Source organism: Marinobacter sp. MBR-105, assembly GCF_053628895.1.
On sequence record NZ_JBRJHG010000003.1, the window covers coordinates 1 to 57671 of the forward strand.

General features: G+C 57.8%; 47 protein-coding genes, 2 tRNA genes and 1 pseudogene (1 of these 50 running past the window's edge). 29 read left to right on the top strand and 21 right to left on the bottom strand.

The genetic code is table 11. The features are described 5' to 3' along the window. Nucleotides 1–94: 94 nt before the first annotated feature. Both ACSSVV_RS04675 and ACSSVV_RS04680 read left to right on the top strand, forming a co-directional pair. Nucleotides 95–394, top strand: a pseudogene (locus ACSSVV_RS04675) (transposase); the annotation flags it as partial. 53 nt (nt 395–447) lie between these two features. Continuing rightward, entirely contained in the window at nt 448–1062 is a 615-nt protein-coding gene (locus tag ACSSVV_RS04680) for a DUF4336 domain-containing protein (RefSeq protein WP_031211971.1), read from the top strand. A 41-nt stretch (nt 1063–1103) separates the two neighbouring features. Here ACSSVV_RS04680 and tnpC read toward each other — a convergent pair whose 3' ends face one another. From tnpC to ACSSVV_RS04700, 4 genes are all read right to left on the bottom strand, one after another. Next, nucleotides 1104–2648 carry an IS66 family transposase gene (gene tnpC, locus ACSSVV_RS04685; RefSeq protein WP_023011857.1) on the bottom strand — a complete coding sequence of 515 codons (1545 nt, stop codon included), beginning with the start codon at nt 2646–2648 and terminating at the stop codon, nt 1104–1106. A gap of 75 nt (nt 2649–2723) precedes the next feature. Further along, nucleotides 2724–3059, bottom strand: a complete 336-nt coding sequence (tnpB, locus tag ACSSVV_RS04690; protein WP_023011856.1) for an IS66 family insertion sequence element accessory protein TnpB — start codon at nt 3057–3059, stop codon at nt 2724–2726. Beyond that, nucleotides 3056–3433, bottom strand: coding sequence for an IS66-like element accessory protein TnpA (gene tnpA, locus ACSSVV_RS04695; protein ID WP_023011855.1), 378 nt, complete (start codon nt 3431–3433; stop codon nt 3056–3058). The genes tnpB and tnpA overlap by 4 nt, the downstream gene beginning before the upstream one ends. A gap of 477 nt (nt 3434–3910) precedes the next feature. Beyond that, nucleotides 3911–4870, bottom strand: a complete 960-nt coding sequence (locus ACSSVV_RS04700; protein ID WP_227499531.1) for an AraC family transcriptional regulator — start codon at nt 4868–4870, stop codon at nt 3911–3913. 139 nt (nt 4871–5009) lie between these two features. On the opposite strand from ACSSVV_RS04700, the gene ACSSVV_RS04705 reads away from it, so the two are divergent. The 4 genes from ACSSVV_RS04705 (at nt 5010) to msrB (ending at nt 9455) form a co-directional block, all read left to right on the top strand. After that, nucleotides 5010–5828, top strand: coding sequence for an NmrA family NAD(P)-binding protein (locus tag ACSSVV_RS04705; RefSeq protein ID WP_454105653.1), 819 nt, complete (start codon nt 5010–5012; stop codon nt 5826–5828). Between the two features lie 151 nt (nt 5829–5979). Beyond that, on the top strand, nt 5980–6681 hold the full coding sequence (locus ACSSVV_RS04710; protein WP_023011111.1) for a response regulator transcription factor: 702 nt from the start codon (nt 5980–5982) through the stop codon (nt 6679–6681). A gap of 2 nt (nt 6682–6683) precedes the next feature. Next, on the top strand, nt 6684–8150 hold the full coding sequence (locus ACSSVV_RS04715; RefSeq protein ID WP_023011110.1) for a sensor histidine kinase: 1467 nt from the start codon (nt 6684–6686) through the stop codon (nt 8148–8150). A gap of 96 nt (nt 8151–8246) precedes the next feature. Beyond that, entirely contained in the window at nt 8247–9455 is a 1209-nt protein-coding gene (gene msrB, locus ACSSVV_RS04720; protein WP_023011109.1) for a peptide-methionine (R)-S-oxide reductase MsrB, read from the top strand. A 131-nt stretch (nt 9456–9586) separates the two neighbouring features. Here the strand turns inward: msrB and ACSSVV_RS04725 are convergent, their stop codons facing one another. The 3 genes from ACSSVV_RS04725 to ACSSVV_RS04735 are packed head-to-tail and all read right to left on the bottom strand — an operon-like array spanning nt 9587 to nt 13841. After that, complete coding sequence (locus ACSSVV_RS04725) at nt 9587–10708, bottom strand: efflux RND transporter periplasmic adaptor subunit (protein WP_454105654.1); 1122 nt, start codon at nt 10706–10708, stop codon at nt 9587–9589. A gap of 27 nt (nt 10709–10735) precedes the next feature. Continuing rightward, the gene (locus ACSSVV_RS04730) at nt 10736–13111 is read right to left on the bottom strand and encodes an ABC transporter permease (RefSeq protein ID WP_454105655.1); all 2376 of its coding nucleotides are present in this window, start codon (nt 13109–13111) and stop codon (nt 10736–10738) included. A gap of 4 nt (nt 13112–13115) precedes the next feature. Next, nucleotides 13116–13841: an ABC transporter ATP-binding protein gene (locus tag ACSSVV_RS04735; RefSeq protein WP_454105656.1), complete on the bottom strand. Its 726-nt coding sequence runs from the start codon at nt 13839–13841 to the stop codon at nt 13116–13118. A 158-nt stretch (nt 13842–13999) separates the two neighbouring features. Between ACSSVV_RS04735 and yghU the strand changes: the two genes are divergently transcribed. Genes yghU through ACSSVV_RS04750 form a run of 3 tightly spaced genes read left to right on the top strand, consistent with a single transcriptional unit; the run spans nt 14000 to nt 18144 of the window. Next, nucleotides 14000–14872: a glutathione-dependent disulfide-bond oxidoreductase gene (gene yghU / locus ACSSVV_RS04740; protein WP_454105657.1), complete on the top strand. Its 873-nt coding sequence runs from the start codon at nt 14000–14002 to the stop codon at nt 14870–14872. A 16-nt stretch (nt 14873–14888) separates the two neighbouring features. Then, nucleotides 14889–17294: a Lon protease family protein gene (locus ACSSVV_RS04745; RefSeq protein ID WP_454105658.1), complete on the top strand. Its 2406-nt coding sequence runs from the start codon at nt 14889–14891 to the stop codon at nt 17292–17294. Further along, a complete protein-coding gene (locus ACSSVV_RS04750) occupies nt 17269–18144 on the top strand; it encodes a universal stress protein (protein ID WP_454105659.1) in 876 nt (291 codons plus the stop codon). The genes ACSSVV_RS04745 and ACSSVV_RS04750 overlap by 26 nt, the downstream gene beginning before the upstream one ends. Nucleotides 18145–18171: 27 nt before the next feature. On the opposite strand, the gene ftsH is transcribed toward ACSSVV_RS04750, so the two are convergent. From ftsH to ggt, 3 genes are read right to left on the bottom strand one after another with little or no spacing between them, the layout of a single operon-like run. Next, a complete protein-coding gene (gene ftsH / locus ACSSVV_RS04755) occupies nt 18172–20073 on the bottom strand; it encodes an ATP-dependent zinc metalloprotease FtsH (RefSeq protein WP_454105660.1) in 1902 nt (633 codons plus the stop codon). Further along, the gene (locus ACSSVV_RS04760) at nt 20070–20318 is read right to left on the bottom strand and encodes a YkoF family thiamine/hydroxymethylpyrimidine-binding protein (protein WP_011784528.1); all 249 of its coding nucleotides are present in this window, start codon (nt 20316–20318) and stop codon (nt 20070–20072) included. The genes ftsH and ACSSVV_RS04760 overlap by 4 nt, the downstream gene beginning before the upstream one ends. Before the next feature lie 44 nt (nt 20319–20362). Further along, entirely contained in the window at nt 20363–22123 is a 1761-nt protein-coding gene (ggt, locus tag ACSSVV_RS04765; RefSeq protein ID WP_454105661.1) for a gamma-glutamyltransferase, read from the bottom strand. Nucleotides 22124–22267: 144 nt separating this feature from the next. Here ggt and purU point away from each other — a divergent pair, with 144 nt between their 5' ends. The 12 genes from purU to pyrF all read left to right on the top strand — a co-directional run bounded on the left by purU (nt 22268) and on the right by pyrF (nt 36616). Beyond that, nucleotides 22268–23122 carry a formyltetrahydrofolate deformylase gene (purU, locus tag ACSSVV_RS04770; protein WP_153741059.1) on the top strand — a complete coding sequence of 285 codons (855 nt, stop codon included), beginning with the start codon at nt 22268–22270 and terminating at the stop codon, nt 23120–23122. Nucleotides 23123–23248: 126 nt separating this feature from the next. Then, nucleotides 23249–25819, top strand: coding sequence for a DNA gyrase subunit A (gene gyrA, locus ACSSVV_RS04775; RefSeq protein WP_022992563.1), 2571 nt, complete (start codon nt 23249–23251; stop codon nt 25817–25819). Continuing rightward, complete coding sequence (serC, locus tag ACSSVV_RS04780) at nt 25816–26898, top strand: 3-phosphoserine/phosphohydroxythreonine transaminase (RefSeq protein ID WP_454105662.1); 1083 nt, start codon at nt 25816–25818, stop codon at nt 26896–26898. Before gyrA ends, serC begins: the two co-directional genes overlap by 4 nt. Before the next feature lie 2 nt (nt 26899–26900). Then, nucleotides 26901–27998 (top strand): prephenate dehydratase, encoded by a 1098-nt coding sequence (gene pheA, locus ACSSVV_RS04785; protein ID WP_023008143.1) that lies wholly within the window; start codon nt 26901–26903, stop codon nt 27996–27998. 29 nt (nt 27999–28027) lie between these two features. Continuing rightward, the gene (gene hisC / locus ACSSVV_RS04790) at nt 28028–29152 is read left to right on the top strand and encodes a histidinol-phosphate transaminase (RefSeq protein ID WP_454105663.1); all 1125 of its coding nucleotides are present in this window, start codon (nt 28028–28030) and stop codon (nt 29150–29152) included. A 1-nt stretch (nt 29153) separates the two neighbouring features. Beyond that, on the top strand, nt 29154–31382 hold the full coding sequence (locus ACSSVV_RS04795) for a bifunctional prephenate dehydrogenase/3-phosphoshikimate 1-carboxyvinyltransferase (RefSeq protein ID WP_454105664.1): 2229 nt from the start codon (nt 29154–29156) through the stop codon (nt 31380–31382). Then, nucleotides 31382–32062 carry a (d)CMP kinase gene (gene cmk / locus ACSSVV_RS04800; RefSeq protein ID WP_023011099.1) on the top strand — a complete coding sequence of 227 codons (681 nt, stop codon included), beginning with the start codon at nt 31382–31384 and terminating at the stop codon, nt 32060–32062. Before ACSSVV_RS04795 ends, cmk begins: the two co-directional genes overlap by 1 nt. Before the next feature lie 129 nt (nt 32063–32191). Then, a complete protein-coding gene (gene rpsA, locus ACSSVV_RS04805; RefSeq protein ID WP_011784537.1) occupies nt 32192–33883 on the top strand; it encodes a 30S ribosomal protein S1 in 1692 nt (563 codons plus the stop codon). Nucleotides 33884–34015: 132 nt separating this feature from the next. Next, nucleotides 34016–34312, top strand: a complete 297-nt coding sequence (locus ACSSVV_RS04810; protein WP_011784538.1) for an integration host factor subunit beta — start codon at nt 34016–34018, stop codon at nt 34310–34312. 71 nt (nt 34313–34383) lie between these two features. Further along, nucleotides 34384–34686, top strand: a complete 303-nt coding sequence (locus ACSSVV_RS04815; RefSeq protein ID WP_454105665.1) for a LapA family protein — start codon at nt 34384–34386, stop codon at nt 34684–34686. Further along, entirely contained in the window at nt 34686–35858 is a 1173-nt protein-coding gene (lapB, locus tag ACSSVV_RS04820; RefSeq protein WP_014421819.1) for a lipopolysaccharide assembly protein LapB, read from the top strand. Before ACSSVV_RS04815 ends, lapB begins: the two co-directional genes overlap by 1 nt. Nucleotides 35859–35905: 47 nt before the next feature. After that, nucleotides 35906–36616 carry an orotidine-5'-phosphate decarboxylase gene (gene pyrF, locus ACSSVV_RS04825; protein ID WP_023011097.1) on the top strand — a complete coding sequence of 237 codons (711 nt, stop codon included), beginning with the start codon at nt 35906–35908 and terminating at the stop codon, nt 36614–36616. Between the two features lie 235 nt (nt 36617–36851). On the opposite strand, the gene ACSSVV_RS04830 is transcribed toward pyrF, so the two are convergent. Beyond that, nucleotides 36852–36927 (bottom strand) — tRNA-Asn (locus tag ACSSVV_RS04830). 70 nt (nt 36928–36997) lie between these two features. Continuing rightward, a complete protein-coding gene (locus tag ACSSVV_RS04835) occupies nt 36998–38182 on the bottom strand; it encodes a pyridoxal phosphate-dependent aminotransferase (protein WP_023008149.1) in 1185 nt (394 codons plus the stop codon). Nucleotides 38183–38375: 193 nt separating this feature from the next. On the opposite strand from ACSSVV_RS04835, the gene uvrB reads away from it, so the two are divergent. Continuing rightward, on the top strand, nt 38376–40433 hold the full coding sequence (uvrB, locus tag ACSSVV_RS04840) for an excinuclease ABC subunit UvrB (protein WP_023011096.1): 2058 nt from the start codon (nt 38376–38378) through the stop codon (nt 40431–40433). On the opposite strand, the gene rimI is transcribed toward uvrB, so the two are convergent. Beyond that, nucleotides 40434–41549 (bottom strand): ribosomal protein S18-alanine N-acetyltransferase, encoded by a 1116-nt coding sequence (gene rimI / locus ACSSVV_RS04845; protein WP_031211292.1) that lies wholly within the window; start codon nt 41547–41549, stop codon nt 40434–40436. 202 nt (nt 41550–41751) lie between these two features. Here rimI and ACSSVV_RS04850 point away from each other — a divergent pair, with 202 nt between their 5' ends. Then, nucleotides 41752–43251 carry a RimK family protein gene (locus ACSSVV_RS04850; protein ID WP_022992552.1) on the top strand — a complete coding sequence of 500 codons (1500 nt, stop codon included), beginning with the start codon at nt 41752–41754 and terminating at the stop codon, nt 43249–43251. A gap of 9 nt (nt 43252–43260) precedes the next feature. Here ACSSVV_RS04850 and ACSSVV_RS04855 read toward each other — a convergent pair whose 3' ends face one another. Further along, nucleotides 43261–44424 carry a cation diffusion facilitator family transporter gene (locus ACSSVV_RS04855; RefSeq protein WP_014421812.1) on the bottom strand — a complete coding sequence of 388 codons (1164 nt, stop codon included), beginning with the start codon at nt 44422–44424 and terminating at the stop codon, nt 43261–43263. Nucleotides 44425–44828: 404 nt separating this feature from the next. Between ACSSVV_RS04855 and ACSSVV_RS04860 the strand changes: the two genes are divergently transcribed. Further along, on the top strand, nt 44829–45851 hold the full coding sequence (locus tag ACSSVV_RS04860) for a quinone-dependent dihydroorotate dehydrogenase (protein ID WP_454105666.1): 1023 nt from the start codon (nt 44829–44831) through the stop codon (nt 45849–45851). Nucleotides 45852–46024: 173 nt separating this feature from the next. Here ACSSVV_RS04860 and rmf read toward each other — a convergent pair whose 3' ends face one another. Continuing rightward, nucleotides 46025–46237 carry a ribosome modulation factor gene (gene rmf, locus ACSSVV_RS04865; RefSeq protein ID WP_011784548.1) on the bottom strand — a complete coding sequence of 71 codons (213 nt, stop codon included), beginning with the start codon at nt 46235–46237 and terminating at the stop codon, nt 46025–46027. Between the two features lie 321 nt (nt 46238–46558). Between rmf and rlmKL the strand changes: the two genes are divergently transcribed. Next, nucleotides 46559–48736 carry a bifunctional 23S rRNA (guanine(2069)-N(7))-methyltransferase RlmK/23S rRNA (guanine(2445)-N(2))-methyltransferase RlmL gene (gene rlmKL, locus ACSSVV_RS04870; RefSeq protein WP_022992550.1) on the top strand — a complete coding sequence of 726 codons (2178 nt, stop codon included), beginning with the start codon at nt 46559–46561 and terminating at the stop codon, nt 48734–48736. On the opposite strand, the gene ACSSVV_RS04875 is transcribed toward rlmKL, so the two are convergent. Next, complete coding sequence (locus ACSSVV_RS04875; protein ID WP_022992549.1) at nt 48724–49326, bottom strand: outer membrane beta-barrel protein; 603 nt, start codon at nt 49324–49326, stop codon at nt 48724–48726. The genes rlmKL and ACSSVV_RS04875 overlap by 13 nt on opposite strands. 107 nt (nt 49327–49433) lie before the next feature. Next, a complete protein-coding gene (locus ACSSVV_RS04880) occupies nt 49434–49916 on the bottom strand; it encodes a hypothetical protein (RefSeq protein WP_014421807.1) in 483 nt (160 codons plus the stop codon). 114 nt (nt 49917–50030) lie between these two features. Here ACSSVV_RS04880 and ACSSVV_RS04885 point away from each other — a divergent pair, with 114 nt between their 5' ends. Then, on the top strand, nt 50031–51320 hold the full coding sequence (locus ACSSVV_RS04885; RefSeq protein ID WP_022992548.1) for a M18 family aminopeptidase: 1290 nt from the start codon (nt 50031–50033) through the stop codon (nt 51318–51320). 51 nt (nt 51321–51371) lie between these two features. On the opposite strand, the gene ACSSVV_RS04890 is transcribed toward ACSSVV_RS04885, so the two are convergent. After that, nucleotides 51372–51447: transfer RNA gene (locus tag ACSSVV_RS04890), tRNA-Asn, on the bottom strand. A 73-nt stretch (nt 51448–51520) separates the two neighbouring features. Here ACSSVV_RS04890 and ACSSVV_RS04895 point away from each other — a divergent pair. Beyond that, nucleotides 51521–52486 (top strand): YheT family hydrolase, encoded by a 966-nt coding sequence (locus ACSSVV_RS04895; protein ID WP_227499530.1) that lies wholly within the window; start codon nt 51521–51523, stop codon nt 52484–52486. 4 nt (nt 52487–52490) lie between these two features. On the opposite strand, the gene ACSSVV_RS04900 is transcribed toward ACSSVV_RS04895, so the two are convergent. Continuing rightward, nucleotides 52491–53132, bottom strand: a complete 642-nt coding sequence (locus ACSSVV_RS04900; RefSeq protein WP_022992546.1) for an arylesterase — start codon at nt 53130–53132, stop codon at nt 52491–52493. Nucleotides 53133–53193: 61 nt separating this feature from the next. Between ACSSVV_RS04900 and ACSSVV_RS04905 the strand changes: the two genes are divergently transcribed. Further along, nucleotides 53194–53913 (top strand): ABC transporter ATP-binding protein, encoded by a 720-nt coding sequence (locus ACSSVV_RS04905; RefSeq protein WP_081698857.1) that lies wholly within the window; start codon nt 53194–53196, stop codon nt 53911–53913. Next, nucleotides 53913–56399, top strand: a complete 2487-nt coding sequence (locus ACSSVV_RS04910) for an ABC transporter permease (protein ID WP_023011095.1) — start codon at nt 53913–53915, stop codon at nt 56397–56399. Before ACSSVV_RS04905 ends, ACSSVV_RS04910 begins: the two co-directional genes overlap by 1 nt. A 7-nt stretch (nt 56400–56406) precedes the next feature. On the opposite strand, the gene ACSSVV_RS04915 is transcribed toward ACSSVV_RS04910, so the two are convergent. Both ACSSVV_RS04915 and ACSSVV_RS04920 read right to left on the bottom strand, forming a co-directional pair. Next, nucleotides 56407–57177: a substrate-binding periplasmic protein gene (locus ACSSVV_RS04915; protein WP_011784557.1), complete on the bottom strand. Its 771-nt coding sequence runs from the start codon at nt 57175–57177 to the stop codon at nt 56407–56409. A 174-nt stretch (nt 57178–57351) separates the two neighbouring features. Continuing rightward, nucleotides 57352–57671 carry the 3' end of an iron-containing alcohol dehydrogenase gene (locus tag ACSSVV_RS04920; protein ID WP_023011093.1) on the bottom strand. Its footprint extends 868 nt past the window's final position, so only the last 320 of its 1188 coding nucleotides appear in the window; the start codon falls outside the window, past its right edge; it ends in the stop codon at nt 57352–57354.

Sequence of the window (57671 nt, forward strand, 5' to 3'; positions counted from 1 at the left end):
CTATTTTATGGTCAACCCCGGCGTTGCCGGATGAATCGGCAGAGACCGGTAAATTGCTGGCTGTCTGAAAACGGCGTTTTTGCAGGGGCGACTCAATACTGATCAAGGTGCCCAGTTCACCAGTGAGGCCTTCACAGGCGCTCTCAAGGAGCATGGCATTCGGATCAGCATGGACGGCAAGGGCTGCTATCATGACAACATCTTCGTGGAACGGCTCTGGCGCAGCGTCAAGCACGAGTGCGTCTACCTCACAGCCTTCGAGGATGGACGCCACTTGAAGCAGGCGCTCCACCGGTACTTCCGGCATTACAATCAGACCCGGTACCACCAAACCCTTGATTACCAAACACCGGATGAGGTGTACTACCAACAACCCATGACCCTGGCAGCTTGAGCCGGGAATACAGCCGGATCAGAGCTTAACTGCACCTTCAGGCTGTCCAACTGATGGGGTCCACCTCAGTTAGACTTTCCAGTGGAGACCTGTGGATTCATAGCCCAATCAAATTATCTGAATCAGTTACAGAGAAAGTTGACAGTTTAGGCTGTGTAAAATATCTAATTGCACCCAATCATTTACACCACTTGTTCTTATCTTCATGGGTTGCCGCCTATCCGAACGCAGAAGTCTATGGCACCAACGAAGTGATTAAAAAGCGTAGCGATATCTCGTTTCATGCCTCGCTTGATAACTCGAAAGGCTATGCTTGGGCCCCAGACATTGAACAAGAACTGTTTTCTGGTTCTCCATTAATGGAAGAATGTGTGTTTTACCATAGCAGTTCAAGAACGTTGATTGTTACTGACCTGGTTGAGAACTTTTCTGGTCAGGACTTTAACTACTGGCAACGGGTAGTGGCTAAGGGTGTTGGTATACTTGCCCCTAATGGGAAGATGCCTTTGGACTGGCGTTTAAGCTTCATGTTTGGTAAAGCAGACGCACGGAAACACCTCGATAGGTTGTTGTCTTGGAAGCCGCAACTGTTGGTTATGGCTCATGGTGAAATAGTCGCTGAAAATGCAGACAAGTTCTTACAGCAGTCATTCAAATGGTTAGCATGAGTAATATTTGAAAAAGTCGAAAAAGGGTAAGCGTCCGGCCATCACACCTTGTCAGGTATAGCCGGCCTCCAGTTGTGGGGCAATAGCTCGTCGATGGCGTTGTTTTTCTGTGTCGGCAGGCGGGTCAGAACATCCTTCAGGTAGGCATAAGGATCATGCCCGTTCAGCTTGGCTGACTGGATCAGAGTCATCACCGCAGCTGCACGTTGACCACTGCGCAGTGATCCGGCGAACAGCCAGTTGGAACGGCCCAGTGCCCACGGCCGGATCTGGTTTTCCACCCAGTTGTTGTCGATGGGCACAGCACCATCGTTCAGGTAGCGCGTCAGCGCTTCCCATCGTTTGAGGCTGTAATCCAATGCTTTGGCCGTGCCGGAACCATCCGGCACCTTCTGTCGATGCGACAGCATCCACTGATGCAGAGCGTCAGCCAGTGGTTTAGCTCTGGTTTGTCGGATTTCCCGGCGCTTATCCGGCGGCAGGTCTTTGGTTTCCCGTTCGATCTCGTACAGTCCGCCGATGTATTCCAGGGCTTTGGCCGCCAGTTCGCTCTTGTTGGCTTCGTGAAGGTCATAGAACTTGCGCCGGGCGTGGGCCATACAACCGATCTCGGTGATGCCGTTACCGAACCCGGCCTTGTAGCCGGCATAGTCGTCACAGACCAGTTTGCCCTGCCAGTCACCCAGGAAGGTGCGAGCGTGTTCACCCGCCCGGCTGGGTGCGAAGTCGTAAACGGTGGCTTTGAGGTCCGAGAACGGTGTGGTGCAGTACGCCCAGACGTAGGCCTTGTGAGTCTTTTTCTTGCCCGGGGCCAGCATGCTCACCGGGGTTTCGTCGGCGTGCAGAACGTTGTGTTCCAGCAAGGTGTTTCTCAGTGCGTCCACCAGGGGCTGCAACTGCACACCACAGGCCCCCACCCACTCGGCCAGAGTGGAGCGCGGGATTTCCAGGCCAGCACGGCCGAAGATACGTTCCTGACGGTACAGGGGCAGATGGTCCGCGTATTTGGCCACCAGCACTTGAGCCAGCAGACCCGCCGTCGGGATGCCTTTGTCGATCACCTGTGGTGGCACCGGTGCCTGGACCAAGGTCTCGCATTTGTCGCAGGCCCACTTGCCCCGGATGTGGCGCTCCACCGTGAACTCGCCTGGGACGTAATCCAGCTTCTCGCTGACGTCTTCACCAATACGCTTGAGCTGGCAGCCACACTGGCACTGAGTATTTTCCGGTTCGTGGTGGATCAGGGTGCGGGGCAGTTCTGGTGGCAGCGGGGCGCGCTTGGGCTTTTGCTTGGGCCGAGCCGCCTTCTGTTCCTCGGTCATCGCCCGGTCCAGCTCGGCTTCGATGGCGGCCAGGTCACAGTCGATCAGCTCGTCCAGCAGTTTCCCCTGAACCGCATCGAGCTGCTCACTGCGCCGGGCGTACTTGTGACGCTTGAGGGTGGCGACTTCGTGGGTCAGCTTCTCAATGACCGCATCACGGTGCACCAAGGCGCGTTCCTTGTTCTCGACACGATCGAACAGTTCCGTGGCAAGAGCACGGAGCTGGTCGGCGGAGAGCTGGTCGAGATCGGGGCGTTCAGTCATGGTCGGTAGTATGCCAAGCCCTTGAGTCGTATACGATTCGCGGTTCTGGCTATAGCGATACTGCCGGCCTTGTGGTTACAGGATGGAGATCACGCCTTCCGCCCCAAGGCGTTGCCATGGCAGGCCCTGAACCAGGGCGGATAACTGTTCTTCGGTCAGGTGAAGTTGGTCACCTCGCCAGGCTTCGCCCCAATGGAACTTGCCCCGGTTCAGTCGGCGGGCACACAACCAGATGCCAAGGCCATCGTGGATCAACACCTTCATCCGGTTGCCCCGTTTGTTGGCGAACAGGTAGGCGCAATGAGGCCTGGCAGAACCGAAGACCTGAATAACTCGGGCCAGGGCCTTGTCCGGCCCCGCCCGCATATCCAGCGGTTCGGTGGCCAGCCAGATCTCGTCGATGCGGATCATCCCAGCAGGTCCCGGAGAAAAGCGGCACATTGATGGGCCTGCTCCGCAGGCCACTCCACCACGACCGAGCCACCGGCGCGGGAAATCTCGATGCGGATGCTGCTACGCTTGTCCGAGACCGACGGGTTGCCCGGTGCTGAGGTTGCCGCAGGCAGATTAACTGGTACAAATCCCGGCGTTGTCGTGGGCGCTTTATCCGCCCGACGTGCCTCGCTGATCCAGCGCCGGACCATGTTGGCGTTGAGACCGTTATCCAGGGAAATTCGGGAAACGGAGGCTCCGGGTTCCAGGCATTGGTCGACAATCTCGGCCTTGAATTCGCGGGAAAACCGGCGGCGGCGTTGGTAGGGTTTGGTTACGCTTAATTCGTTCATGTTAAGTGTCCACTAGAAAATAAGTGGACACTATCCTGACGGCGGCAGCGCCTGGCTCAAGACGGGATCACCAGACGCTTACGAAAAAGGCATCTAAAAGGGATTCTCAATGCTTGGCGGTTTTGGTTTCAAGAGCTGCTTAAGTGTTTAAGGCATAAAGCTTTAGTTTGGGGCTTGCGTTGGTGACCCCTTTGGTTCCTATGCCACTAACGTTACGGACTAACTGGATGAAGAACGTGACTAAAACTCTATATTTACTGCTGGTGTGTGTCTTGGTTGCTGGCTGTAGCAGCAAAGCCGTGTATGACAATGTGCAGAGAAACAACCGACAGGAATGTGTCAGTGTGCCACCCCCTCAGTATGATGAATGCATCGAACGTTCCAGTAAGTCATACGAAGAGTACGAGAGGGATCGGTCTGAGGTACTCCAGTCTGAACCATAGAGCCGTGGGCGGGAAAATCGGGCTCATTATGTGTTTACCTTTCGCAGCCTTTCCGCCGCAGTGGTGGCACCCCGAAAACCCGCTTGTAAGCCCTCGAAAACGCCGCTTCGGATTGGTACCCCAGCTCTTCAGCCAGCTTAGTCAGTGTCACGGGTGATTGACCAATTCTGAGTCGCGCCAGGTTCATCCTCCATTCGGTCAGGTACTGTTTGACTGAAGTGCCTATCACCTCGGTAAACCGGGCGGAAAACCCCGAGCGGGACATGCCCGCGTGCTTGGCCAGCCGGCTGACTGTCCAGTCAGCCTCAGGGTGTGCGTGTATGGCCGCCAGAGCCTTGCCCAGTTTCGGATCTTTCAGCGCGCCCAGCCAGCCTTTGCTGGCTTCCGCGCTTGAGTTGATCCAGTGTCGTATGGCCTGAATCACGATGATATCTGCCAGGTGGGCCATCACTGTGACTCCGCCGGGTGATAGTGCGCGGGCTTCCTGCTCCATCAGTTGTATCAGCGTTGTAAGCTGGGCGGGCAGGGCGCCATCGTCGCCTTTGATGTGAATGCACTGTGGCAATTCACGAATGAGCTTCTGAGCTGCAATCTGGTCGAAGCCAAGCACGCCGCAGGTCAGTCGGGTTTCTTCTTCGCCCGTGCGCTGTTCTTCCGTGCCGGCCCCGCCATAGCGCATGAACTCAAAGCGGTCTGTCAGCCGGGTGACGGGAATATCAAAAAAGGGCTCGCACGGCTGATTGTTACTATGGGAAATACAGTGGCCTTCCCCTTTGGGTACCAGCGCCATGTCGCCCGTTTTAAGGAGCAGGCTGTCCTGGTCTTTGAAACGCAACCAGCAGCTTCCCTGGGTGACGATGTGAAACATCATTTTGCCCCCGAGCGGCGGCATCTCCATTCCCCACGGGGTAATCAGTTCGGCAGTCGCGTAGACGGTACCGTCCATACGAAGTGAGCACAGCGTCTCGCCGAGTGGATCGGAGGTTGTTGGCATGCGCCGCTCAAGTTCAGGGATCATTGTTTCTCACGTGTTTTGGACGATCTGCAAAATATAGTAGATAAAAAAGCATTAAGCATCAGTTTTTGTCCTCGTAAACTGGAACCTTCAGTGATCGTTTAACGAGGACCAAACCATGACATCAGAAGTCATCGCTGTTGTTGGCGCCACCGGTAAGACCGGTTCCAGGGTATTGGCAAAACTGGGTGAGATGGGGCTGGAGGCGCGCGGCCTGGCACGCTCTTCTCCCATCCCCTTTGATTGGGCAGACCGCAGTACCTGGGCCGCAGCACTTCAGGGAGTGCGTGCTGCCTACGTTACGTATTTCCCGGATCTCGCGGTGCCAACGGCGGAAACGGATGTGCGTGCCTTTGTGGCGGAAGCTAAACAGCAGGGTGTGGCGCACCTGGTATTGATGTCGGGGCGTGGAGAGGCGGGTGCACGGCGGGCAGAACAGGTACTGGAAAGCAGCGGGTTGGACTGGAACGTGGTTCGCGCCAGCTGGTTTATGCAGAACTTCAGTGAAAGCTTTATGCTGCAGGGCCTGCAGGCGGGTGAACTGGTGCTGCCCAGGCCCAACGCCAGAGAACCATTCATCGATGTGGATGACCTGGCCAGTGTGGCGATAGCGGCGCTGACCAATCCCGCATTGAAAAACCAGGTATTGGAAGTTACCGGTCCGGAGCTGCTCTCGTTCGAGGAGTGTGTGCATGCGATTGCTGCGGCCAGTGGCCGTGAGATCCGGTTTACGCCGTTACCGGTGGAGGCCTATCTGGATGGCGCCACGGCGCAGGGTATGGCAGACGACATGGCGTGGCTGATCAACGAACTGTTTGTGAACATTCTTGATGGCCGCAATGAAAGCACCACTCAAACGGTTGAACAAGTGCTGGGGCGGCCTGCGCGCCGGTTCAGGGACTATGTTGCTGATGTTGTGCCTATGGGGGTGTGGTGATTGGGTGATCGCTTGCTTGAGGTTCGATATTGTCTGTGTCCGGAGTTTATGAAGAAGTTTATGGTTTTGTGAACTTTCCACGATAGACTCAGAGGACTGACGATAATACTGGATTGGCCGCCAGTGTTGACCGAAAGGAGCCCTCAGCTGCATGCCGCGCACGGTATTGATAATCGAAGACAATCCCGGTATCGGCGAACTGGTCCGCATGCAGGTATCCGACCTGGGCATGACTGCGGTTCTGCGGGACCGGGGCGACAGCGGCCTGGCGCGGTTCCGGGACGGTGGTATTGATCTGGTGATTCTGGACCTCATGCTTCCGGGCCTGGATGGCCTGGCGGTGTGCCGGGAAATACGCTCCAGTGCGGGTTATGTGCCGGTGCTCATGCTGACCGCCAAGAGCACCGAGCTGGACAGGGTGCTGGGGCTGGAAATGGGGGCGGATGACTACCTCACCAAGCCTTTCAGCGTGGCGGAACTGTCCGCTCGCATCAAAGCTCTGTTCCGGCGGGTGGACGCGCTCTCCCGGAAGAACTCACCCGAAGACGACGTGGCGGAGATCGAGGCGGACGGGCTGCGGATTGATCCGGTTCGGCGCCGGGTGTTCCTGGAGTGCCGCGAGCTCGATCTGACCGCCCGTGAGTTCGATCTTCTGTGGCACTTTGCTTCCCATCGTGGCCGGGTTTTCAGCCGGGCCCAATTGCTGGATGCCGTCTGGGGGTACAATCACGACGGCTACGAGCACACCGTAAACACCCATATCAACCGCCTGCGTAACAAGATTGAGCCCGATCCGGCCCAACCGCGTTACGTTCAGACGGTCTGGGGCGTGGGCTATCGGTTTATGGATTAACCATGGGCCTTTCCGTGCTTCGAACTCTGTATGCGAGGCTGGCCATTGGTCTGTTCCTGCTGCTGTTTGTGGTGGGCGGGCTATTTACTTTGCTGAGTCTGGCCTCGGTCAGGGAGTATTCGGCTGCCGTTAACCAGCAACTGAACCGGAATCTGGCGCAGAATCTGGTTTCTGACCGAAACCTGGTCACCGATGGCCAGTTGAATCGGGATGCCCTGAAGCAGCTGTTCGAGCTGTATATGACGATCAATCCCAGCCTTGAGATTTACCTGTTGGATACCGACGGGGCCATTCGTGCCTATTCCGCCGATCCGGACCGAATCAAGCGCAATCGGGTATCCCTCGGACCAATCCAGACACTGCTCGAAAACCCGGACGCCTATCCTCTGCCGGGGGACGACCCTCGTAGTCACGATCGGCAAAAAGTGTTCTCTGTGACCCCCGTTCCCTCGGCAGCCGCCCCTGCCGGCTACCTTTATGTGGTTCTGAGGGGCGAAGAATTCGACCTCGCGGAGAGCATGGTTCACAGCAACCGGTTGTTGCAGATGGGCGCAGGCGCCCTGGCGGTGAGCCTGCTCGTGGGGCTCCTGGCCGGGTTGGTGTTCTTCCGAATGTTAACGCGGCGGCTGTCCCGGCTGACTGAACGGGTGGAGTCGTTTGAACGGGAATTGTCCTCGGAACAAAGCCCTCCACTGGCCGAGAAGGGCGACGACATTGATTACCTGGCCTCTCGGTTTGATCTCATGGCGCGCCGCATTGTGGCGCAGCTGGACCTCCTGAAGCACAAAGACGCCCAGCGTCGACAGCTGGTTGCTCAGGTGTCTCACGATCTTCGAACACCGCTGGCGTCAATTCAGGGCTACCTGGAAGCGCTGCGGATGAAGCATGAGACCCTGGAAGCTGAGGAGCGAGGCCGGTTCCTGGCGGTGGCCCTGTCAGAAACACACCGGTTGGGCAGGCAGGTTGAGGAGTTGTTCGAACTGGCCGCCCTGGACGCCCGTGAAAAACAGCCGGATATCGAGCCGTTTGTCATGGCTGAGTTGCTCTACGACGTCGTTCAGAAGCATAGGCCAGCAGCAGACCGAGCGGGTGTTGAGCTCATCATTTCGGCGACAGAGACCGAGAGCGTGCTGGCGGATATCGCGATGACCGAGCGGGTTCTGGACAATCTCATCAATAATGCCATCGTCCATTCTCCGCGGAATACAAGAGTCATACTCACGATGTCAGTACGGGATGGTGGAGCAGCGATCACTGTTGCCGATGCTGGGCCTGGCATCCGCGAAGAAGACCTTGGCCAGGTGTTTGACCCCTTCTACCAGGCCGCGGGAGCTGAACGTACCGGGCATGCCGGCCTGGGACTTGCGATCGCCCAGCGCTTGGTCGTCCTGCAGCAAGGCAGGCTCTCAGCGCACAATGCGAACGGTGCTGTCTTTACCCTCTGGCTACCGTTAGCTTCCTCCAGCTAGCTTTCCGCTGTGTTATAGATTTGTGATAGTTGCTGAACTTTTTTGTGAATTCAGATCGCTAGGCTGTGATTATGGATTCAAGCGAGGAGAAGTGTCATGAAACGCAAAGTTATAGGCCTGTTTTCCGCCCTGGCGCTGGTCTCCGCCGCCGGTCTTTTTGCGGCACAGGTGGCAGCAGAGCGAGTGGATAGTGCAGGTAATGCCTATGCACCGGATGATCCGGATCTGGCCGTGGCGACCTTTGCTGGCGGCTGTTTCTGGTGCGTGGAAGCCGGCTACGAAAAGATTCCTGGTGTTGTCGAGGCAGTGTCTGGCTACGCTGGTGGAGAAGAAAAAAGTCCGACCTATAAACAGGTCTCTTCCGGGCGTACAGGCCACACTGAAGCCGTCCAGGTATATTACGACCCGGACAAAATAACCTATGAGGGCTTGCTGGCCGGCCTCTGGCGAATGATGAATCCGACCGACCTGGAGGGCCAGTTCGTTGACCGTGGTCGGCAGTACCGGCCCACCATTTTTTACCACAACGAGGAGCAGAAGCGCTTCGCAGAGGCGGCAAAGCAGGCACTGGAGGCTTCCGGCGTCTATGACAAGCCGGTGGTGATCCCCATTGAGCCGCTCAAGAGATTCTATCCGGCGGAGGAATACCACCAGGACTACTACAAGAAGAATCCGGTCCGCTACAAGTTCTACACCTTCAATTCGGGGCGTTATCAGTTTATTGAAGAGGTCTATGGCGAGGATTATGAGCTGGATTTCTCGCGCTATCAGCCCAATACCGGAGTCAATGACTCGATGCCTGCGGAGGACGATCCGACAGAAGCGGCGGCAAGCGGGGGTTTTAACCCCGAACGTTTTCAAAAGCCGGATGACAAGACTCTTCGGCAGCGTTTGACGGAAATGCAGTATGAGGTCACGCAGGAGGATGGTACTGAACCCGCCTTCAACAATACCTACTGGGACAACACCAGGGCGGGGCTTTATGTGGATGTCGTTTCCGGTGAGCCGCTGTTCTCCTCACGGGATAAGTACAAGTCCGGTACCGGCTGGCCGAGCTTCACTCGCCCGATTACGCCAGAGGCAGTGGTAGAACGTGAGGACAAGTCGTTTTTCATGACCCGGACGGAGATTCGCAGTGCCCATGCTGATTCTCATCTGGGCCATGTCTTTGACGATGGTCCGGCGCCGACGGGATTGCGCTATTGTATGAATTCCGCAGCCATGAAGTTCATCCCGCTGGAGCAAATGGAAGCCGCGGGGTATGGCAAATGGATCGCCGATGTAAAAGCTCAGGGCGAACGTTAACTGGGGCGTTTGGGGTCAGGGTTTGTGAGGGATTCGTTAACGCACCCGAACCTGATCGCCGTCTTCCAGGCCACGGCCGGGGTGCCGGACCACCCGAACGCCCTCCTGCAGTCCCTGCGTTACCTGGGTCATTAAACCGTTGGATGGTCCTGTCGTGACCGTCTGGCGTCTCGCCGTCTCGCCGTCTCGCTCTCAACCACGAAAACCGCAGAAGCGCCGTTGTATTCGAAGATCGCTGAGGTGGGTACCTGCAAGGTGTCTTCGCTTTGCCACAGGATAAAGTCAGCGTCCACTCGGTAGCCGTCTCCCAGCTGTCGCCACTGCTCCCGTGGGCTGACCATATCGGCAATAACCTGAACCCGTTGTTCGTCCACGCCCAGAGCGGATACATCCTCAAACCCGATAAGCTCGATACGACGAACCGTTGCTTCCAGTACCGGCCCGCCCCAGCCACTCAGTCGCACGCCAAGGCCGGGTTCCAGTTTGACGGCATCAAAACTCAAGACCTCGACCACCACTTCCAGAGCGCCAGGGTCTCCGACCTCCAGTATCGGCTCGCCGGCCTGGATGACGCCCTCGCTCTGGCGAACCAGAGCCAGAACCGCGCCGTTAACCGGAGAGCGCACGGCGACCCGCTCGGCAGGTTTCTGACCATTGGAGGACGCGGTTGAAATCTGCAGCCGGGTTTGAGCGGCGGCCAGTTCATGGGCGGCCACCTCTTCATCAAAGCGGGCGGAACGCAGGATTGCCTGTGCCCGGGCTGCCGTGGATTTCGCCTGTTGTAACTGTTCGGTGGAGACAAAGCGGGATTCTTCCAGAGCGAGCAGGCGCTGGTATTCATTCTGAGCGAACTCAGCATCAGCCTCCGCCGCCTGAACCTTTTGTTGGATGGATTGAAGTGCTGCCTGGGCGGCGGCTGCCCGAGCCTCGGCTTCGGCGCGGGTCCGGGCGTCCAGGATGCTGGCGGGCGTCGGGTCCACAAACGTCAGTAGCTCCCCGGGAATCACCGCGTCGCCTACGTCCAGCTGAACCCGGTGAATATAGCCGGCCACAGGGGAGGAAATCAGATAGCGATCTTTGACCCGGGTTTTGCCCTCTTCAAGAATGGTCACTTCCATGGGGCCGCGCTCGACGGGGGCAAGGTCAACCCAAACGGGCTCTGGCCGCAGGATAAGCGCGAAGACGATGGCGGCTACTGAGGCCATCAAAAGCCAGAAGGCCCATTTTCCTTTTGAGATGCGTTGTGTCGCCATGTTGGGTCCCATGTGAGTGTGTGTGCATTATTCCCGGGTTTTCAGAACCGCGACAAGGTCCAGTTTACGAAGTCGCCACCAGGTGATGAAGCCGGAAATCAATGCCGACAAAATGACCACGTTGGCCGCCAATGCCAGGGTTTGGCCGGTCAGGACCAGGGGAACGCGATAGAGTTCGGTCTGCATCGCGGTAACCACAAAACTTGCCAATCCAAAACCAACCGCCCAACCCAGAGGAATTCCCAGTAACAGCAGTATGGCCAGTTCTCCGAGCAGAATGTGGGCGACTTCGTTGTGGCTGTACCCCAGTACTCTCAAGCTCGCCAGGTCTCGCCCTCGTTCGGCCAGGGAAATCCGCGCGGTATTGTAGATCACACCAAAAGCAATAATGCCGCCGAGCAGGCTGATGATGAAGGTGTAGGTCAGGAAGGTGCGCGCGAGAGTTTCGAAGAAGCTGTCGAGCATTGCCTGTCGCAGATTGGTGGCCATCACTCCCGGCGTATCCCGGAGTTCCTGGTAGACGGTGTTGGTTTGCTCCGGCGCCAGATTCATCAGCATCTGGTTCACTCTCGGGCCTTCACGCAGCGCCTTGTTCATGGCGGTCAGATTCATGTAGGCGCCCACACCGAGGAACTCGCTGGTAACGCCAGCCACCGTGAGGTCCAGTTCCGGGCGTCGGCCTTCCAGCACTCGCACCCGAACTGTGTCTCCGGTCTCAACATTCAGGGCCTTGGCCAGAAAGTCGGTTACCAACAGGCCGGCAGAAGGAATGGCCACGTTCTCCAGATCCTGGTTAACCACAAATTGCAGTTTGGCGTCCCGGGGCAAGCCGGTGAGCACCGTGCGCCATCTGCGGTGTTCGTTAACCAGCTCTACCGTAACGGCCCGGCGTCCTTCGACGTAACGCACACCGGATTGGCGCGCCATTCCGTACAGTGCGGTCGGGTTGACCGGGTCGGTGAGTGTGGCGGTCAGATCCTGCTTCTGCACCCGGGCGAATTGGGTGTGCACCATCAGCGAAACAGAGCTGAACTGGAAATTGCCCACCACCACGATGGCCGTTGCCATGGCAATGCCGAATACCGAGAGGGCGGTTCGGCCAGGCTTGCGGGCAAGCTGCCTGACGATCATGCGTGAAGGCTGATGAAAGCGCACCCAGCCCAGCAGCCGTTCGGTAACGGTAACCCGGTATCGGGCGGGGCTCTCGGGCTGCATGGCTTCCGCTGGGGGCAGGGCGGCCGCCGCGCGGATGGAGCGCCAGCCGCCGAGCAGTGCAACTGCCATACTGATCAGGGCCAGTAACGCCAGCCACCAGGGATTGATTCGGAACAGTAGCGAAGGGAAGCGGTAGTAATCCATATACAGCTCTCCCAACCGATGCCCCAGCCAGAGGCCACTGGCGCAGCCGATGGCAAGCCCGGTAAACCCAATGGCCAGCACCAGTTGGCTGTAGTGCCAGCCGATCTGGCCATTGCTGTAGCCGAAGGCTTTGAGAATGGCGACGATTTCCCGCTGGGTACTGATCAGGCGTGTCACCACCACATTGAGCAGAAACATGGCGACGCCCATAAAAATGGACGGAAAGATAATCGCCATGGCCTTCAGCTGCTCGAGCTCGTCACTGAGAAAACGGTGTGAGAACTGGTCAGCCCGGGCGAACGCACCGGTACTGCCGTAGCGCGCCAGCAACCGGTCCAGCGGGTCGATCACATCTTCCACAGGATGCCGTGGGTCGATCTGCAGTACCAGGCTGTTGAAGGCGCCCCGCATGTCCATGGCGGCGGCCAGCGCTTCCTGATTCAGCCAGAGCACGCCAAAGCGCTGATAATCCGGCAGCATGCCCCCCGGAGGTATCACGTAGATGAATTCCGGCGACTCGACAATGCCCACGATTTTCAGGGTTTGTTGTCGGCCATTGATGATGGCGTTGAAACTGTCGTCCAGAGTGAGCTGGTGCGCATCCGCGAAGCTGCCAATGATTGCGACTTCATTGGCGTGGGTGGCGCTTGGCAGTCGACCTTGCCGGACATACAACTGGTTTACCCCGGGTTGGCCGGTCGGAGGAACAGACGCCAGGTGGGCCGACACAGGTTCGTCGTAATCGGGGAGATTGAACTTCGCGGCGCCTTCCACCCGGCCGCTCAGGCGGGTCACACCCGGTAGCTCGGAAACCGTTTGCAGCACATGGCGGGGGGCCCGTTTTACCGAAACGAAAACATCAGCAAACTGGTGCTCCTGATAGTACTGATCCCGGGTGGCTGTGAGGGAGGAGTAATTGACCAGGGACATCAGGCAAACCGCGATCCCGCCCGCAATCACCAGCGCGATCGCCAGCAACTGGCCGCGCATCTGCCAGATTTCCCGTCGCAGTTTGGTGTGCAGTACGCTCGGCCCGAAAATCATGGCATCACCAGCTCAGGGTGTTCGGGTCCTGGCGTTCTGAGTTGCGGTGCTCACCGCTGATCACGCCATCCGAAAGGGTGATCACTCTGTCCGCCATGTTCGCGATTGAAGCATTGTGGGTGATGATCACCGTGGTGGTGCCGGTTTCCCGGTTGGCCCGTTCCAATGCCGCGAGGACCAGAATACCGGTGGCCGAGTCCAGGGCTCCGGTAGGCTCATCGCACAGCAGCACCCGGGGTCGCTTGGATATGGCTCTGGCAATGGCCACTCTTTGTTGCTCGCCGCCGGAAAGCTGAGCCGGGAAATGGTCCAGGCGACTGGCCAGGCCCACCATGTCCAGGGCTTCTTCCGGCGCCATGGGGTCACGGGCAATCTCGGTCACGGCGATGACGTTTTCGCGGGCGGTCAGGCTGGGGATGAGGTTGTAAAACTGAAACACGAACCCGACATAATCCCGGCGATAGCGGGTAAGCTCCCGGTCTGAGGCGCCGGCCAGACCGATGTCCTGATAACGAACTTCGCCGGTAGTGGGCACATCCAGTCCGCCCAGAATGTTCAGAAGCGTGGATTTGCCTGAGCCTGAGGCGCCAAGCATCACTACCAGCTCCCCCGGATAAAGGCTGATATCGACCCCCCGCAGGGCATGCACTTCCACATCGCCCTGACGGTAGGTTTTGGTCAGGCCTTTCGTTTGAAAGACAGGAGCGGTCCGGTCGGCGTGACACGCCATGGCAGGTTCCATTGCAGTCCAGTTGATCCAGAGCCGAGTATAGCCCAATACCGATGACCGGTTATTGATCCCGCGCAGACGTATTCCACGTGCGTACCCGTGCCGGATTCGGTTACAGTCATGCCACTAACCCTGTAAAGCCAATGGGAGAAAACGGAATGAGTGACCCAACTTACACACCTCCGAAAGTCTGGAAATGGGATCCGAACAACGGCGGCAAGTTCTCTAACATCAACCGCCCCATCGCCGGCCCTACCCATGAAAAAGAGCTGCCAGTGGGGGAGCATCCGTTCCAGCTTTATTCCCTGGCAACGCCCAACGGTGTGAAAGCAACGGTCATGCTTGAGGAGCTGCTGGAAAAAGGCATCAAGGAGGCGGAATATGATGCCTGGCTGATTCGAATCACCGAAGGGGATCAGTTCAGCAGCGGGTTCGTGAAGGTGAATCCCAACTCCAAGATCCCTGCCATGCTGGATCGCAGTGTGGACCCGGCCATCCGGGTTTTTGAATCTGGTTCCATTCTGTTCTATCTGGCAGAGAAGTTTGATGCGTTTCTGCCCAAAGACCCGGCCAAGCGCACTGAAACCATGAACTGGTTGTTCTGGCAGATGGGCAGTGCGCCCTTCCTGGGGGGCGGCTTCGGGCACTTCTATGCCTACGCGCCAGAAAAGTACGAGTACCCCATCAACCGCTACACTATGGAAGTGAAGCGTCAGTTGGATGTGCTGGATCGCCAGCTGGCGGATAACCAGTATATTGCCGGTGATGAATACACCATCGCCGATATGGCCATCTGGCCCTGGTACGGAGCCCTGGTGAAGAACATGGTGTACGAGGCGGCCGAGTTCCTGGAAGCCCACACCTACACCAACGTGGTTCGCTGGACCGACGAGGTGGCCAAACGCCCGGCGGTGAAGCGTGGCCGGATGGTGAACAAGGCCTGGGGTGATCTGGCCTCTCAGCTGCACGAGCGGCATCACGCCAGCGATTTTGACCTGCGCACCCAGGACAAACTGGAAGGCAATGCTTAAGCCATAAGGAGGACGGATGGCTCTGCCCGACGCACTGACCGAAGCACAGATCTACCATCGGTGCCCGCTGGACAAACTGGATTTCGAAACCACGGAAAGCCTGGAAGATCTGGCTCTGCCCTTCGGTCAGGATCGGGCACTGCGTGCCCTGGAATTCGGGGCCAGCATGAAGGCCCAGGGTTTTAACCTGTTCGTGTTGGGGCCCTCAGGGGCGGGCAAGCATGAACTGGTGCGGCGGGTATTGGCCAGTCACGCCGCAGAAAAGCCGGTGCCTTCGGACTGGTGTCATGTGTTCAATTTTCAGCAGTCGGACAAACCCGGGGCCATCGAGCTGCCGCCGGGGGAAGGTCGCATATTCAAGGCCGATATGAGCGAACTGGCCAACGAACTGAAGACCACCATACCGGCCACCTTTGAAAGCGAGGAATACCAGGCCCGTATTCAGGAATTGCAGGAAGAGGTTACCCGGCGCCAGCAGCAAGGCCTGTCTGAGATTCAGGAAGAGGCAAACGCCAACAATATAGCCATGCTCACCACCCCGGCCGGTTTTACCTTCGCCCCCATGCGCAACGGCGAGGTGATTGAGCCTGAGGAATACAAGACCTTCTCCGATGAGGAAAAGGAGTTGGTGGAATCCAAGGTGGAAGACCTCCAGAAAAAGCTCCAGCAGGCCATCCAGCAGGTGCCCCGGCTGCGCAAGGAAGTCCGGGAGCGGGTCCATGCCCTGAATGAGGAAATGGTTCAGCTTACCCTGGGCGGCCCCATGGGGGAGCTGCGCGAGAAGTGGGGGCACGTGCCGGCCGTGGTCGCGCACCTGGACGCGGTTCGAGAGGATGTGGTGGAGCATGCCGAGGCCTTTCAGGATACCGAAAACGGCGCACCGGCAGGGTTGTTGAACCGTTACCGGGTGAATCTGCTGGTGGATAATGCCGAGACCCGTGGGGCCCCCGTCATCTATGAAGATCTTCCCAACCACCAGCACCTGGCGGGCCAGATCGAACACCGGGCCCACCAGGGTAACCTGTACACGGATTTCACCTTGATTCGGGCCGGGTCTCTGCACCGGGCCAACGGTGGCTACCTGATCCTCGACGCCCGGCGGGTACTGTCGCAGCCTATGGCCTGGGAAAGCCTCAAACGCATACTCTTTTCCGGCGAGATCCGCATCGAATCCCTGGAGCGCCTGTATGGCCTCGCCACCACGGTAAGCCAACAACCGGAGCCGATTCCGCTTTCGGTAAAGGTGGTGCTGCTTGGCGACCGGATGTTGTATTACCTGCTGTCCCACTACGATCCGGACTTTCTGGACCTGTTCAAGGTGGAAGCGGATTTTGAGGACGACATGGAGCGGGATGAGGCCAGCTACTTACTCTACGCCCGGATGATTGCCACTATGGCCCGGTCGGCTGGCGTAAGAACCCTGGACAGGGAGGCGGTTGCGAGGTTGATTGAACACGCGAGCCGTCTGGCCAGCGATCAGAACAAGCTGACGGCCCACGATCGTGTACTGAAAGATCTGCTCACCGAGTCGGACCACTGGGCTGGTGTGGCCAACAGCCCGCAGGTGTGCGCCAGCCATGTTCAGCAGGCCATTGACGAGCGGGACTACCGGGCGAGCCGGGTCCGTGAGCGCAGTCTGGAGCAGATTCGCCGGGGTGTGGTGATGATTGCCACTCAGGGCGAGCAGGTGGGGCAGGTGAATGGTCTGTCGGTACTGCAGCTAGGCGCCACCCGCTTTGGTCAGCCCACTCGCATTACCGCCACGGCGCGCCCTGGCAAGGGCCAGGTGGTGGATATCGAGCGGGAAGCCAAGCTTGGTGGGCCGATCCACAGCAAGGCGGTGATGATTCTGTCCCGGTTCCTGGCCAATCGTTATGCGCCGATGAATGAGCTTTCACTGTCGGCCAGTCTGGCCTTTGAACAATCCTACGGTGGCGTGGAAGGGGATTCTGCCTCGGTGGCGGAAACCTGTGTGTTGTTGTCCGCCATCGCCGGCGTTCCTCTCAAGCAGTCCCTGGCGGTTACCGGCTCCATGAACCAGCATGGTGAGGTGCAGGCGGTGGGTGGCGTCAACGAAAAGATTGAAGGCTTCTTCAATGTCTGTCGGCAGGACGGAGGCGTGAATAGCCAGGGAGCCTTGTTGCCGGCCAGCAATGTGGAGCATCTGATGCTGAATGAATCGGTGCGGGAAGCGGTGCAGGACGGAAGGTTCTCCATTTATCCCGTTACCCATATCGACCAGGCCATTGAGTTGTTGACGGGCCTGGAACCGGGGCAACCGGATGCTGATGGCGTGTTCCCTGAGGGCAGCTTTAACCGTCGCGTGGCAGACAGGCTGGCCGCGTTTGCCGAGGTTGGCAAAAGCAAGGACAAAGACACGGGTCAGGATAATGGCAATGGCGGACACAACGGTCAGTCATAAAACTCCGGAGCCAGCCCCCGCCGTAGCCCGGCGGATATTGGTGTTGCTGGATGGTTCCAGGCGGAGTCTGGCAGCCCTGGAGGCTGCGGCAGACATTGCACGTGCGCAGCAAGCCGAAGTTCTGGGTATCTTTGTGGAGGAAGTAAGCCTGCTGCGTAGCGCCGGTTACGGTTTTGCCCGGGAAGTGGGCCGGAGTTCCGGCGTGGCGAGGCCCATGGATGTCGACGCTCTGGAAGTCCGTATGCAGGCAACTGCAGAGAAGCTTCGCCGTACTCTCGAGCGAACCCTGGCGCCCTGGGGTGTGGCCCAGGCACTGAGATTATGCCGGGGTGAAGTGGTAGAGCAGGTATTGGGGCTGGTACAGCCTGATGATTTGTTGGTGCTCGGCGGGGCTGGCTGGTCCGGTATCTCATCTTTCAAGCTGGGCTCAACCGCGCGGGGCCTGTTGCGGCAGGCGCCGGGAGATGTGCTGTTGTTGCCGGAATCGCGCTCATTACCACCGGGCAGGGTGGTGGTGTTGCTGAACCACGATCAGGGCGCGAATCATCGGGCTGTGCGGGTAGGCGTGGAGCTGGCCAGGCGTGGGCAGCGGGCGCTGACGGTTCTGGTGCGCTCAGACGCCGCTGATGATCCCGAATTGCTTGAGGAGCTTGCAGCCATGCTTGAAGCCGGGGGCATTGCTGCCCGGGTCAGGCGTTTGCCCAAAGCCGGTGCTGCTGCCATGGCGAGGGCCGTGCGGGAGGAGGGAGCAGCACAGCTGGTGATCAGCCGTCAGTGCAGCCTGTTTGAACAGCAAGGCGCGGAGTCCCTGCTTTGCCAACTGAATCTACCGGTCACCATCACGCCCTGAGCAAACCGCTGTTGTGCCGGCAGTTGTTCAGGCGGTCTCCCGGCTGCGAGCTTCCTCCAGCACCTCGGTTATTTCCCCGGCTGACAGGGTTTCCCTTTTCATGACGGCTCTGGCAAGGGCATCCAGTTCCTGCCGGTGTTCGGTCAGGAAGCTCACGGTAAAGGCTTCAAAGGCCAGTAATTGCGACTGGATTTCCGAGTCGATCATTTCCGCGAGTTTTTCGCTGTACTCCCGGGGCGCGCCCATTTCCCGGCCAAGGAACACATGTTCTTCGCCGATGCCCAGGCCCAGCGGGCCGATCTTTTCGCTCATGCCCCACTGGCCGACCATTCGTCTCAATAGTTTGGTGGCTTCTTTCAGGTCATTCTGGGCGCCGGTGCTGACCTCTCCGTAGATGATCTTTTCGGCAGAACGCCCGCCCAGCATCACCTTGATGCGGTCCTCCAGGTAACTTTCGGTGTAATTGTATTTGTCTTCTTTCGGGGTCTGTTCGGTCACTCCCATGGCCATGCCGTGGGGAATAATGGTGATCTTGGTGAGAGGATCTGCCTTGGGCATGTAATAGGCCATAATGGCATGCCCGCATTCGTGGTAGGCCACGGCTTCACGCTCTTCCGGTGTTAACTGGGCGTCCCTTTCCTCACCCAGAATCAGGCGATCGTGGGCCACTTCAAAACAGTGGTTGTTTACCTCAACGAGGTTGTCTCGGGCGGCTGTAAGGGCCGCTTCGTTCACCAGGTTTTTCAGGTCGGCGCCGGAGAAGCCGGTCGTGCGCGCGGCCACCTGCGTCAGGTCCACATCCGCAGCCAGCGGCACCTTGCGCACATGTACCTTCAGAATAGCTTCCCGGGCCTCCCGGTGAGGGCGGTCCAGGGTGATTTTCCGGTCAAACCGGCCCGGGCGCAGCAGAGCGGTGTCCAATACATCCGGGCGGTTGGTGGCGGCCAGCACAAGAACGTTCTCATGGGCCTCGAAACCGTCCATTTCCGTGAGGATCTGGTTCAGGGTCTGTTCGCGCTCGTCGTGGCCGCCCCCCAGGCCAGCTCCCCGTGAGCGTCCGACGGCGTCCAGCTCATCGATAAAGATCAGTGCCGGGGCTTCCTTGCGAGCCGTCTGGAACATGTCCCGAACCCGTGCCGCGCCAACGCCCACGAACATTTCGATAAACTCCGAGGCGCTGATGCTGAAGAAGGGGACTTCCGCCTCGCCGGCAATGGCCCGCGCCAACAGAGTCTTGCCGGTGCCCGGCGGGCCAACCAGGAGAACCCCTTTAGGCATCACGGCGCCCAGGCGACGATACTTATCCGGCGACTTCAGGAAGTCGATAATTTCCGAAATGTCCCGTTTTGCGGACTCAATGCCCGCTACATCGTCCAGTGTCGTTGTGGAGGTTTCCCTGCGGGCGCGGCGGGCCCTGGACTTGCCATAGTCAAAGGGGCCGCCGCCCTGAGTCATGCGTTTCTGGGCGGCACCCCAGAACCAGAACATCAGCGCCAATAACAGGATCCAGGGCAGGAAGCCCAGGATCAGCTCCTGCCACCAGGGGCGGCCGGAGCGGGAGCCCCGAACCAGGACTTCCTGTTTTTCCAGTAGTGGTAGCAGCTCCGGGTCTTCCACCTGTGGCCTGAGCGTTATGAAACTGCTCGACGGTGGACGGCTGTCGTTGGAAAACCGGCTGGCACCGGAATCCGTAAAGCGTCCGCTGATGTCTTCGGTGCGCAGGGTAACTTCGGCAACCTGGCCGCTTATGACGGCCTGTTTGAACTCGGAATAGGCCAGTTCCTGTTGTTGCTGCTGGTTGTTCCCCTGTAGCCACAGGAACATCAGGAAAATGGCTGCGCTCAACCACAGAAACGAGTACTGGTTGGGTATCGCAGGTTGCGGCTGCGGTGTCTGGTCCTGCTTTCCGGGTTCGTTGCTGGGTGTCATTTCGGCCTCCGGTCACCCTCCATGATTTTTGCTACAAACACCGATTTGCCGTAGGTCTCGAAAGACCATTTCATGGTGTCTGAGAGCACCTTCATCACTTCGTCATACTCGCCGAAGATCTCGGTACTCATGCGACCAGGGTGGACCTCAAGGCTGGTCTGTTCCAGGCGTGCAATCAGATCCCAGATCGGTTGTTTGTAGTCGTCCTTGAGCGGATAGCAGCTCAGTTGTACGGAAAGATACATCAGTTACCTCCTGTCCGGGATGCGCCCGGTCAATATTGAATGGCTCAGAATCCCATGGCAGACGAAGTGCTGCGCCGGGGATCGGCTCCGCCGTAAAGCGTGCCGTCTTCGCCAATCAGGATGCTCTGGATGGCACCCATGGCCGAGCCGGTGTTGATGGTGTGCCCTCGAGCCCGGAGCAGATCCAGAGTGTCCGGGCTGATACCCTGTTCCACCCGAATCTCGTCCGGTAACCACTGGTGGTGGATGCGCGGCGCACTGACGGCTGTCTGTATGTTCATATTATGGTCGATCACATTCATGATCACCTGCAAGGTGGTGGTGATGATCCGGGAGCCGCCGGGGCTGCCGGTTACCAGGAAATTGCGGTCGTCCTTTCGTACGATGGTCGGCGACATGGAGCTGAGCATGCGTTTACCTGGCTCCACCTTGTTGGCTTCGCCGCCGATCAGGCCATAAGCATTGGGAACCCCCGGCTTGGCGCTGAAATCGTCCATCTCGTTATTGAGCAGAAAGCCGGCACCGGCCACGGTAATGCCCGAGCCATAGCTGAAATTGATGGTGTAGGTGTTTGATACCGCGTTGCCCCAGCGGTCCACCACCGAGAAGTGTGTGGTTTCCGGGCTTTCCCGGGGCCCAGGTTTTCCAGGCGCGATCTCGCTGGCGGGCCGGGCCTTGTCTGCCTTGATGGATGTGCGAAGTTGGTCGGCGTAGCCCTTGCTGGTCAGCCCTTCCAGCGGCACAGCTACGAAGTCTGTATCACCCAGGTATTCCGAGCGATCTGCGTATGCCAGTTTCATTGCCTCGGCCATGTGGTGGATAGTGTTTGCGGAGTTGTGCCCCCATTCGCCGATGGGGTAGTCCTCCAGAATGTTGAGGATCTGCACGATGTGAGTGCCGCCAGAGGAGGGCGGCGACATGGAGTAGATATCAAATCCCCGATAGGTGCCGTGGACCGGCTGGCGAACGGCGGGTTCGTAGTTGCGCAGGTCTTCCAGAGTAATCAGACCCTCGCCCCGTCGCATTTCCGCCACAATCAACTGTGCGGTTTCACCTTCGTAGAAGCCTTTTACGCCCTGCTCGGCAATGCGCTGGAGGGTGTCGGCCAGTTCCGGCTGGCGAAACACTTCGCCAGGTTGTGGGGCCGATCCATCTTTTTTATAGAAGGTAGTGCGGGTGGCTGGCCAGCGTTCAAGGCGGTCCCGGGCCTGCTCCAGGCCTGCGGTGAATCGGTGGGGCACCACAAAGCCCTCCCGGGCCAGTCGAATCGCCGGGGCCAGGGCCTGGCTCAGGCTCAGGGTGCCGTGCCGCTCCAGCGCCAGTGCCAGCCCGGCTACGGTGCCGGGTACCCCGGCGGCCTTATGGCTGAACCGGCTGCGCTCGCTCACGACATTGCCGTCCTGATCCTGAAACATGGTTTCGGTGGCTGCAGCCGGTGCGGTTTCGCGATAATCAATGGCTTCCGGGGCATCGCCGTTACCGGGCGAGTAGACCAGAAAGCCGCCACCGCCAATATTGCCGGAACGGGGTTGGGTGACGGCCAGGGCGAAGCCGGCGGTAACAGCGGCATCAATGGCGTTGCCCCCGTCTTTCAATACCTTCAGGGCAACCTCTGTGGCCAGGGTGTGGCTGGTGGCAACCATACCCTGGGAGCCCTGTACCGGATGGAAGCGCTCCCCTTCCAGAATGGCCTGTTCGTTGGCGTTTGTGCTACTGGCAAGCAGGAAAAGCATCAGCGCGGCTGTCGCTCTCCAGAGCCGCCTGTGGCTGATTTTCGAAGCGGGGCTGTAGATCACTCTGTCCATGGTCGGATTCCTCGTTTCTGGCTGTCAGATAGGCTATCATAGCCGGTCATTTTTACCGGTGCGTACCGACCATCGCCGTGAATGTCCGGTTTGTGGTTTCCTGTCGCGCCCGCTTTCCCCGGATTCAAGTTAAGGAAAGGCTTCATGGAGCATACCTATCGTCTTGTTATTTCCTGCCCGGACAGGGTCGGGATTGTTGCCAAGGTGAGTAATTTTCTGTCCACCTATAACGGCTGGATTACCGAGGCGAGCCACCACTCCGATACCCAGGCCGGCTGGTTTTTCATGCGGCATGAAATCAAGGCCGAATCGATACCGTTCGGGCTGGACCAGTTCCGTGCCGCCTTTGAGCCGATTGCCCGCGAGTTCAACATGAATTGGCACATTGCTGATTCCGCGCGCCCCAAGCGGGTTATCCTGATGTGCAGCAAGGAATCACACTGCCTGGCCGATCTGTTGCACCGTTGGCACAGCAAAGAGCTCAACTGCGAGATCGTTGCGGTGATTTCCAACCACGATGATCTGCGCCGTATGGTGGAGTGGCACGAGATTCCTTACCACCATGTGCCGGTGAGCAAAGAGAACAAGGCTGAGGCCTTCGCCCATATCGACGAGCTGTTCCAGCAATACGAAACCGACGTGGTGGTGCTGGCCCGTTACATGCAGATTCTGCCTGCCGAGCTGTGCGGAAAGTACTCCGGCAAGGTGATCAATATTCACCACAGCTTCCTGCCATCTTTCGCCGGTGCCCGTCCCTACCATCAGGCCTATAGCCGGGGTGTGAAGCTGATTGGTGCCACCTGCCACTATGTCACCGAGGATCTGGACGAGGGTCCGATCATCGAGCAGGACGTCATCCGGATCAGTCACAGCGACTCCATCGAAGACATGGTTCGCCTGGGCAAGGATGTGGAAAAGAACGTGCTGGCCCGGGGCCTGCGGTCCCACATTGAAGACCGAGTGATTACCTACGAAAACAAGACCGTGGTGTTTGATTAAGGCTTTACCACAGTTGCCCCTGGCGGGGGTGGTCTGTGGTATGCTTGGCGGCTTGTTGAAGAATAAAGACGGGGCCCGGAAAAGGCCCCGGAACGACTTCCAGATAACGCAAAGGAACCTTTCTCGATGGGTGAGTTAGCCAAAGAGATCCTGCCGGTCAATATTGAAGACGAGTTGAAACAGTCCTACCTCGATTACGCCATGAGCGTTATCGTTGGCCGGGCATTACCCGATGTCCGGGACGGCCTGAAGCCGGTACACCGCCGGGTGCTGTTCGCCATGTCCGAGTTGGGTAACGACTGGAACAAGGCCTACAAGAAGTCTGCCCGTGTGGTGGGTGACGTTATCGGTAAATATCACCCCCACGGTGACTCTGCGGTATACGACACCATCGTTCGAATGGCTCAGCCATTCTCCCTGCGCTACCCTCTGGTAGACGGCCAGGGTAACTTCGGTTCCATCGACGGCGACAATGCCGCCGCCATGCGTTACACCGAAATCCGCATGGAGAAGATCGCCCATTCGCTGCTGGCGGATCTCGACAAGGAAACCGTCGATTACGTAGACAACTACGACGGCACCGAACGTATTCCGGAAGTTCTGCCGACCCGTGTGCCCAATTTGCTGGTAAACGGTTCCTCCGGTATTGCCGTGGGTATGGCCACCAATATTCCGCCCCACAACCTGACGGAAGTGGTGAACGGCTGCCTGGCACTGATCGATAACCCGGATCTCACGGTCGATGAGCTGATGGAATTCATCCCGGGCCCGGACTTCCCCACCCAGGGCATCATCAATGGCCGTGCCGGTATCGTGGAAGCATACCGCACAGGACGTGGCCGCATTTATATCCGTGCCCGCCACGAGATTGAGCAGGACAAGAAGACCGGCCGCGAATCCATCATCATCACCGAGCTGCCTTACCAGCTGAACAAGGCCCGTCTGATCGAGAAGATCGCGGAACTGGTGAAGGAAAAGCGCCTGGAAGGTATCTCTGAGCTGCGTGATGAATCGAACAAGGAAGGTATCCGGGTTGTGATCGAATTGCGTCGGGGCGAGAACCCGGATGTGATCATCAACAATCTGTTCGCCCAGACTCAGCTGGAAACCGTGTTCGGTATCAACATGGTGGCGCTGATCAACGGCGAGCCCAAGACCCTGAACCTGAAAGAAATGCTCGATGCGTTTGTGCGCCATCGTCGGGAAGTGGTCACCCGCCGCACTATTTATGAGCTGCGCAAGGCTCGTGAGCGGGGCCATATTCTGGAAGGTCTCACCGTTGCCCTGGCCAACATTGATGAAATCATCGAGTTGATCAAACAGTCGCCCTCTGCTGCAGAAGCGAAAGAAAAGCTGATGGACAAGGGCTGGGCACCTGGCGACGTACTCGCCATGCTGGAGCGTGCCGGCGAGGATGCTTGTCGTCCGGACGACCTGCCCGAGATCTATGGCCTGCGAGACGGCCTGTACCACTTGTCGCCGGAGCAGGCCCAGGCGATTCTGGATCTGCGACTGCACCGCCTGACCGGTCTGGAAACCGAAAAGCTCCAGAACGAGTACAAGGAAATCCTGGAGAAGATTGCCGATCTGCTGGATATCCTGGGCGACCCCGAGCGTCTGATGCAGGTGATTCGTGACGAACTGGCAGAAATTGTCAGCCAGTATGGCGATGAGCGCCGTACCGAGATCACCAGCTCCCGTCGCGACCTGACCATCGCAGACCTGATCGACGAAGAAGATCTGGTGGTGACTATTTCCCACAGTGGCTATGCCAAGACCCAGGCCGTTGAGGATTACCAGGCCCAGCGCCGTGGTGGCCGGGGTAAAGCGGCAACGTCGATGAAGGACGAAGACTTTATCGAGAAGCTGCTGGTTGCGAATTCCCACGACACCATTCTGTGCTTCTCCAACAAGGGTAAGGTGTACTGGCTGCGGGTGTTCGAGATTCCCCGCGGCAGCCGTGGCTCCCGTGGTCGCCCCATGGTCAACATCCTGCCGCTGGACGAAGGAGAGCGCATTACTACCTTCCTGCCGGTACGTGATTACCCGGAAGACCAGTTTGTGCTGATGGCCACCTCGGCCGGTGTGGTCAAGAAGACACCGCTGCCGAACTTCTCGCGCCCACGCAGCAGTGGCCTGATTGCCTTGAATCTCGATGAGGGTGACACCCTGATTGGTGCCGCCATTACCGATGGTTCTGCCGAAGTGATGCTGTTCTCCAGTGCCGGTAAAGCGGTGCGCTTCCAGGAAGAGCAGGTTCGCCCGATGAGCAGGACGGCTCGTGGTGTCCGCGGTATCAAGATGCCGGAAGGCCACCATGTCGTGTCCCTGATCATTCCGCAGGAAGGCGGTGTGATTCTGACGGCCAGTGAGCATGGTTATGGCAAGCGCACGGCCATTGATGAATTCCCGGCCTACAGCCGTGGCAGCCAGGGCGTTATCGCCATGCAGTGCTCCGAGCGAAACGGTAATCTGGTGACTGCGCTGCAACTGTTTGATGGCGACCAGATGATGCTGATCTCCGACAAGGGCACACTGGTGCGTACCCGCACTGATGAGGTGTCGGTACTGAGCCGGAATACCCAGGGCGTGCGTCTGATCCGTCTGGCCCAGGAAGATGAGCGCCTGGTGGGTGTGGAGCGGATTGCAGAATCCGATGATGAAGAAGAAGTGGAAGGCGAGGAAACCGAAGAATGAGCAGGGCGTTCAATTTCTGTGCTGGTCCGGCCACCTTGCCGGAAGCTGTGCTGAAGCAGGCCCAGAGCGAAATGCTCGATTGGCGCGGCACCGGCATGTCGGTGATGGAGATGAGTCATCGCAGCGATGAGTTTGTTGCCATTGCAGAAGCGGCTGAGAAGGATCTCCGTGAATTGGCCGGTATTTCAGATGATTACGCCGTACTCTTCATGCAGGGTGGAGCTTCCAGTCAGTTCTCGACCATTCCGCTGAATCTGCTTGGTGACAAGGCCTCGGCTGATTATGTGAATACCGGCATCTGGTCGAAAAAGGCCATTGCCGAAGCCAAGCGCTACGGTAATGTGAATGTGGTTGCGAGCTCTGAAGACAGCGGGTTTACCACCATTCCGGATCAGTCCGCCTGGAACACCAGCGCCGATGCCGCTTACCTGCATTACACGCCGAACGAAACCATCGGTGGTCTGGAATACGATTTTATTCCGGACAGTGGCAATGTGCCGCTGGTGGCGGATATGTCTTCCACCATGCTGTCCCGGCCGCTGGATATCAGCAAATTCGGTCTGATCTATGCCGGCGCCCAGAAGAACATCGGCCCCTCGGGCCTGGTGGTGGTAATTATCCGTAAGGATCTCCTGGGTAAGGCCCGGAAAGAGACGCCGACCATGATGAACTATCAGGTCATCTCCGATAACGGCTCCATGTACAACACCCCGGCGACCTATTCCTGGTACCTGTCCGGGCTGGTGTTCAAGTGGCTGAAAGAGCAGGGCGGTGTTCAAGCCATGGGCGAGATGAACGCCCGGAAAGCAAAGAAGCTGTATGGTTTCATTGATGGCAACGATTTCTACGCCAACCCCATTGAACCACGCTTCCGCTCCTGGATGAACGTACCGTTCACTCTGGCCGATGATGCGCTTAATGCTGAATTTCTGAAAGGCGCTGAAGTCCGGCATCTGCTCAACCTGCAGGGCCACCGTTCGGTCGGTGGTATGCGTGCCAGCATCTACAACGCCATGCCGGAAGAAGGTGTCGACGCACTGATCGACTACATGGCGGAATTTGCGAAGGAGCGGGGCTGATCATGACGGATGAGAAGACCCGCCTGGGGGAATTAAGGGAGGAGATCGACGCCCTCGATCAGCAGATCATGGAGCTGATCAGTGCCCGGGCGAAATGTGCGCAGGAAGTGGCCCATGTCAAATTGGCGGCCAATCCCGGTGAGGATGTATTCTTTTACCGGCCTGAGCGCGAAGCTCAGGTGTTGCGCCGGATCAAGGAAAAGAATCCGGGGCCTTTGCCCGCTGAAGAGATGGCGCGGCTGTTCCGTGAGATCATGTCGGCTTGCCTGGCGCTGGAAAAGCCCATGCATATTGCCTTCCTGGGCCCGGTAGGCACCTTCACCCAGGCGGCGGCGCTCAAACACTTCGGCCACTCTGTCGTCAGCGTGCCGCTGCCTGCGATTGATGCGGTATTCCGCGAGGTAGAATCCGGTGCGGCGCATTACGGTGTGGTGCCGGTTGAGAATTCCACTGAGGGTATGATCAATCACACCCTCGATATGTTCATGTCTTCGCCGTTGAAAATCTGCGGTGAGGTGCAGCTTCGCATTCATCATCATCTGCTGGTATCGCCGAAGCACAAGGATGAGGAAATTACCCGCATCTATTCCCATCAACAGTCGTTCGCCCAGTGCCGGCAGTGGCTGGATACACATCGCTACGGTATTGAGCGTATTACCGTTTCCAGCAATGCCGAGGCGGCGCGCCGTGCGGCTGAAGAGCCGGGTGCGGCGGCGATTGCCGGAGATATGGCGGCGGAGCTGTACGGACTGGAAAAGCTGGCTAACAGCATTGAGGATCGCCCGGACAATACCACCCGCTTCCTGATCATTGGGCGGGAGGAGGTGCCGGCCAGTGGCCAGGACAAGTCCTCGATTCTGGTCTCCATGCGCAACAAGCCGGGCGCTTTGTACCAGCTGCTTGAGCCGTTCCATCGTCACGGCATCAGTCTGACACGGATTGAAACGCGGCCTTCGCCCAGTGGCACCTGGGCTTATGTTTTCTACATTGATTTCGAAGGTCACATGCAGGATGACAGGATCAGCAAGGTACTGGCTGAAATTGATGAAGAAGCCGTGGAGCTGAAGCGCCTGGGGTCCTATCCCATCGGCGTACTTTGATTTCGAATGTCGATCCTGAGGAGAGTTCAATGTCAGTGGATTACCAGAGTCTTGCGGTAAAAGGTGTTCAGGCTCTGTCTCCGTACCAGCCCGGAAAGCCGATTGAAGAGCTGGCCCGGGAGCTGGGATTGAATCCGTCGGAGATCATCAAGCTGGCCAGCAATGAGAACCCGCTTGGGCCGAGTGAGAAAGCGTTATCGGCCGCCCGAAATGCCCTCGACGAAATGTGCCTGTACCCGGACGGCAATGGCTTTGATCTGAAGCAGGCTCTGGCCCGTCGCTTTGGCGTGGAAATGAGCCAGATCACCCTCGGGAATGGTTCCAACGATGTGCTGGAAGTCATTGCCCGGTGTTTCGCCGACTCTGATAGCGAAGTGGTGTTTTCCCAGTATGCCTTCGCAGTATACCCGCTGGTAACCCAGGCGATTGGCGCCCGAGGTGTGGCGGTGCCTGCAAAGGACTGGGGGCATGATCTGGATGCCATGGCCGATGCGGTGAGCGAGCGCACCAAGCTGGTGTTTGTTGCTAATCCGAATAATCCCACCGGTACCGTGCACACCGCCGATGCGATTGAAGCGTTTCTGGATCGTATCCCTGAACAGGTTCTGGTTGTGCTGGATGAAGCCTACTGCGAATACCTTGTTGGTGACGAGTACCCGGATGGTATTCGGCTGCTGGAAAAATACCCGAACCTGATTGTCTGCCGCACCTTTTCCAAGGCGTGGGGGCTTGCAGCCCTGCGAGTGGGCTACAGCATCAGTTCTCCGGCCATTGCTGACATCCTGAACCGGGTTCGCCAGCCATTCAATGTCGATACCGTTGCCCTGGCGGCGGCCACAGCTGTTCTTGAGGATGAAGCCTATCTGCAGAAATCCCGGGAGGTGAACGAAGCCGGCCTGCAACAACTGGCGGAAGGCTTCGATCGCATGGGGCTATCCTACATCCCTTCGGCGGGCAACTTCATTACCGTGGAAGTGGGTGAGCCAGCTGCCGGTATCTATCAGGCCTTGTTGGCCCATGGCGTGATTGTTCGGCCCGTCGCTGGTTATGGTATGCCCCGGCATCTGCGTGTATCGGTCGGCCTTCCGCAAGAAAATGAACGTTTTCTCGATGCGCTGGCTGAGGCGTTGGCGTCAGCAGGGCTGGGGGCGTGAAGTGACAGTACCGAGTGCGCCTTTTCGTCGGGTTGCGGTTATCGGCCTGGGGCTGATAGGCGGTTCTCTGGCCAGCGCCATACGCACGCAACGGCTTGCGGGAACGGTGACCGGTTTTGATACCCGCCAGGATGAACTGGCTCTCGGCGTTGAACTGGGTGTAATTGACGAGGCTGCGGATTCCATTGAGCAGGCCGTAAAGGGCAGTGATCTGGTGGTGTTGGCCGTTCCGGTGCGAGCCACCCGTGCGGTGCTGGAACAAATTCGGCCCGTCATCGAAGAGAGCGCCATTCTCTCTGATGTGGGCAGTACCAAGTCCAGTTTTGTTGCCGATGTGGAGGCGGTATTCGGAGAGTTGCCGTCCTGGGTAATACCCGGCCATCCCATCGCCGGTTCCGAAAAGAGCGGCATCCGTGCGGCCCGGCCCGATCTCTTTGCCAATCACAAGGTAATCCTGACGCCGGCGCAAAATGCCGACCAGGACGGCCTGAATCGTTTGCGGACCGTCTGGGAAGGTGCCGGTGCGACCGTGCTTACCATGTCGGTGGGGTATCACGATGAGGTGCTCGCGGCCACCAGCCATTTACCCCACCTGATCGCTTTTTCGCTGGTAGACACTCTGGCGGGCGAAGATGAGAATATGGATATCTTCCGCTATGCCGCAGGTGGGTTCCGTGATTTTACCCGGATTGCCGCAAGTGATCCGGTGATGTGGCACGACATTTTTCTCTCCAACCGGGATGCCGTACTCCGGGTAATAGACCATTTTACCGAAGATCTGGATCAACTCCGCGCTGCCATTGCCTGCGGCGATGGTGCCACGTTGCTCAGGGTTTTCAGCCGTGCCAAGGCGGCGCGGGAACATTTTTCCAAAATGCTTTCAGGACAGGCGTACGTGACTAACAACAGCGATAAACAGGTGACTTTCCAAATGCAGCCGGGCGGCACCGTGATAGGTGACATCCGGGTTCCGGGCGACAAATCCATGTCTCACCGTTCCATCATGCTCGGTGCCCTGGCTGAGGGGACAACCGAAGTGAAGGGCTTTCTGGAGGGGGAGGACAGTCTTGCCACCCTGCAGGCGTTCCGGGATATGGGCGTTACTATCGAAGGTCCGGATGACGGCTTTGTGCGCATTCACGGCGTCGGTATGAAAGGCCTCCAGGCGCCCCGTGGCCCGTTGTATCTGGGCAACTCGGGTACGGCCATGCGCCTGTTTGCCGGATTGCTGGCCGCTCAGCCCTTCGATTCTGAGCTCACGGGCGATGTCAGTTTGTCAAAGCGGCCTATGGGGCGCGTGGCAGATCCGCTGCGTGCCATGGGAGCGGTCATCGACACCGGTGAAGGTGGTCGGCCGCCGTTGAAGATTCGAGGTGGACATGCGCTCACGGGCATTCATTACGAAATGCCGGTAGCCAGTGCCCAGGTGAAATCCTGTCTGCTGCTGGCGGGACTCTACGCTGAGGGTGTTACCTCGGTGACCGAGCCGGCGCCAACCCGGGATCATACCGAGCGCATGCTGGAAGGCTTCGGCTACCACGTTCATCGGGACGGAGCGACTGCCAGTGTCACCGGTGGAGGCAAGCTGTCTGCCTGTGCCATTGATGTGCCGGCTGATATTTCCTCGGCCGCGTTTTTCCTGGTGGCGGCCAGTATTGCCGAAGGTTCCGACCTGACGCTTCGCCATGTCGGCATGAACCCCACCCGTGTGGGCGTAATCAATATCCTGAAACAGATGGGCGCCAGCATTGAGGTGCTCAATGAGAAGGTCATTGGTGGAGAGCCGGTAGCTGATCTCAGGGTGCGGTCAGCCGATCTGAAAGGCATCGACATTCCCGAGGAGCAGGTGCCACTGGCCATTGACGAGTTCCCGGTCCTGTTTATCGCCGCTGCCTGCGCGGACGGGCGCACTGTTTTGCGCGGCGCCGAGGAGCTTCGGGTGAAAGAGAGTGACCGGATTCAGGTAATGGCGGATGGTCTTAAGGCTCTGGGCGTGGAAACCATCGTGACCCCGGACGGCATCATTATAGATGGAGGCCAGGAAATAGGCGGCGGTACCGTGGAAAGTCATGGTGATCATCGCATTTCCATGTCGTTTGCGGTGGCATCATTGCGCGCAACCGGACCTATCCGGATCAACGATTGCGCCAACGTGGCCACATCGTTCCCGGGTTTTGTTGATCTGGCATTGCAGACAGGTATTCGAATTAACGCAGAAGGTAGTGATTGATGAGTGATAGCAAGGCACCGGTAATTACGGTTGACGGCCCTGGCGGTTCTGGCAAGGGTACCGTTACCCAGATGTTGGCCCGCAAACTGGGCTGGCATCTGCTCGACAGTGGTGCCTTGTATCGGCTGACGGCCCTGGCAGCTGCCCGCCAGGGGGTTGCGCTGGACGACGAGCCGGCACTGGTTCGGGTTGCCGCAGGGCTCGATGTTGCGTTCATGCCGACGCCTCCGGGTGAGCCCGCGAAGGTTCTGTTGGCCGGGGAAGACGTTACCTCCGAGATCCGCACCGAGACCTGTGGTGATAACGCGTCAAAAGTCGCCGTCATGCAACCGGTGCGCGATGCCTTGTTGCAGCGCCAGCGCGATTTCAGGGTGGCGCCCGGGCTGGTGGCCGATGGCCGCGATATGGGTACGGTGGTCTTTCCGGATGCACCGGTCAAAATCTTCCTGACCGCCAGTGCCGAGGAGCGGGCCCGCAGGCGCTACAATCAGTTGAAGGAAGCAGGTGTCGATGTTAACATTGACGCCCTTTTAGAGGAGATACGGGTTCGTGATGAGCGGGATATGAACCGTTCGGCGGCCCCCCTCAAGCCTGCGGATGATGCGCAAGTCATTGATTCTACGGGTTTGAGTATCGAAGAGGTGTTAGACAGGTGTATGGCCGCAGCAGGTCAGGCCTGACTACACCTTTTTGTCGTTGAAATGCCGGAACAGCGTACTCTGCCAGCCGCTGGCTGATTCCGGACATCGTTAACAGACCGTGTTGCTGGTGACACGGAGCACACTTGCGTTGATCATATAGGGCACATAATGAGCGAGAGCTTTGCGGATCTTTTTGAAGAAAGTCTAAAAGAAATTGACATGCAACCGGGTTCCATCGTCCAGGGAACCGTAGTTGACGTCGACAACGACTGGGTCACCGTTAACGCCGGACTGAAGTCCGAGGGCGTTATCCCCGCCTCCCAGTTCCTGAACGAAAAAGGCGAGTTGGAAGTAGCTGTCGGCGATGTTGTCGATGTGGCTCTCGATGCAGTTGAAGACGGTTTCGGTGAAACCCGTCTGTCCCGTGAAAAGGCCAAGCGCGCTGAAGCGTGGAAGGTTCTCGAGAAGTCCTTCGAAGCTGAGGAAGTGGTCAAGGGTATTATCAATGGCAAGGTCAAAGGTGGTTTCACTGTTGATCTGGCCGGCATCCGTGCCTTCCTGCCGGGTTCCCTGGTAGACGTTCGTCCGGTTCGCGACACTGCGCACCTGGAGAACAAAGAGCTTGAATTCAAGGTTATCAAGCTGGACCAGAAGCGTAACAACGTGGTTGTTTCCCGCCGCGCCGTTCTGGAAGCTGAAAACAGCGAGCAGCGTGAAGCTCTGCTGGAAACCCTGACCGAAGGTCTGGAAATCAAGGGTATCGTCAAGAACCTGACCGACTACGGTGCATTCGTAGACCTGGGTGGTGTTGACGGCCTGCTGCACATCACTGATATGGCCTGGAAGCGCATCAAGCATCCGAGCGAAATCGTGAATGTGGGCGACGAAATCAATGTTAAAGTCCTGAAGTTTGACCGTGAGCGCAACCGTGTGTCTCTGGGTCTGAAGCAGCTGGGCGAAGATCCCTGGGTCGACATCAAAGGTCGTTACCCGGAAGGTTCCAAGGTTACTGCTCGCGTAACCAACCTGACCGACTACGGCTGCTTTGCCGAGCTGGAAGAGGGTGTTGAAGGTCTGGTCCACGTATCCGAAATGGATTGGACCAACAAGAACATCCATCCGTCCAAGGTTGTTCAGGTAGGTGACGAAGTAGAAGTGATGATCCTGGATATTGACGAAGAGCGTCGTCGTATCTCTCTGGGCATCAAGCAGTGCGTTGCCAACCCGTGGGAAGATTTCTCCAGCAACTTCAACAAGGGCGACCGTATCTCCGGCAAGATCAAGTCCATCACGGACTTCGGTATCTTCATCGGCCTGGACGGTGGCATCGATGGTCTGGTTCACCTGTCTGACATCAGCTGGAACGAGACTGGCGAAGAAGCCGTTCGCGAATACAAGAAGGGCGACGAAGTTGAAACCGTTATCCTGTCTGTTGATCCAGAGCGTGAGCGCATCTCCCTGGGCATCAAACAGCTGGAAAGCGATCCGTTTGCCGAGTTCGTTCAGCTGAACGACAAGGGCTCCATCGTTAAGGGCACCGTATCTGCGGTTGACGCCAAAGGCGCCACCATTGCCCTGAACGAAGAAGTTGAAGCGGTACTGAAAGCCTCTGAAATCAGCCGTGACCGCGTAGAAGACGCGCGTAACGTTCTGAAGGAAGGCGAAGAAGTTGAAGCGAAGATCATCAGCATCGATCGCAAAAACCGCGTGATCAACCTGTCTGTCAAGTCCAAAGACGTTGAGGACGACAAGCAGGCCCTGGAAAACGTACGCAGTAAGGCTGCAGAATCCTCAGGTGCCACCACTATCGGTGACCTGATCAAGGAGCAGATGCAGCAGCAGAACGCTAACAAGGACTAAGTTTCCGGTTGGTGTCAAAAAAACGGGCTCTAAGAGCCCGTTTTTTTTGTGTTTTTTTCTGGTTTGGCTAAACTAGAGGCATTGGGACCCGGTAATTTGCTGCGGAATAATAACGACAGAGGGAAAAGCCTCATGACGAAGTCCGAACTGGTTGAACTGATCGCTTCGAAGCAGACTCAGCTCTCCGTAAAGGATGTTGAGCTCGCGGTGAAAAGCATCATCGAGCATATGTCTCAGTCCCTTGCCGACGGCCAGCGAATTGAGATCCGTGGATTTGGCAGTTTTTCCCTGCATCATCGGGCTGCCCGCACCGGACGTAACCCGAAAACCGGAGACGCCGTGCAACTGCCAGCCAAGTTTGTGCCGCACTTCAAGCCCGGCAAAGAGCTGCGAGAGCAGGTCAACGACAGCATGAAAAAAGGTTTCTGAGGCCCCGAGAAGGCAATTAACACACGAAACCTCACATACCGGGCATCTGACCCGTTGGGAGCGCTTAAGACATGGCAGGACTGCGGAAGATCCTAATTAACTTGCTGGTTCTGGTTCTGATTCTTCTGGCGCTGGTGTTTTCCCTGAATAATCAGATGGCGGTCTCGCTCAACTTCCTGTTGTTCGAAACCCAGCCCCATGGCGTTGCTGTCTGGATCATCATGGCGTTTGTGATTGGTGCACTGGTTGGGGTGCTTGTGACTACCATGGCTACCGTCCGGACGTCTGTATCGCGCCGTCATCTGCAGAAGCGTCTTGAGCGGACAGAGCACGCACTCGAAAAATCCAGGGCACAAAACGACCGGGCACTTTGATGGACATGCTGTTTCAGTGGCTGCTTCTGACGGCGGCCGTTGCCGCTGGCTGGGCTGTAGGTCGATACGGAAACCGCTCTGGCCGCGCCTCCCGAGCCATTATGGACGAGGATTCCGTTCGGGACCGTCTGCAGTTTCTCTTTACCAACTACTCTGATCAGGCTGTCGAGAACTTCGTTCAATCCCTTGCCGTCAACAAAGACACCGTCAGCTTGCATCTCTCCATTGGCAGCCATTTCCGGAATAAGGGAGAGACAGACCGCGCCATTCTGATTCACCAGAATCTTCTTGCCAGGCCTGAGCTCCCGGCCCGTTATTCGCCCCAGGTTACCCAGGAACTGGCAATGGACTATCTGAATGCCGGATTGCTCGACCGGGCCGAAGCATTGTTTCACCAGTTGATGGGCGACCGCGAGTACGGGCGCCGCTCAGCCATTGCGTTGATTGAGCTCTATCAGCAGGAGAGAGAGTGGGAGAAGGCGGCCCAGGTGGCAAAAACCCTCACTCGTGGTGATGCGGATCCTGCTACCTTCAAAGCGCTGGCCTACATTACCTGCGAATTGTCTGATGGCGCCCTGAGCCGTAACGACGACCGCTGGACAGCGCAGAAGCTGGCGAAAGAAGCGCTGGATTACGACCGCTCCTGTGTGCGGGCAACCCTGCTGCTGATGAAGCTCCAGATTCGGCAGGGCAATTTTCGGGAGGCGGCAAACCAGTCCCTGAAAATTTTCGACCAGAATCCGGAGTTCGGTCCGGAAGCGATAGACCGATTGATGAAGCTGGAGCGTGAGCATGGTGATGTTTCACGCCTTTATAAAAAGCTTCGTAAGCTCTATGAGCAGTATCCCAGTACCAGCCTGCTGCTGGCCCTGGTGGAGTCAGTTGAGCGTTCCTCCGGCCGGCCGGCGGCCATTGATCTACTGCGCATGGAGCTCGAGACCAGGCCCTCCGTGCGAGGGCTTTTGCGGTTGGTGGAGATGGCGGGCTATGAAAAAGGCATGACCACCGATGAGGGGCGCCTTGTCAGCAGAATAGGGCACCTGATTCTCGCAAACCGCCCGGTCTACCGTTGCGTAAGCTGCGGATTCTCCGGCCAACAGTTACACTGGCTGTGCCCAAGCTGCAAACAGTGGGAAACCGTGCGTCCCATTCAGGGCGTAGAGGCGGAATAACCTCGCTTTGACCCATCCCGATTACCTTTCTACCCAGGAACCTGAACGTGCAAAACCTGAACGACCCGAAAATCATCGTCGCGCTCGACTTTCCTTCCCAGAATCCCGCCTTGGCCCTGGCTGATCAGCTTGATCCGGCAAAATGCCGCCTGAAAGTGGGCAAGGAGCTGTTTACGCGCTCAGGCCCGGATCTGGTAAAAGCGCTCCAGAGTCGCGGGTTTGATATTTTCCTGGATCTGAAATTTCACGATATCCCTAATACCACCTCGGCCGCGGTGGTCGCAGCTGCGGAACTGGGCGTGTGGATGGTGAATGTGCATGCCTCAGGCGGCGAGAAGATGATGGTGGCCTGCCGTGAACGCCTGGAAGCGTTCGGCAATGACCGCCCGCTCCTGATTGCGGTCACTGTATTGACCAGCATGTCTGACGAGGACCTTGCTGGTATCGGTATTACCGGTTCGGCAGAAGCCCATGTTTCCCGTCTGGCAACCCTGACCAAAAACAGCGGCCTGGACGGCGTGGTTTGCTCGGCTCAGGAAGCCCCGCGTCTGAAAGCGGAGCAGGGTAGTGACTTCCAGTTGATCACACCGGGAATCCGGCCGCTGACCGCAGACAAAGGCGACCAGCAACGCATTATGACCCCGGTTGATGCTCTCAAGGCGGGTTCCGACTACCTCGTCATTGGCCGGCCCATCACCCAGGCGCCTGACCCTCTGGCTGCTTTAGAGGCCATTCACGCTGAGGTCGCGGCGGTCTAGCTTTGTCCCGGTTACGGGTCCTGTCCCTAGCCTTCCGGGTTAGCGGGTAGGGCACGGACGGGTGTCGCTCCCGAAAACCGCTACAAGCACATCCATGTGCGCTTCTCTCCGGCCATCCATGGCCTCCGACATTTTCGGGAGCGACACCCGTCCGTGCCCGGCAGGCGATTATCCGAATACGAGGTCTAACGAAAAAAGCCCGCTAATTCAGAGAACTAGCGGGCTTTCGAAATAGTGGCTCCCCGAGCTGGGCTCGAACCAGCGACAAACGGATTAACAGTCCGTTGCTCTACCAACTGAGCTATCGGGGAACGTCGTCGTGTGACGAGGCGCGTATATTATGTTGGCCATACCGCCCCGTCAACCCCTCAGCTTAAAATTTTAGCCAAGAGCCTTCTGCAAACGCTCGACCGCCTTCTGCAGGTTATCCATGCTGGTGGCAAAGCTCAGCCGCATGTGCCCCGGGCAGCCAAACGCAGAGCCCGGAACCAGAGCCACGCCGGCCTCGGTCAGCAGCTTCTCGGCGAATTCCACATCGGTGCTCACGCCGTCAGTGGCATCGATTGCACCCTGGAAGCTCGGGAAGACATAAAACGTGCCGTCGCCGTTCAGGCAGTCCACACCAGGCAGCTTGTTCAGGGCCGCTACCAGCCAGTCGTGGCGTTCCCTGAAAGCCTTGACCATCTCGCCCACGCACGCCTGATCTCCATCCAGAGCGGCTGTTGCGGCGGCCTGGGAGATAGAGCAGGGGTTCGAGGTGCTCTGGGACTGGATCTTCTTCATGGCACCGATGATTTTTGCCGGGCCAGCGGCATAGCCGATACGCCAGCCAGTCATGGAGTAGGCCTTGGAGACACCGTTCAGTACGAAGGTGCGGTCATACAGCTCCGGGCAAGCGTTCAGGATGTTGCAGAACGGCTTGCCAGTCCACAGGATCGGCTCGTACATATCGTCGGTGGCAATCATGATGTTCGGGTGCTTTTTAAGCACCTCACCGATGGCCTGCAGCTCTTCCATGGTGTAAGCCATGCCACTGGGGTTGGACGGGCTGTTGATCACGAACAGGCGGGTGCGCTCAGTAATGGCGTTTTCCAGCTGTTCCGGCGTGATCTTGAAGCGAGTCTCTGCGGTGGTTTCGATGATCACCGGTTTGCCTTCGGCCACCAGCACCATATCCGGGTAGGAAACCCAGTAGGGTGCGGGAATGATGGCCTCGTCGCCTTCATTCAGTGTCGCCAGGGCGAGGTTGAAAAAGCTCTGTTTGCCACCACTGCTTACCAGTATCTGGTTGGCTTCGTATTCCAGGCCGTTGTCCCGTTTGAACTTCGCAATAATCGCTTTCTTCAGCGCGGGCGTACCATCCACGGCGGTGTACTTGGTCTGGCCGTTGTTGATGGCGTCGATAGCCGCCTGTTTGATGTGATCGGGGGTGTCGAAGTCAGGCTCGCCAGCACCGAGGCCGATAATATCCTGGCCGGCCGCACGGAGTTCAGCGGCTTTATTGGTAACTGCGAGGGTGGGGGAAGGCTTGATCGCCTGTACTCGGCTGGAAAGTTGAAGGTCCAAACTTGAGCTCCTTAAAGCTGCGTCTTATTGGGCTGCGATCGGCCGGGCAACTGGAGCCAAAGTTACTGGCTGATTTTTCACCCAGCCGTCGATCGCACAGATGGTATCATGAAGCTGCCAGAACGCTAAATTTCTTGAGGATGCGACGCAAATATTCCGTCGTTTCCGGTGTCCGGAGGTTAAAACGCCAGATATGGCCAACAAAGCATCCAGTGCGAGGGAAGGGGCTTTTCGCGTCGATTCGCCCTACCAACCTGCAGGTGACCAGCCCAAAGCGATTGCGGGACTGGTTGACGGCATTGAATCCGGGCTTGCCCATCAAACCCTGCTCGGGGTAACCGGTTCTGGCAAGACTTTCACCATTGCCAATGTGGTTCAGCAGGTCCAGCGGCCAACCATCATTATGGCCCATAACAAGACCCTGGCGGCGCAGCTCTATGGCGAGTTCAAGGAGTTCTTCCCCGATAACGCAGTGGAGTACTTCGTCTCCTACTACGATTACTACCAGCCGGAGGCCTACGTACCGTCTTCCGATACCTTTATCGAAAAAGACGCCTCCATCAATGAGCACATTGAGCAGATGCGGCTGTCGGCCACCAAGGCTTTGCTGGAGCGCCCGGATGCCATCATTGTCGCGACGGTTTCTTCCATCTACGGTCTGGGTGATCCGCAATCCTATCTGAAAATGATGCTGCACCTGGACCGGGGTGACCAGATGGATCAACGGTATATCCTGCGGCGGCTGGCCGAACTGCAGTACACCCGCAATGACATCGAGTTCCATCGCGCCAATTATCGGGTGCGGGGCGATGTCATTGATGTCTTCCCGGCAGAATCCGAGAAGGAAGCCATTCGCATCGAACTGTTCGATGATGAAGTGGAGAACCTGAGCTATTTTGACCCGCTTACCGGAGAGGTGCTCAGGCGGGTGCCGCGCGTGACCATTTACCCGAAGTCCCACTATGTCACCCCCCGGCAGACCGTGCTGGATGCGGTCGAGCACATCAAGCAGGAGCTTGATGTTCGGCTGCAGCAGTTGAGGGATAACAACCGGCTGGTGGAAGCTCAGCGGCTGGAGGAGCGTACCCGCTACGACATCGAGATGATGCTGGAGCTCGGTTACTGCAATGGTATCGAGAACTACTCCCGCTATCTCTCCGGGCGGAATCCCGGTGAAGCGCCACCCACGCTGTTTGACTACCTGCCACCCAACGCTTTGCTGGTAGTGGACGAGTCCCACGTGACCATTCCGCAGATTGGCGCCATGTACAAAGGGGACCGGTCCCGCAAGGAAACCCTGGTGGAGTACGGTTTCCGTCTGCCATCAGCACTGGACAACCGCCCCATGCGGTTTGAGGAGTGGGAGCGAATTGCGCCCCAGATGATCTTTGTTTCGGCCACCCCGGGGAATTATGAGGCCGAGCATGCTGGCCAGGTGGTGGAGCAGGTGGTACGACCGACTGGGCTGCTGGACCCGGAGATTGAGGTTCGGCCCGCGTCTACCCAGGTGGATGATCTGCTGTCTGAGATTCACCAGCGCGTGGAGGTGAATGAGCGGGTGCTGGTCACAACACTTACCAAGCGCATGGCCGAGGATCTGACCGACTTCCTGATGGAGCACGACATTCGCGTGCGTTATCTGCATTCGGACATTGATACCGTAGAGCGAGTGGAGATTATTCGGGATCTGCGGCGGGGCGAGTTTGACGTGCTGGTGGGCATCAACCTGCTTCGGGAGGGGCTGGATATGCCGGAAGTGTCACTGGTGGCAATACTGGATGCGGATAAAGAAGGCTTCCTGCGCTCAGAGCGTTCGCTCATACAGACCGTTGGTCGGGCCGCCCGTAACGTGAACGGCAAGGCCATTCTGTATGGCGACAGGATCACCGGTTCCATGCAGCGGGCCATTGATGAGACCGAGCGTCGTCGTGCCAAGCAGATGGCACACAACGAGGAGCATGGTATTACCCCCACCGGTCTTAACAAGAAGATCGCGGATATTATGGAGGGTGCCGCGGGCGGCGGCGGTCGTGGCCGGCGCAAAGCGGAGCGTCCCGGGCAGAAGGCTGCTGAAGAAGCCGAGGATTATCGCGTAAAGGTAGGCAATCGCTCGCCGGAAGATGTCCTCAAGGAAGTGGCGAAACTGGAAGACGAGATGTACAAAGCCGCCGCGGATCTGGATTTCGAGACCGCGGCGCGCCTGCGGGATCAGATTTCGGAACTGAAGGAAGCGGCCCTGCGGACCGGCTGATCAGTGGCGTTTGGGGCCGACAATCACTGCCGCCTGCAGGGGCTGGTTGCGGCCATAGCGCGACATCTTGTCGAATACCCGTCGGTCGATGGGCAGGTATTGCTTGTCGGCCACGGTTTCCCCTTCCTCGGTATCGATTTCCGGGTCATGCAGGTACACGAAATCCTCGTCGATGGCACATACGGTTACCCAGTGCGGCACCCGGCTCCGGTTCAGTTGCCAGGTGCTGATCAGGATGACAGGGATGCGCCCGTCATGCAGGGCCTTCTCCATTGCCTCCAGGGTTAGCGGGTCGTGATGCAGCTGGATTTCAGTCTGCCCGATATCGTGCAGGAACCCCTCGTGCACCAGTTCCAGTACCCGCTTTTTATCTTCGTTGCGGACCGTATCTTTGAACAGCGCGCCTTCCTGGCTGATCCAGGCACTGGCCTCGAAGCCCCGGTGCCAGGCAGATAGCGCAAGCCCATGGGGGCCACAACCGCCATGCCCGGCCAGCATGAAGATGGTGGTGGCTTCACGCCAGATTTTCAGCTCCTCCAGCGTGCTTACTGGTTGCTGTTCGTCAAGGGCCGCCATCGCCATGATTAATGCAGACGGACCGCAGGTGAACTCGGTGGTCTGGGGGTAATAGGGCACCGGAAGAAATTCGCGAGAGGGCTCGTAGTAGAGAATCCGTCGCTCGAACCGCAAGGCATCGCCGTGATCTTCGTAGTAGTCCCGGTAGGTGCCAAACTGCCGATATCCCAGCCGACGATACAGGGAAATGGCCCCGGTGTTGTCTTCACGCACTTCCAGCCGCATGATGATGCGATCAGCCTCAACCGCTTCCTTCTCCGCCTCACGGACCAGTCTTTCACCCACACCGCGGCCGCGGGCAACGGGTGAGACTGCAATCGAGTAAATCCGAGCCAGCCGGGTGGCTGCATTCATCAGCACCAGGCAGTAGCCCACCAGTTCGCCGTTCAATTCGGCGATAACCAGTCGGTCCCTGGGCATCTCCAGAAAGCGGCGGAAGCTGCGCCGGGATATTCTGTCCTCGGTAAAACAGCGGTTCTCCAGCTGAACGAGGGCATCCAGATCACTGGCATGGGCTTGGCGGAGCATTACATCGGTCATGGTCTGGTAAACCCGGTCAACGAGAAAAAGGTAGCGCCTGGCGGGCACGCTCATTGCCGCTATTATGGTAGACAGATGCCATCCCGTCATAGCAGCGGATGATGCGTAAAAGCACGCATCTTCAGGCGATTGTCTGGCAAGGTGATGGGGCGTATTGTTGCCGGAATTATCAGGCTCTACCTTCAGGGAGGAATGCCGCTTTATGTCCCGATTGCTCATCGTTGTAGATCGCGCCAAAGACTGGGCACCGTACTACCCCAGCGAAGACGTGCTTACTTTCGATCAATACCTTCAGTTCACCGCCCCGGCTAACAGCCGCGTGCGGGTGATAAACCTGTGCCAGAGTGCCAGGTATCTGAGCAGGGGCTATTACTGTTCGTTGCTGGCCGAGGCGCGCGGGCACCACGTGGTGCCATCGGTTATGACACTTAACGACCTGAGCCGTAAGGGACTGTTTTCGCTTGAACTCGAAGAGCTGGACAGCAGTGTCATCCAGTGGCTGGAAAAATCAGCCTCCGAAATCGATCCCGCCACCGATGACCGGGACGCTACCCATGAAGTACGAATCCGAACCTATTTTGGCCAGGCCGAACATCCGGACCTGAAGCCCGTGGCCCGTGCCCTGTTCGAGCGGTTTCCGTGCCCGATTCTGGAAGTGGTGTTCCGTCACCGCAAACAATGGCAGATCGAAACCATGAAGCCGGCGGCACCGGCGGATCTTGACGAGCGCGAGCAGGATTTGTTCGCGGCCGCCCTGGATCGCTTCAGCAGCATGATCTGGCGCAAACCCCGCACCCGTCGCCGCTACCGTTTTGATCTGGCTATGCTGGTGAACCCGGAGGAAGAGTTGCCTCCGAGCGATGAGATGGCCCTGAAGCGTTTTGAGCGTGCTGGCAGAAAGCTGGGAATTAACGTGGAGCGCATTACCCGCCGGGATTACATGCGCCTGCCGGAATATGATGGTCTGTTTATTCGTGAAACCACCGCTATTGATCACCACACTTATCGGTTTGCTCGCAAGGCAGAGGCCGAGGGGATGGTGGTAATTGACGACCCGGTGTCGATTCTGCGTTGTACAAACAAGGTGTTTCTGGCGGACCTGCTTAAAAACAACAAGGTGCCAACACCGAAAACGCTGATCCTTTCAAAGGATCAGAAGGATGCGGTACAGCAGGTGAGTAATGAACTGGGCTTTCCTGTGGTCATCAAAATTCCGGATGGCGCCTTTTCCCGTGGTGTGATCAAAGCCAAGGACGAAAAGGAACTTCGGGCAGGGCTGAAAGACCTGTTCAAACAGTCTGCGTTGGTATTGGCTCAGGAGTACTTCTACACGGATTACGATTGGCGCATTGGTGTGCTTGGCGGTCGGGCCATTTATGCCTGTAAATATCTGATGGTGAAAGGTCACTGGCAGATTTACCAGCACGGTGGTGCCACAGTGGAAAGTGGCGGTTTTGAAACCATGCCCACCTACGAGGTGCCTCGCAATGTCATCCAGGCGGCATTGAATTCGACCCGGTTGATCGGTAATGGGCTTTACGGTGTCGACATCAAACAAGCCGGGAATCGGGTGGCGGTGATTGAAGTGAATGACAACCCGAGTATCGACTCGGGTGTGGAAGACAAGTTCCTGGGCGGAGAGCTGTATACCCTGGTGATGCAGGAATTCCTGTCGCGCATGGAGGAGAACCGGCGCCGGTAAACCGGCGCGTCAGTTGGCAGCGACCCAGACCCGGACGCTGCCAAACCAGGGGTAGTCTGCCAGAACCGCTCGAACCTGTTCCGTGGTCAGGTGTGGCCCGGAATGGTTTTCATCCAGGAAGATTTCAAGGTGGATGCGATTCTTGAGGTAATGAAGCCGGAGCCGGCTTTGTGGTGGTAGCTCTCCCAGCTTCTCTGTCAGCAGGCGACGAAGTGCTTCGCGATCGGGTAGCCCCGGGTCGGTGGCGTGGGGCACTTTTTCATCGTTCTCGGCGTCGATATGGAAGTTGATGTCCCGAATGTTCTCCAGGGCATCCCGCATGCCCGTGACCACCTTCATACCAATCTGATGCCCTTCGGAAACGCTGATTTCCGGGCGAACCACCAGGTGTACGTCCAGCAGGATGTCGTGCCCCATCCGCCGGCTGCGCAGTTCATGAACATTTCGCACGCCATCCGTTTCCAGGGCAATGGTTTTCAACATCCGGGTATCATCTTCGGACAGACCTGTGTCGACCAGTTCTTTCACGCTGTCCCAGGTGAATTTCCAGCCGATGTGCACAATGATGGCTGCAATGAGGACGGCGGCTACCACGTCGAGCCAGACGAAACCCAGCATGGCACCGATGGTAGATACCAGAACGACCACTGACGAAAATGCATCGGTACGGCTGTGCCAGGCGTTGGCAATGATCAGGTCTGAGCGGATTTTCATGCCAACATGGCGAGTATAACGGTAGATCCATTCCTTGCCTGCTACCGAGGCTGCGGCCGCTACCAGCACTGGCCAGCCCGGAACCAGCTGCGCTTCACCGGACAGGAGCCTGAGAATGTTCTCCCAGGCCAGGGCCGCGCCCACGGCAATAAGAATGCTGCCCAGTACCAGAGTGCCGAGGGTTTCGATTCGCTGGTGTCCGTATGGATGGTCCGCATCTGGCTCCTTACGGGACAGACGCATGACCGCCAGAACCACCCAATCCGATGCCACATCGGTAAATGAATGGATACCATCCACCAGTAGCGCCTGGGAATTAAAAAGAGTGCCGCCAATGACTTTTATGATGCCCAGAACGGCATCGAGAATCATGCCAATGATCGTGACCCGGGTCGCCGCATGCTTCTCGGATTCGAGATTATTCTGGCGCTGCTGGCTGGGTTGATCAGGCTGTTCCATTGGATTCACTCCGGGCTTTTCGCGATGAGGGCAGTATAACGGGAATAACCGTAGAAATGGGTGGAATTAATGGCCTGGCTGTGATCGATTTATGCACATCATGACGAATTGGTTATCCGTTAGCATTTTGTTACCAAAGCCGTCAAATGTTAATTTTATCTATTTAAGCTATTGATAAATATAGGGAAAATAACTGATCAAAAAATGATCAATTTGTAGGCTGGCGCAGTTATCAAGGGGTCGGGGCGCTTGCTCGGCAATTTTCAACAGGGTTATCCACAGATTCCGTGGAAAAGCGTCGGGAGGCTATACAGGGCGGGGTTTTCGGGACTAATTGGGGTTTACACAAGATGGTGTGGAAAACTTTCGGTATACTCCTGCCACCCGGAGAAAGGAGTTTGACGATGTACGGCCTTCTGAGAAACCTGCTGTTCCGATTGCCACCGGAGCGGGCCCATAATGTTGCCCTTGGCAGCCTGGATGTTGCTCAAAAACTGGGCATCCTGAATACATTTACCCGACAGCCGGAGCCTTGCCCGGTAAACGTGATGGGCCTGGAATTCCCGAATCCGGTTGGATTGGCTGCTGGGCTGGACAAAAACGCCGACCACATTGATGCTCTTGGTGCTCTTGGTTTCGGGTTTATCGAAGTGGGCACTGTTACGCCTCTGGCACAGCCCGGTAATCCAAAACCCCGAATGTTCCGGTTGCCGGAGCACCAGGCCATCATTAACCGCATGGGGTTCAATAATGAAGGCCTGGAACACCTCATTACCAATGTCCGCCACCGCCGTTACCGGGGCGTACTGGGCATTAATGTCGGCAAGAACAAAGACACCCCGAATGAGCAGTCTGAACAGGACTACCGTAAAGGAATAGCGGCTGTTTACCCCTATGCCGACTACATCACCGTTAATGTATCTTCTCCCAATACGCCGGGCCTCCGGGATCTGCAGTTTGGCGATTCGCTCAAGCAGCTTTTGCACGCCATAAAGGAAGAGCAGGCAGCGTGTGAGCAAAAGCATGGCCGCTATGTGCCGGTGGCTGTAAAGATCGCCCCGGATATGGACGAGCAGGGCATTCGCTTTGTGGCTGCAGCATTGCTCGAATCTGGCCTGGATGGTGTGATTGCCACCAACACCACGATCAGCCGGGAGGCGGTGAAGGGGCACGCTCACGAGCAGGAGGCGGGCGGTCTCAGCGGTGCACCGGTACGGGAAGCGTCTGTGAAAGTGATTCAGGGGCTGTATGCTGAGCTGGGCGATCGGCTGCCGATTATTGGCGTGGGCGGCATCACGGATGGCGACAGTGCGGCAGAGAAGATTCGCGCAGGCGCAAAGCTGGTGCAGATCTATACCGGGTTTATTTATCGTGGCCCGTCATTGATCAACGAAGCAGTGGAAGCGATCCGGAAAGAAATCAGCTGAGGCAGAAAGAAGGTGGGCCCGCTGAGCGGGCCCTTGCGGGGAATAAACCCCGTAGCGCTTTTTCGCATGGTACGGGGCGGGAGGCCCCGTTTGGGTTGCTCTGGTTACTGCTCTGATTGTGATTTGTGTGTAAAAATTGAAAAAAACAGATCAGGGTTAAACGGGGTTGGCCATTATGTTGCGGTTACGTTGGCCAGTTTATGGATGCCGGAGACGCCGGTCATGCCCTCCCAGTTATCTGTGCGGCCTTCTCGCCACCCGTTCAGCCATTCCTGGCGGACTTCCGGTTGTTCTAATGGGCAGCTGTCTTTGGATTTGCCGGACACGCCAGCGAGATAACCCCGCTTGAATGCACGAGCGTACATGTCTCTCTTCTGTCTTTTCATGCCGTTCCTCACTGATGGATTAACAGAACAAGCGTGTACACATCTGCAGTGACCTTGGCAGTCGGGAGCCTCTCCGGGACAACCCACTATTGCCAGCTCCGGTCAGAGCAGTCAGGATCCTGTTAACGGAGACTTTTATTCGGCCTCCGGAACGACGCGTCAACTACAAGGTAAGACGAATCTCGCGCCGGTGTACACTATTTATTTCATCTATATGGCGCTTCTTTTATATTTTTGTGAAATAACGATGACAGTCGCTAAAAGGCTTTTACTGCCATTCCGGAAACTTACCGGCCCTATTCAGAAAACCAGGAGTTGATCTTGTCCAAGCATGTCTTTTTCGTAACCTGCCCCAAAGGCGTCGAGTACCTCCTGGCCGATGAATTGAAAGAATTCGGCCTGAACCTTGTGCGGAATGCACCCGCCGGTGTCTGGGTTGAGGGCGAGCTGGAGAACGGCTATCGGGCCTGTCTGTGGTCCCGTTTGGCGAACAGGGTGATTCTGAATGTGGCGGATGTGGATGCCCGGAGCGCCGACGAACTATATGCCGGTGTCGTGGATCTTGACTGGCAGGCCCATATACCCGCGGGGGGGAGCTTCCGGGTAACGTTTCTTGGCCAGAACGAAGCCATCCGGAACACTCAGTTTGGCGCCCAGAAAGTGAAAGATGGCATTGTTGACAGCATTCGGGGTGCCGGTGCACCCAGGCCCTCGGTTGCACCGAAAGACCCGGATGTCACGGTATCGGCGCGGTTGAACCGGGGCCGCTTGTCGTTGGGGATTGATCTGAGTGGCCACAGCCTTCATATGCGGGGCTACCGAACTGAAAAGGGTATCGCGCCCTTGAAAGAAAACCTTGCAGCGGCTTTGCTGCTGCGGGCAGGGTGGCCAGAGATTGCCGCTAACGGTGGTGACTTTGTGGACCCGATGTGCGGTTCCGGTACGCTGGTGGTTGAAGCTGCGTTGATGGCGCTGGACATTGCGCCGGGGCGGAAGCAGGAGCGGTTCGGGTTCGAAAAGTGGCCAGGACACCAGCCCGAGCTCTGGCTGTCGCTGCGCCAGGAAGCGGAGCGTCGGGCCCATGAGGGCAAGCAGGGGCGCATTCCCACTTTTTATGGTTTTGATCAGGATTGTCGCGTGATTGCGACTGCGGAGAAGAACATCCTGCGAGCTGGCCTGGAAGGTATCGTTCGTGTAGAAGCCAGGCCGATCTCCGAATTCACTCGCGAGAATGACTGGAGCGATACTGGGCTGGCGCTGACCAACCCGCCCTACGGTGAGCGGTTGAGTGAGCGCAAGGAGCTGGCGGCCCTGTACCAGAGCCTTGGAGAGGTTGTGGCTCGGGAGCTCACCGGATGGCGCTTGGGGGTGTTCACCGGTGCGCCGGAGTTCGGAAAATCCCTCGGTTTGCGAAGCTTCAAGCAGTACAAGTTGTTCAATGGCAAGCTGCCGGCGCAGCTGTTGCTGTTCGAAGTACAGCCGGAGAATGCCCGCACGCCCCGTGATCCGGCCGCGCCGGGGCAGATTATGCCTCGCATCGCCAACGCCGAACGGGCAGATATGCTGCGTAACCGTCTCAAGAAGAATCTGAAAACGATTGGCCAGTGGGCCAGGAAGCAGAACATTGGCTGTTACCGCCTATACGATGCCGATATGCCGGAATATGCCCTGGCGATCGATATCTACGAGGGGCGGGTACATGTTCAGGAATACCTCGCCCCGAAATCAGTTGACGAAAAGGCAGCCAGAGAGCGCCTTGCCGAAGCCATGGCGGTGATCCCGGAAGTGCTTGAGGTCGCGCCGGAGGATCTGGTGTGCAAGCAACGTCAGCGCCAGACCGGTACCCGGCAATATGAAAAACAGGCGGCGACCGGCGAGTACTTTAACGTGCACGAGCACGGCTGCGCCCTGAAGGTGAACCTGAAAGACTATCTGGATACCGGCCTGTTCCTGGATCATCGCCCGGTACGTTACTGGATCCAGCAACATGCCAGGGGCAAGCGTTTTCTGAACCTGTTCTGTTATACCGGCGCAGCGACCGTGCACGCAGCGGTTGGCGGAGCCAGCCGCACCCTGAGCCTGGACATGTCCAAAACCTACGTCAGCTGGGCTCAGGATAACCTGGCTCTCAACTCGGCAGATCCGCGCAAGCATGTCGTCGAACAGGCAGACTGTCTGGCCTGGCTGGCAGACCGAAAAACCGCGAATCAGACCTTTGATCTGATTTTCATGGACCCGCCCACCTTCTCAAACTCAGCCCGGATGGCTGGCGTTCTCGATATTCAGCGCGATCATGCCGATCTGGTGCGGCAGTGCATGGCACGACTGTCCAGTGATGGCCTGCTGATTTTCTCCAATAACTTCCGTAAGTTCAGGCTGGATGAGGCGCTGGAGTCAGAGTTTGAAGTGAAAGAGGTGAGTGCCAGCACTCTGGACAAGGATTTTCAGCGCAACCCCAAAATCCATCGGTGCTGGCATATCCGGCATCAGAACTCGTAACGGATACCTGAGGAGAACTGGAAGGCATTGGCGCTGGTGTCCGTGTCTTCAAACAGCTTGCCGCCCTCGAAAACCAGGTAGGTGTTATCCATCAGTTCCAGGTCCAGGCCGGCCAGCCAGCTGAAGCTGAAACTGCTGCTCGGGTAATCGCCCTCGATATCCCGAAACTGGGCATTGGCGTCGGCATCCCGGTTGTCGAGGGTTGCCTCCCCGCTGACATGGGTAAAGCCAGCCTGGGCATAGACATTGCCAAGCTCACCGATGGGGTAGTGCAGGCCCATGTACCAGCTGCCGAAGTAGTCGACGGCCAGGCTCAGGTCGCCACGGGAAATCTCGGCGTCTGCCAAGCCGCCCCCCAGCCTCACCTCTGCATGAATCAGGTCGCTCAGGTGGCCGCCAATCACCAGTGTCGCTGCCTGGCCCCAGCCATCCTCGTCGGACTGCCCGATGGAGCGGTGTTCAATGGCTGTCGCCAACAGTCCGACATAGTGTTTATCGGAGCGAGGGGTCTCCTGGCCAAAGGCGGCGCAAGAAAACAGGCCAAGCGCTATCAGGCTGGATGTGAGGAAACGGGGTGTGACCTTGTTCATTATTATCAGGCTTCCTGTCAGTAACGGTACTGACGCCCGATTCTGCCTTGTGTAACGCAATGTTACGCGGACTCATGTCACAGTTCCCCGTGATCAGGGGCCGGACCTCAATCCTCCAGGTAGCCTTCCTCACGGGCCAGCAACAGCAGGGAATATACGCCGTTTTCCGGCAGCTGCGGTTCAAGCCCTTCATCAAAGAGCAACTGCCGGCGGCGGTCTTCCAGTGCTTCGCTGTCCAGGCCGGTAATCAGCTCGGAAATGGGGGCGATTTCAAACGGGGCCTCCTGGCGAACGGCACTGAAGATCAGGTCTATCAGGATTTCGTCCGGATCCAGTCCATCCACGTATACGGTCTGGTCCGGCAGATCCTCGTGCAGCTCCCTGGCCAGTTCCAGCAGGGGGACCCCCTGTTCTTCCAGATACAGCAGGTCTACATCGCCCAGGTCGCCATCTTCGGGCAACCAGGCATCCTCCGGTGCAATTACCACGGTTTTCATCTGGCCGTCTGCAAGGGACCAGGCGATGGCCGTGGGAAACAGGGCGTCGTCGGTCTGGCAGTATTCGATATCCAGAAAGCGGGGTAGTGACACAGTGAACTCCGGAATCTTCGGTGAGTGCTTATGGCGGTGCGCAGCGTACCCGGTAGGAGCCGGCGCGGCTTCATGCCATACTGTAGCCGCCATTATCATGCAATCAGGAAGATCATGGAACACACTGAATTCAATAAAGACTTGATTGAGTTTTTGAATGCCTCGCCGACTCCGTGGCATGCGGTCAATACCATGAAAACGCGTCTTGAAGCAGCGGGATTTCAACCGCTGGACGAGCGCGAAGAATGGTCGTTGCAGCCAGGGCAGGGCTACTACGTAACCCGTAATGGCTCGTCTATTGTTGCCTTTCGTACCGGCACCAAGGATGTGGTCAGTTCCGGCATCCGGATGGTGGGAGCCCATACCGACAGCCCCTGCCTGAAGGTCAAACCGAACCCTGAGATTCGCCGCAAGGGCTTTTTCCAGTTGGGTGTGGAAGTGTATGGGGGCGTATTGCTGAACCCCTGGTTTGACCGGGATCTTTCTTTGGCCGGCCGTGTGACGGTATTGGACGACAACGGCAAAGTACGGGACACCCTGGTGAATTTCCGCAAGCCGGTGGCGATCATTCCGAGCCTGGCCATCCATCTGGACCGGGAGGCGAACAGCAGTCGCACCGTTAATGCCCAGACCGATCTTCCGCCGGTGGTTATGCAGGTACCGGAAACCGATACCACCACCTTTGCCGAGTTGCTGAAACAGCAGATTGCCAAAGAATCCGGGCTGCAGACCAGCAAGATTCTGGGCTATGAGCTGAGTTTTTACGATGCACAGGGTGCAGCTCTGGTGGGGCTGCGTGAAGAGTTCCTGGCCTCCGCACGGCTCGATAATCTGCTCAGTTGTTATATCGGCCTGCAGGCCCTGCTGGAAACCTCTGGTGACGAGCCGGCACTACTGGTCTGCAATGACCATGAGGAAGTGGGCAGTATGTCCGCCGAAGGTGCCCAGGGGCCGTTTCTCACGGCGGTGCTGGACCGCTGGTGTGGCGCCGGGAAAAGCCGTGCCATTGCTCGTTCCATGATGATTTCTGCGGATAACGCCCACGGTATTCATCCAAACTACGCAGACCGACATGATGAGAATCATGGGCCATTGTTGAATCAGGGGCCGGTCATCAAGGTAAACCACAATCAGCGTTACGCCACCAACAGTCGTTCCGCCGCCCTCTATCGCCACATCAGCGATGAACTGGGGTTGCCGCACCAGACATTTGTGGTGCGCAGTGACATGGGGTGTGGCAGCACGATCGGGCCGTTGACCGCGGGAAATCTTGGCGTGACCACGCTGGATATCGGCGTACCCCAGTTTGCCATGCACTCGATTCGTGAAATGATCGGTACACGGGATGGTTATACGCTGTTCCAGGTGTTGCGGGAGTTCATGCAGCGGGCCGAGGTTTTCTGAGGCCCAAAAGAAAAGGCCGCTGATATCTGATCAGCGGCCTTTCGGAATAAGTGGCTCCCCGAGCTGGGCTCGAACCAGCGACAAACGGATTAACAGTCCGTTGCTCTACCAACTGAGCTATCGGGGAACAGCATCAATGTGGCGCGCATATTAAGTACTTTAATCAGGTTCGTCAACCCCCTGAAATGAAAGGTCAAAATTTGCACAGAGCTAAGCTTGAACCCTATCGTCCGCCGGTGTGGTTGCGTAATGGCCACGTCCAGTCGGTATGGCCGACCCTGTTCCGGAAAGTGACCCTGCCGGAACCGGAAACCGACATACTGGCCACCGACGATGACGACGAACTGCATCTGGACTGGTATCGCCAGGGCAGTGACCGGCTGGCGGTGATATCCCATGGGCTGGAAGGCCACAGCCGTAGGCCCTACGTGCTGGGTCTGGCCAGAGCATTGATGGCCGACGGCTGGGATGTGCTGGCATGGAACTTTCGGTCCTGCGGCGGGGTGATGAACCAACAGCCGCGCTTCTATCACAGTGGCGCCACTTCGGATCTGCATGCCGTCGTCAGTCACGCGCTGGGGCGGCGGTATCAGAACCTCTTCCTGTCAGGTTTCAGTATGGGTGGGAATCTCACGCTGCTGTACCTGGGTGAGCAGGGGGAGCATGTGGACAGCCGTATCAGTGGTGCGGTGGCCTACTCGGTGCCTCTGGACCTGGCGGGCAGCGCGGACGTGCTGGCGCGACCCAGCCGGCGTATTTACATGCAACGGTTTTTGACGGATCTGCACCTCAAGATGCGGGAAAAAGCGGACAGATTCCCTGATCTGATTGATGTCACGGGTTTCGAGGAAATCCGAAGTTTTCACGAATTCGATAATCGCTATACGGCACCACTGCATGGATTCCAGGACGCGGCCGACTATTGGGCCCGGTGTTCTGCTCTGTTCCGGTTGAGTGATATCCGGGTGCCAGCTCTGATAGTGAATGCAGCAGATGACCCGTTCCTTTCGGCCCGCTGTTTTCCGGACAGTCGCCGGGTATTGGGACATCACGTCCAGATGGAAATCCCGAAGTGGGGTGGGCATGTGGGGTTTGTCCAACATGCCCGGGACGGTTACTACTGGTCTGAACGCCGAGCTTTAGGGTTTGTCCGGCAGGTAATCTGAGTCGTCAGCTGCTGGCCTGTTTGTTCAGCAGCGGTTCCAGCTTTGGCCAGATGTTATCCAGCAGCCGGGGTTGTGCCTCTTCCGTCGGATGAATGCCATCACCTTGCATCAACCCGTCCTGATCGTAGATACCGTCCAGGAAGAAGGGAACCAGAACGGTATTGTAGCGGTCAGACAGGGTCGGAAAGATATCGGCGAACATGGTGGTGTAGCGCTGGCCGTAGTTAGGCGGGATCTGCATGCCCACCAGCAAAGGGGTGGCGCCGGTATCACGCACCTGTTCGATCATGTTCGCCAGGTTGGATTCGATTACGTTGGGAGGGAAGCCTCGCAAACCATCATTGCCGCCCAGCTCAATGACGACAATGGTTGGGTCGTGGGCTTCCAGCAGGCCTGGCAGGCGCCGCAGGCCACCGTCGGTGGTTTCACCGCTGATGCTGGCGTTTACTACGGTCCAGTCCAGATCCTGGCTCTCGATGCGATCCCGCAGCAGCTCTACCCACGCGGTTTCCGAGGGTACGCCATAGGCGGCACTCAGGCTGTCGCCCAGTACCAGCACCGTGTTCTGGCTGGCCAGAACAGGCAGGGCGATAAGAAGCAGGGCCGAGAGTGCGATTGATCTGACGTACAGCGATATCGTATGCATAGTAAATTCATATACCCTTTACAGATTCAACAATACAGACAACGGAGCAACCGTGAACCAGATGACGGATCTCAGTAAAACCGATAGCAGCCCGATGTTGCGGGTGTCTGATCTAACCCATCGGGTCAGCCTGGAAACCGATACGCTCACGATCTTGCAGGGGGTCAGTCTGGAAATCAATCGGGGAGAGTCCGTAGCCATTGTCGGTCGGTCTGGTTCCGGTAAAACCACGCTGCTTGGGTTGCTTGCTGGCCTGGACACGCCCACCGAAGGTACCGTAGAGCTGGATGGATCGGTAATCAGCAAGCTGAGTGAAGACGAGCGTGCCAAGCTCCGGGCCCGCCGGGTCGGGTTTGTGTTCCAGTCGTTCCAGTTGCTGCCGGCATTAACCGCGCTTGAAAATGTCATGCTGCCGCTGGAATTGGCCGGCATGGAAGCGCCGGAGCAGCGGGCCAGAGAGCTGCTTGAACGGGTCGGCTTGGGTGAACGGCTGAACCATACCCCTCGTCAGTTGTCCGGTGGCGAGCAGCAGCGGGTCGCGATTGCGCGTGCCTTTGCATCCGACCCCGCCATTCTGTTTGCAGATGAGCCCACGGGCAATCTGGATAACCGGACCGGGCAGGCGGTGTCTGACCTGCTGATGGATCTGAACCGGGAGCAGGGCACCACACTGGTGATGGTTACCCATGATGAACACCTTGCCGAACGTTGCGGCCGGCAGCTGCACATCGAGGCGGGCATGCTGACTGAGCCGGATCTGGCCGGGGAGCCGGCACACTGATGGGAGCCTCCAACAAACTCATGTCCGTGAGCCGAGACTGGCGAGAGCGCGATGTTCGTGTGGTGCTGGTTGCGCTGATTATTGCTGTTGCCACCGTAGCCACAATTGCGCTGTTCGCCAGCCAGTTGCAGCGTACCCTGGTATCGTCTGCCAGTTCTTTTCTGGCGGCAGATCGGCAACTGGAAGCCGAGAACGGCCGTCCGATCCCACAGGAATGGTTAGAGAATGCCCAGTCCCGAGGCCTGGAAACCGGGCGCATGGTGGAGTTCTCCACCATGGTCTTCGGAGAAAGCGGATTTCAGCTGGTCTCGGTCAAGGCGGTGAGTGACGAATATCCGTTGCGCGGCGAAATCGAGATCCAGCCCGGTGCTGAAGAGCCGAGACAGATTGTCAGTCAGGGCCCCGGCCCCGGCCAGGTGTGGGTGAATCCACGGTTGCTGCGTCTGCTCGAACTGGACATCGGCGATACTCTGGAAGTCGGCAATCTGAAGCTGGAAATTACTCGCTTGCTGATCCGCGAGCCGGATGGGGGCTTCCGGCTGTCATCATTGGCGCCACGGGTGATGATGCATGTGGATGATGTTGCCGCCACCGGTGTGGTCCAGGAAGGTAGCCGCGTGGAATATGTCTACCTGTTTGCCGGCGCCGAAGGTGTGCTTGAAGACTATTACCAGTGGCTGGAACCACAGCTGGAGCCCAGTCACGAGTGGGAAGGGGTCAGAGACGGTGAAACCTTCTCGCGCTCCCTGGAGCGGGCCGAACGCTTCCTGCTGCTGGGTGGCAGTCTTGCGGTGTTGCTGGCGGCGGTAGCCGTAGCGGTGGCCAGCCGGCAATACGCTCTGTCTCAAAGGGACACGGTGGCATTGCTGAAAACCCTTGGATTATCCAGCCGGGGCATTGGTGAGCTCTACCTGCGCCGCCTCACTCTGTGGGGTGTTGTTGGCGTGTTGGGTGGTCTGGCAGTGGCGTTACCATTGTTCTGGCTGTTGGTGCGTTTGCTGAGCGACCTGCTGGAACGGCCCGTTGATTTCTACCTGGATCCTTCCGCGTTAACGCCCGCCCTGTTAACGGCACTGGTTTCTCTATTCGCGTTTGCCTATCCGCCCATTCGCCGCCTGCGTAATGTTCCCGCCATGCGGGTATTACGCTCCCAGCCCGGCGAAACCGGCCGGGAAGCCATTCCGGATATCCTGCTGGCGGTGGTCGCCGTGTTTGGGTTGGTATGGATGTACGCCGGCGAGCTGATGCTGGTGGCCGCACTTTTGGGCGGGCTGGTACTGCTGCTGGGTGTGCTCGGTCTGCTGGGGTGGGGCATGGTCGCCCTGTTGCGCAGAGTGAAGGGTGGCGGCAACTCCTGGCGCCTGGCCCTGGTGGGCTTATATCGGCACCGACGTGCCAGCATGGCGCAGATGGCGGTTTTTGCCATGACGCTTATGCTGGCTGCTACGCTGGTGTTGGTGCGTTCCTCCCTGCTGGACGACTGGCAGGCCCAGCTGCCGGACGACGCGCCAAACCATTTCCTGATCAACATTGCCCCGGATGCGGTGGATGATGTTGAGGAATTCTGGGCCACTCGCGGCGCGCCCCTGGAGACGCTTTATCCGATGGTTCGCGGTCGCCTGACCGAACTGAACGGCGAGCCGGTGAAAGAAGCGGTCAGCAAGGATGAGCGGGTTGGTGCGCTGAACCGGGAGCTGAATCTGACCTGGATGCCGGAGCTGCCGGAAGACAACCGGATTGTGGATGGCCAGTGGTTCGGGCCGGGCGAAACCGAGGGGGTTTCGGTAGAAGCTGAGCTGGCGGAGAAACTCGGTTTGCAGCTGGGTGATCGGCTGACCTTCACCATCGGCTCCAGCAAGGTGACCGAGCCGGTAACGAGTATTCGTACCGTGCAGTGGGACAGCATGAAACCCAATTTCTACATGGCCTTCCCGCCCGATGGCGGTCTGACTGACATGCCCGCCACCTGGATTACCGCGTTCTATCTGAACCCGGACAATAAACTGGCTCTTAACGACTTCTCGCGCCAGTTCCCGACGGTCTCGGTGCTGGAGATAGACCATATCATTGATCGCATCCAGCAGATTGTGCAGCAGGTAACTCAGGCCATTGAGGCAATTCTGGCGCTGATTCTCGCGGCCGCCCTGGTGGTGATGGCAGCGGTTGTCAGTGCCACCCTGCGGGATCGTCAGAGGGAGGGGGCGTTGCTGCGAACCCTGGGCGGCCAGCAGTCGTTGTTGGCACGCAGTACCATGCTGGAATTCGCACTGTTGGGGTTCTTTGCCGGCACGCTCGGTGTGATTGCGGCGGAAGGGGCGGTATATGCGCTTCAGGCCGGAATGTTCGAGGGCACTTTCCGCTGGCACTGGCAGGTGATGCTGCCAGTACCGCTGATTGCAGCCATTCTGTTGGCGTTGTTTGGCCGCTGGCAATTACGACCAGTGCTTAGCGTATCGCCGATGCTACTGCTTCGTCGCCTCGAGTGATCGGGTTTTAGCGATAGTTTGAGAGAATGGCGTCGAGTTCGCCATTCTCCTGGATATTTGCCAGCTCCTGGTTGAAAGCCTCGGCAAACGCTTTCCAGTCTTTACGCAGCATGATCCGGAAGCCGAACTGGCTGATTCCTTCCACAGAAGAGCGAAAGTGCTCGGTCAGTCCTTCGTTCCTGAGAATCCATTGCCCGACCAACCGATCCGCAAGCGCTGCGTGAAACTGCTCGCCATGCAGCACAAAGGTGAAAATCTCCCGATCTCTGGAGACGTCAAATCGCTTAATGCGATGATCTTTGAAATAGGGCTCGAGAAAGGGATAGTAGTATCCCAGTGGCGTGACAATCGTCTTGCCGTAGAGGTCTGCGGGGTGTTTGTATTCAAGCTCAGAGCTCTTCGGGAAGAAGAATACTTCCTCCACGTGAACAACCGGGTCGGTAAACAGGAACTTCTCCGGCTCTTCCGTCCACTCTATGGCCCTTGGCGTGCCGTCAATGTAGCCGTCGGCAAGCATAGGGTCTACCCGTTTTCTGGGGATTTTTACCGGTTCCACGTCGTAGCCCAGGCGGGGGACAATCAGGTTTACCACGTCCCACATAATACCGGAGGGCTTGCTGCCATCAACGATCAGATAAGGTGGGTACCCGTTAGGAGAGATGTTGAAGCGGAACACCCGCTCCTGATTGTCCACTTCGGCAGCGGCATTGCCACTGAAAGTGGTTAGCAGGCTCAACAGGATCGCGGTAAAGGAGAGCTTGAAAAGGAGTTTCTTCATGGCGGAACTCTGGATAGGACAGGCCCATACGCTGGTTATATCGATACCCGGCCAACTCCCTGCCAGAATGCCCGCTAAATATTACCTTCTTACTATTTTATTTCAATCATTGTGAATCTGACTTTAGGCTAACCCCGGCCAGAGAGGGCCGGGGCGAGATATGCCTCCGAGGTATCAGGCCCAGGCGCGACGAAGCACCGCCATGGCATCTTCGTGGCTCACTTCCCGGGGGTTGAACATGATCGAGCCGTCGTCCAGGGCCAGCTTGGCAATGCTTTCCAGCTGATTTTCCAGTACTTTGCCGGTTTCTTTCAACGTCCGGGGCAGTTCGCAGCGCTTGTAGAGGGCATCCCGCAGTTTTCGAATGGCTGAAATACTGGCCTCGGCACGTCGGCTCGCAGGGGTGGCGGAGTAGACGTCCGGACCTTCCAGGTACAGCAGCAACTCGCCCAAAGGCTCCCGAATGTTCTCAAGGTTGAACTCAAGCACATAGG

Bases quoted from the DNA above. Each gene is read 5' to 3' on its own strand.
- ACSSVV_RS04680 (WP_031211971.1), top strand. From the start codon at position 448: ATGGGGTCCACCTCAGTTAGACTTTCCAGTGGAGACCTGTGGATTCAT.
- tnpC (WP_023011857.1), bottom strand. From the start codon at position 2,648: ATGACTGAACGCCCCGATCTCGACCAGCTCTCCGCCGACCAGCTCCGT.
- tnpB (WP_023011856.1), bottom strand. From the start codon at position 3,059: ATGATCCGCATCGACGAGATCTGGCTGGCCACCGAACCGCTGGATATG.
- tnpA (WP_023011855.1), bottom strand. From the start codon at position 3,433: ATGAACGAATTAAGCGTAACCAAACCCTACCAACGCCGCCGCCGGTTT.
- ACSSVV_RS04700 (WP_227499531.1), bottom strand. From the start codon at position 4,870: ATGCCAACAACCTCCGATCCACTCGGCGAGACGCTGTGCTCACTTCGT.
- ACSSVV_RS04705 (WP_454105653.1), top strand. From the start codon at position 5,010: ATGACATCAGAAGTCATCGCTGTTGTTGGCGCCACCGGTAAGACCGGT.
- ACSSVV_RS04710 (WP_023011111.1), top strand. From the start codon at position 5,980: ATGCCGCGCACGGTATTGATAATCGAAGACAATCCCGGTATCGGCGAA.
- ACSSVV_RS04715 (WP_023011110.1), top strand. From the start codon at position 6,684: ATGGGCCTTTCCGTGCTTCGAACTCTGTATGCGAGGCTGGCCATTGGT.
- msrB (WP_023011109.1), top strand. From the start codon at position 8,247: ATGAAACGCAAAGTTATAGGCCTGTTTTCCGCCCTGGCGCTGGTCTCC.
- ACSSVV_RS04725 (WP_454105654.1), bottom strand. From the start codon at position 10,708: ATGGCGACACAACGCATCTCAAAAGGAAAATGGGCCTTCTGGCTTTTG.
- ACSSVV_RS04730 (WP_454105655.1), bottom strand. From the start codon at position 13,111: ATGATTTTCGGGCCGAGCGTACTGCACACCAAACTGCGACGGGAAATC.
- ACSSVV_RS04735 (WP_454105656.1), bottom strand. From the start codon at position 13,841: ATGGCGTGTCACGCCGACCGGACCGCTCCTGTCTTTCAAACGAAAGGC.
- yghU (WP_454105657.1), top strand. From the start codon at position 14,000: ATGAGTGACCCAACTTACACACCTCCGAAAGTCTGGAAATGGGATCCG.
- ACSSVV_RS04745 (WP_454105658.1), top strand. From the start codon at position 14,889: ATGGCTCTGCCCGACGCACTGACCGAAGCACAGATCTACCATCGGTGC.
- ACSSVV_RS04750 (WP_454105659.1), top strand. From the start codon at position 17,269: ATGGCGGACACAACGGTCAGTCATAAAACTCCGGAGCCAGCCCCCGCC.
- ftsH (WP_454105660.1), bottom strand. From the start codon at position 20,073: ATGACACCCAGCAACGAACCCGGAAAGCAGGACCAGACACCGCAGCCG.
- ACSSVV_RS04760 (WP_011784528.1), bottom strand. From the start codon at position 20,318: ATGTATCTTTCCGTACAACTGAGCTGCTATCCGCTCAAGGACGACTAC.
- ggt (WP_454105661.1), bottom strand. From the start codon at position 22,123: ATGGACAGAGTGATCTACAGCCCCGCTTCGAAAATCAGCCACAGGCGG.
- purU (WP_153741059.1), top strand. From the start codon at position 22,268: ATGGAGCATACCTATCGTCTTGTTATTTCCTGCCCGGACAGGGTCGGG.
- gyrA (WP_022992563.1), top strand. From the start codon at position 23,249: ATGGGTGAGTTAGCCAAAGAGATCCTGCCGGTCAATATTGAAGACGAG.
- serC (WP_454105662.1), top strand. From the start codon at position 25,816: ATGAGCAGGGCGTTCAATTTCTGTGCTGGTCCGGCCACCTTGCCGGAA.
- pheA (WP_023008143.1), top strand. From the start codon at position 26,901: ATGACGGATGAGAAGACCCGCCTGGGGGAATTAAGGGAGGAGATCGAC.
- hisC (WP_454105663.1), top strand. From the start codon at position 28,028: ATGTCAGTGGATTACCAGAGTCTTGCGGTAAAAGGTGTTCAGGCTCTG.
- cmk (WP_023011099.1), top strand. From the start codon at position 31,382: ATGAGTGATAGCAAGGCACCGGTAATTACGGTTGACGGCCCTGGCGGT.
- rpsA (WP_011784537.1), top strand. From the start codon at position 32,192: ATGAGCGAGAGCTTTGCGGATCTTTTTGAAGAAAGTCTAAAAGAAATT.
- ACSSVV_RS04810 (WP_011784538.1), top strand. From the start codon at position 34,016: ATGACGAAGTCCGAACTGGTTGAACTGATCGCTTCGAAGCAGACTCAG.
- ACSSVV_RS04815 (WP_454105665.1), top strand. From the start codon at position 34,384: ATGGCAGGACTGCGGAAGATCCTAATTAACTTGCTGGTTCTGGTTCTG.
- lapB (WP_014421819.1), top strand. From the start codon at position 34,686: ATGGACATGCTGTTTCAGTGGCTGCTTCTGACGGCGGCCGTTGCCGCT.
- uvrB (WP_023011096.1), top strand. From the start codon at position 38,376: ATGGCCAACAAAGCATCCAGTGCGAGGGAAGGGGCTTTTCGCGTCGAT.
- rimI (WP_031211292.1), bottom strand. From the start codon at position 41,549: ATGACCGATGTAATGCTCCGCCAAGCCCATGCCAGTGATCTGGATGCC.
- ACSSVV_RS04850 (WP_022992552.1), top strand. From the start codon at position 41,752: ATGTCCCGATTGCTCATCGTTGTAGATCGCGCCAAAGACTGGGCACCG.
- ACSSVV_RS04855 (WP_014421812.1), bottom strand. From the start codon at position 44,424: ATGGAACAGCCTGATCAACCCAGCCAGCAGCGCCAGAATAATCTCGAA.
- ACSSVV_RS04860 (WP_454105666.1), top strand. From the start codon at position 44,829: ATGTACGGCCTTCTGAGAAACCTGCTGTTCCGATTGCCACCGGAGCGG.
- rmf (WP_011784548.1), bottom strand. From the start codon at position 46,237: ATGAAAAGACAGAAGAGAGACATGTACGCTCGTGCATTCAAGCGGGGT.
- ACSSVV_RS04875 (WP_022992549.1), bottom strand. From the start codon at position 49,326: ATGAACAAGGTCACACCCCGTTTCCTCACATCCAGCCTGATAGCGCTT.
- ACSSVV_RS04885 (WP_022992548.1), top strand. From the start codon at position 50,031: ATGGAACACACTGAATTCAATAAAGACTTGATTGAGTTTTTGAATGCC.
- ACSSVV_RS04900 (WP_022992546.1), bottom strand. From the start codon at position 53,132: ATGCATACGATATCGCTGTACGTCAGATCAATCGCACTCTCGGCCCTG.
- ACSSVV_RS04905 (WP_081698857.1), top strand. From the start codon at position 53,194: ATGACGGATCTCAGTAAAACCGATAGCAGCCCGATGTTGCGGGTGTCT.
- ACSSVV_RS04910 (WP_023011095.1), top strand. From the start codon at position 53,913: ATGGGAGCCTCCAACAAACTCATGTCCGTGAGCCGAGACTGGCGAGAG.
- ACSSVV_RS04915 (WP_011784557.1), bottom strand. From the start codon at position 57,177: ATGAAGAAACTCCTTTTCAAGCTCTCCTTTACCGCGATCCTGTTGAGC.